The 50,699-nt window shown below is 73.4% G+C and carries 62 protein-coding genes (1 of these 62 running past the window's edge); 40 read left to right on the forward strand and 22 right to left on the reverse strand.

Annotation, left to right across the window (positions count from 1 at the left end; genetic code table 11):
* Positions 1 to 76, reverse strand: the 5' portion of a protein-coding gene (locus tag AMY39116_RS0322270; protein WP_020419839.1) for an ABC transporter ATP-binding protein. The gene continues 755 nt to the left of window position 1, outside the view; the window shows 76 of its 831 coding nt (coding positions 1-76); it begins with the start codon at positions 74 to 76; the stop codon falls past the left edge of the window.
* A gap of 14 nt (positions 77 to 90) precedes the next feature.
* Positions 91 to 1,086 carry an ABC transporter substrate-binding protein gene (locus AMY39116_RS0322275; RefSeq protein ID WP_020419840.1) on the reverse strand — a complete coding sequence of 332 codons (996 nt, stop codon included), beginning with the start codon at positions 1,084 to 1,086 and terminating at the stop codon, positions 91 to 93.
* Between the two features lie 353 nt (positions 1,087 to 1,439).
* On the opposite strand from AMY39116_RS0322275, the gene AMY39116_RS0322280 reads away from it, so the two are divergent.
* From AMY39116_RS0322280 to AMY39116_RS0322305, 6 genes are all read left to right on the forward strand, one after another.
* Entirely contained in the window at positions 1,440 to 1,892 is a 453-nt protein-coding gene (locus AMY39116_RS0322280; RefSeq protein ID WP_027936135.1) for a Rieske 2Fe-2S domain-containing protein, read from the forward strand.
* Positions 1,889 to 2,989 carry an amidohydrolase family protein gene (locus AMY39116_RS0322285; RefSeq protein ID WP_020419842.1) on the forward strand — a complete coding sequence of 367 codons (1,101 nt, stop codon included), beginning with the start codon at positions 1,889 to 1,891 and terminating at the stop codon, positions 2,987 to 2,989. The genes AMY39116_RS0322280 and AMY39116_RS0322285 overlap by 4 nt, the downstream gene beginning before the upstream one ends.
* A complete protein-coding gene (locus AMY39116_RS0322290) occupies positions 2,986 to 4,044 on the forward strand; it encodes an amidohydrolase family protein (RefSeq protein WP_020419843.1) in 1,059 nt (352 codons plus the stop codon). The genes AMY39116_RS0322285 and AMY39116_RS0322290 overlap by 4 nt, the downstream gene beginning before the upstream one ends.
* A gap of 2 nt (positions 4,045 to 4,046) precedes the next feature.
* Complete coding sequence (locus tag AMY39116_RS0322295; RefSeq protein WP_020419844.1) at positions 4,047 to 4,916, forward strand: alpha/beta fold hydrolase; 870 nt, start codon at positions 4,047 to 4,049, stop codon at positions 4,914 to 4,916.
* A gap of 67 nt (positions 4,917 to 4,983) precedes the next feature.
* Positions 4,984 to 5,913, forward strand: a complete 930-nt coding sequence (locus AMY39116_RS0322300; protein WP_235716193.1) for a LysR family transcriptional regulator — start codon at positions 4,984 to 4,986, stop codon at positions 5,911 to 5,913.
* Positions 5,910 to 6,506, forward strand: a complete 597-nt coding sequence (locus AMY39116_RS0322305) for a TMEM175 family protein (RefSeq protein WP_020419846.1) — start codon at positions 5,910 to 5,912, stop codon at positions 6,504 to 6,506. The genes AMY39116_RS0322300 and AMY39116_RS0322305 overlap by 4 nt, the downstream gene beginning before the upstream one ends.
* Before the next feature lie 34 nt (positions 6,507 to 6,540).
* Here AMY39116_RS0322305 and AMY39116_RS43415 read toward each other — a convergent pair whose 3' ends face one another.
* The 3 genes from AMY39116_RS43415 to AMY39116_RS0322320 are packed head-to-tail and all read right to left on the reverse strand — an operon-like array spanning position 6,541 to position 8,005.
* The gene (locus AMY39116_RS43415; RefSeq protein WP_020419847.1) at positions 6,541 to 7,221 is read right to left on the reverse strand and encodes a DUF899 domain-containing protein; all 681 of its coding nucleotides are present in this window, start codon (positions 7,219 to 7,221) and stop codon (positions 6,541 to 6,543) included.
* A gap of 27 nt (positions 7,222 to 7,248) precedes the next feature.
* Complete coding sequence (locus AMY39116_RS0322315; RefSeq protein WP_020419848.1) at positions 7,249 to 7,584, reverse strand: metalloregulator ArsR/SmtB family transcription factor; 336 nt, start codon at positions 7,582 to 7,584, stop codon at positions 7,249 to 7,251.
* A complete protein-coding gene (locus tag AMY39116_RS0322320; RefSeq protein WP_020419849.1) occupies positions 7,574 to 8,005 on the reverse strand; it encodes an SRPBCC domain-containing protein in 432 nt (143 codons plus the stop codon). The genes AMY39116_RS0322315 and AMY39116_RS0322320 overlap by 11 nt, the downstream gene beginning before the upstream one ends.
* A 131-nt stretch (positions 8,006 to 8,136) precedes the next feature.
* Between AMY39116_RS0322320 and AMY39116_RS0322325 the strand changes: the two genes are divergently transcribed.
* Positions 8,137 to 8,844 carry a LysR substrate-binding domain-containing protein gene (locus AMY39116_RS0322325; RefSeq protein WP_020419850.1) on the forward strand — a complete coding sequence of 236 codons (708 nt, stop codon included), beginning with the start codon at positions 8,137 to 8,139 and terminating at the stop codon, positions 8,842 to 8,844.
* 9 nt (positions 8,845 to 8,853) lie between these two features.
* A complete protein-coding gene (locus tag AMY39116_RS0322330; RefSeq protein ID WP_020419851.1) occupies positions 8,854 to 9,186 on the forward strand; it encodes a TfoX/Sxy family protein in 333 nt (110 codons plus the stop codon).
* A gap of 1 nt (position 9,187) precedes the next feature.
* Here the strand turns inward: AMY39116_RS0322330 and AMY39116_RS0322335 are convergent, their stop codons facing one another.
* Positions 9,188 to 9,934: an alpha/beta fold hydrolase gene (locus AMY39116_RS0322335; protein WP_020419852.1), complete on the reverse strand. Its 747-nt coding sequence runs from the start codon at positions 9,932 to 9,934 to the stop codon at positions 9,188 to 9,190.
* 63 nt (positions 9,935 to 9,997) lie between these two features.
* Here AMY39116_RS0322335 and AMY39116_RS0322340 point away from each other — a divergent pair, with 63 nt between their 5' ends.
* The gene (locus AMY39116_RS0322340; protein WP_020419853.1) at positions 9,998 to 10,306 is read left to right on the forward strand and encodes a DUF1905 domain-containing protein; all 309 of its coding nucleotides are present in this window, start codon (positions 9,998 to 10,000) and stop codon (positions 10,304 to 10,306) included.
* Here the strand turns inward: AMY39116_RS0322340 and AMY39116_RS0322345 are convergent.
* Together AMY39116_RS0322345 and AMY39116_RS0322350 are read right to left on the reverse strand one after the other, a co-directional pair.
* Complete coding sequence (locus AMY39116_RS0322345; RefSeq protein WP_020419854.1) at positions 10,290 to 11,294, reverse strand: 2Fe-2S iron-sulfur cluster-binding protein; 1,005 nt, start codon at positions 11,292 to 11,294, stop codon at positions 10,290 to 10,292. The two genes, AMY39116_RS0322340 and AMY39116_RS0322345, sit on opposite strands and share 17 nt — an antisense overlap.
* Position 11,295: 1 nt before the next feature.
* A complete protein-coding gene (locus tag AMY39116_RS0322350) occupies positions 11,296 to 12,519 on the reverse strand; it encodes a cytochrome P450 (protein ID WP_020419855.1) in 1,224 nt (407 codons plus the stop codon).
* Between the two features lie 139 nt (positions 12,520 to 12,658).
* On the opposite strand from AMY39116_RS0322350, the gene AMY39116_RS0322355 reads away from it, so the two are divergent.
* Entirely contained in the window at positions 12,659 to 13,588 is a 930-nt protein-coding gene (locus AMY39116_RS0322355; protein WP_027936137.1) for an AraC family transcriptional regulator, read from the forward strand.
* Between the two features lie 77 nt (positions 13,589 to 13,665).
* Here the strand turns inward: AMY39116_RS0322355 and AMY39116_RS0322360 are convergent, their stop codons facing one another.
* Entirely contained in the window at positions 13,666 to 14,271 is a 606-nt protein-coding gene (locus AMY39116_RS0322360) for a class I SAM-dependent methyltransferase (RefSeq protein ID WP_027936138.1), read from the reverse strand.
* Positions 14,272 to 14,459: 188 nt separating this feature from the next.
* Positions 14,460 to 15,371, reverse strand: a complete 912-nt coding sequence (locus tag AMY39116_RS0322365) for a LysR family transcriptional regulator (RefSeq protein ID WP_020419858.1) — start codon at positions 15,369 to 15,371, stop codon at positions 14,460 to 14,462.
* 72 nt (positions 15,372 to 15,443) lie between these two features.
* Here AMY39116_RS0322365 and AMY39116_RS0322370 point away from each other — a divergent pair, with 72 nt between their 5' ends.
* Complete coding sequence (locus tag AMY39116_RS0322370) at positions 15,444 to 16,295, forward strand: SDR family oxidoreductase (protein ID WP_027936139.1); 852 nt, start codon at positions 15,444 to 15,446, stop codon at positions 16,293 to 16,295.
* A gap of 195 nt (positions 16,296 to 16,490) precedes the next feature.
* Here AMY39116_RS0322370 and AMY39116_RS0322375 read toward each other — a convergent pair whose 3' ends face one another.
* The gene (locus AMY39116_RS0322375; RefSeq protein WP_020419860.1) at positions 16,491 to 18,530 is read right to left on the reverse strand and encodes an N-acetylmuramoyl-L-alanine amidase; all 2,040 of its coding nucleotides are present in this window, start codon (positions 18,528 to 18,530) and stop codon (positions 16,491 to 16,493) included.
* Between the two features lie 258 nt (positions 18,531 to 18,788).
* On the opposite strand from AMY39116_RS0322375, the gene AMY39116_RS0322380 reads away from it, so the two are divergent.
* From AMY39116_RS0322380 to AMY39116_RS0322400, 5 genes are all read left to right on the forward strand, one after another.
* A complete protein-coding gene (locus AMY39116_RS0322380; protein ID WP_020419861.1) occupies positions 18,789 to 19,817 on the forward strand; it encodes a nucleoside hydrolase in 1,029 nt (342 codons plus the stop codon).
* Positions 19,818 to 20,015: 198 nt separating this feature from the next.
* Complete coding sequence (locus AMY39116_RS0322385; protein ID WP_020419862.1) at positions 20,016 to 20,318, forward strand: DUF1540 domain-containing protein; 303 nt, start codon at positions 20,016 to 20,018, stop codon at positions 20,316 to 20,318.
* Positions 20,319 to 20,463: 145 nt separating this feature from the next.
* Positions 20,464 to 20,838, forward strand: coding sequence for a YciI family protein (locus AMY39116_RS0322390; RefSeq protein ID WP_020419863.1), 375 nt, complete (start codon positions 20,464 to 20,466; stop codon positions 20,836 to 20,838).
* Positions 20,828 to 22,054: an RNA polymerase sigma factor gene (locus tag AMY39116_RS0322395; RefSeq protein ID WP_020419864.1), complete on the forward strand. Its 1,227-nt coding sequence runs from the start codon at positions 20,828 to 20,830 to the stop codon at positions 22,052 to 22,054. Before AMY39116_RS0322390 ends, AMY39116_RS0322395 begins: the two co-directional genes overlap by 11 nt.
* A 116-nt stretch (positions 22,055 to 22,170) precedes the next feature.
* On the forward strand, positions 22,171 to 22,575 hold the full coding sequence (locus AMY39116_RS0322400; RefSeq protein WP_020419865.1) for a nuclear transport factor 2 family protein: 405 nt from the start codon (positions 22,171 to 22,173) through the stop codon (positions 22,573 to 22,575).
* Positions 22,576 to 22,581: 6 nt separating this feature from the next.
* Here the strand turns inward: AMY39116_RS0322400 and AMY39116_RS0322405 are convergent, their stop codons facing one another.
* Positions 22,582 to 23,241, reverse strand: coding sequence for a DUF1990 family protein (locus AMY39116_RS0322405; protein ID WP_027936142.1), 660 nt, complete (start codon positions 23,239 to 23,241; stop codon positions 22,582 to 22,584).
* 84 nt (positions 23,242 to 23,325) lie between these two features.
* Here AMY39116_RS0322405 and AMY39116_RS0322410 point away from each other — a divergent pair, with 84 nt between their 5' ends.
* The 11 genes from AMY39116_RS0322410 (at position 23,326) to AMY39116_RS0322460 (ending at position 30,443) form a co-directional block, all read left to right on the forward strand.
* Entirely contained in the window at positions 23,326 to 23,538 is a 213-nt protein-coding gene (locus AMY39116_RS0322410) for a hypothetical protein (RefSeq protein WP_020419867.1), read from the forward strand.
* Positions 23,535 to 24,266, forward strand: coding sequence for a DUF1990 family protein (locus AMY39116_RS0322415; RefSeq protein ID WP_020419868.1), 732 nt, complete (start codon positions 23,535 to 23,537; stop codon positions 24,264 to 24,266). The genes AMY39116_RS0322410 and AMY39116_RS0322415 overlap by 4 nt, the downstream gene beginning before the upstream one ends.
* A gap of 61 nt (positions 24,267 to 24,327) precedes the next feature.
* Positions 24,328 to 24,786: a DUF4383 domain-containing protein gene (locus AMY39116_RS0322420; protein WP_020419869.1), complete on the forward strand. Its 459-nt coding sequence runs from the start codon at positions 24,328 to 24,330 to the stop codon at positions 24,784 to 24,786.
* A gap of 40 nt (positions 24,787 to 24,826) precedes the next feature.
* Positions 24,827 to 25,804, forward strand: coding sequence for a pirin family protein (locus tag AMY39116_RS0322425; protein ID WP_020419870.1), 978 nt, complete (start codon positions 24,827 to 24,829; stop codon positions 25,802 to 25,804).
* Between the two features lie 93 nt (positions 25,805 to 25,897).
* On the forward strand, positions 25,898 to 26,335 hold the full coding sequence (locus AMY39116_RS0322430) for an ATP-binding protein (RefSeq protein ID WP_039791692.1): 438 nt from the start codon (positions 25,898 to 25,900) through the stop codon (positions 26,333 to 26,335).
* Positions 26,336 to 26,373: 38 nt separating this feature from the next.
* Complete coding sequence (locus AMY39116_RS0322435) at positions 26,374 to 26,706, forward strand: helix-turn-helix transcriptional regulator (protein ID WP_020419872.1); 333 nt, start codon at positions 26,374 to 26,376, stop codon at positions 26,704 to 26,706.
* A 67-nt stretch (positions 26,707 to 26,773) separates the two neighbouring features.
* Positions 26,774 to 27,622 (forward strand): TIGR03620 family F420-dependent LLM class oxidoreductase, encoded by an 849-nt coding sequence (locus tag AMY39116_RS0322440; RefSeq protein WP_020419873.1) that lies wholly within the window; start codon positions 26,774 to 26,776, stop codon positions 27,620 to 27,622.
* Between the two features lie 83 nt (positions 27,623 to 27,705).
* Positions 27,706 to 28,665: a hypothetical protein gene (locus tag AMY39116_RS0322445; RefSeq protein WP_020419874.1), complete on the forward strand. Its 960-nt coding sequence runs from the start codon at positions 27,706 to 27,708 to the stop codon at positions 28,663 to 28,665.
* Positions 28,662 to 29,156, forward strand: coding sequence for an ABA4-like family protein (locus tag AMY39116_RS0322450; RefSeq protein ID WP_020419875.1), 495 nt, complete (start codon positions 28,662 to 28,664; stop codon positions 29,154 to 29,156). Before AMY39116_RS0322445 ends, AMY39116_RS0322450 begins: the two co-directional genes overlap by 4 nt.
* Positions 29,096 to 29,845, forward strand: a complete 750-nt coding sequence (locus tag AMY39116_RS0322455; RefSeq protein WP_020419876.1) for a hypothetical protein — start codon at positions 29,096 to 29,098, stop codon at positions 29,843 to 29,845. Before AMY39116_RS0322450 ends, AMY39116_RS0322455 begins: the two co-directional genes overlap by 61 nt.
* Positions 29,846 to 29,855: 10 nt before the next feature.
* Entirely contained in the window at positions 29,856 to 30,443 is a 588-nt protein-coding gene (locus tag AMY39116_RS0322460) for a GrpB family protein (RefSeq protein WP_020419877.1), read from the forward strand.
* 100 nt (positions 30,444 to 30,543) lie between these two features.
* Here the strand turns inward: AMY39116_RS0322460 and AMY39116_RS0322465 are convergent, their stop codons facing one another.
* Entirely contained in the window at positions 30,544 to 30,879 is a 336-nt protein-coding gene (locus tag AMY39116_RS0322465) for a VOC family protein (protein ID WP_020419878.1), read from the reverse strand.
* A gap of 57 nt (positions 30,880 to 30,936) precedes the next feature.
* Here AMY39116_RS0322465 and AMY39116_RS0322470 point away from each other — a divergent pair, with 57 nt between their 5' ends.
* Positions 30,937 to 31,776 (forward strand): N-acetyltransferase, encoded by an 840-nt coding sequence (locus AMY39116_RS0322470; RefSeq protein ID WP_020419879.1) that lies wholly within the window; start codon positions 30,937 to 30,939, stop codon positions 31,774 to 31,776.
* A 10-nt stretch (positions 31,777 to 31,786) separates the two neighbouring features.
* On the opposite strand, the gene AMY39116_RS0322475 is transcribed toward AMY39116_RS0322470, so the two are convergent.
* Complete coding sequence (locus tag AMY39116_RS0322475) at positions 31,787 to 32,419, reverse strand: TetR/AcrR family transcriptional regulator (RefSeq protein WP_027936143.1); 633 nt, start codon at positions 32,417 to 32,419, stop codon at positions 31,787 to 31,789.
* A 165-nt stretch (positions 32,420 to 32,584) separates the two neighbouring features.
* Here AMY39116_RS0322475 and AMY39116_RS43420 point away from each other — a divergent pair, with 165 nt between their 5' ends.
* Together AMY39116_RS43420 and AMY39116_RS0322485 are read left to right on the forward strand one after the other, a co-directional pair.
* Positions 32,585 to 33,064, forward strand: coding sequence for a nuclear transport factor 2 family protein (locus AMY39116_RS43420; RefSeq protein WP_020419881.1), 480 nt, complete (start codon positions 32,585 to 32,587; stop codon positions 33,062 to 33,064).
* A gap of 15 nt (positions 33,065 to 33,079) precedes the next feature.
* Entirely contained in the window at positions 33,080 to 33,961 is an 882-nt protein-coding gene (locus AMY39116_RS0322485; protein WP_027936144.1) for an alpha/beta fold hydrolase, read from the forward strand.
* Positions 33,962 to 33,971: 10 nt separating this feature from the next.
* Here AMY39116_RS0322485 and AMY39116_RS0322490 read toward each other — a convergent pair whose 3' ends face one another.
* Both AMY39116_RS0322490 and AMY39116_RS47885 read right to left on the reverse strand, forming a co-directional pair.
* Entirely contained in the window at positions 33,972 to 35,528 is a 1,557-nt protein-coding gene (locus AMY39116_RS0322490; RefSeq protein ID WP_020419883.1) for a phosphodiester glycosidase family protein, read from the reverse strand.
* A 75-nt stretch (positions 35,529 to 35,603) separates the two neighbouring features.
* On the reverse strand, positions 35,604 to 35,735 hold the full coding sequence (locus AMY39116_RS47885) for a hypothetical protein (RefSeq protein ID WP_020419884.1): 132 nt from the start codon (positions 35,733 to 35,735) through the stop codon (positions 35,604 to 35,606).
* 244 nt (positions 35,736 to 35,979) lie between these two features.
* On the opposite strand from AMY39116_RS47885, the gene AMY39116_RS0322500 reads away from it, so the two are divergent.
* Positions 35,980 to 36,831 (forward strand): SGNH/GDSL hydrolase family protein, encoded by an 852-nt coding sequence (locus tag AMY39116_RS0322500; protein WP_020419885.1) that lies wholly within the window; start codon positions 35,980 to 35,982, stop codon positions 36,829 to 36,831.
* A 46-nt stretch (positions 36,832 to 36,877) separates the two neighbouring features.
* Here AMY39116_RS0322500 and AMY39116_RS0322505 read toward each other — a convergent pair whose 3' ends face one another.
* A complete protein-coding gene (locus AMY39116_RS0322505; RefSeq protein ID WP_027936145.1) occupies positions 36,878 to 38,587 on the reverse strand; it encodes a BCCT family transporter in 1,710 nt (569 codons plus the stop codon).
* A 392-nt stretch (positions 38,588 to 38,979) separates the two neighbouring features.
* On the opposite strand from AMY39116_RS0322505, the gene AMY39116_RS43425 reads away from it, so the two are divergent.
* Complete coding sequence (locus AMY39116_RS43425; protein ID WP_202961454.1) at positions 38,980 to 39,279, forward strand: response regulator; 300 nt, start codon at positions 38,980 to 38,982, stop codon at positions 39,277 to 39,279.
* A gap of 15 nt (positions 39,280 to 39,294) precedes the next feature.
* Here AMY39116_RS43425 and AMY39116_RS0322515 read toward each other — a convergent pair whose 3' ends face one another.
* On the reverse strand, positions 39,295 to 39,663 hold the full coding sequence (locus AMY39116_RS0322515; RefSeq protein WP_020419888.1) for a helix-turn-helix domain-containing protein: 369 nt from the start codon (positions 39,661 to 39,663) through the stop codon (positions 39,295 to 39,297).
* Positions 39,664 to 39,750: 87 nt separating this feature from the next.
* Between AMY39116_RS0322515 and AMY39116_RS0322520 the strand changes: the two genes are divergently transcribed.
* Entirely contained in the window at positions 39,751 to 40,590 is an 840-nt protein-coding gene (locus AMY39116_RS0322520) for an alpha/beta fold hydrolase (RefSeq protein ID WP_027936146.1), read from the forward strand.
* Here the strand turns inward: AMY39116_RS0322520 and AMY39116_RS0322525 are convergent.
* The gene (locus AMY39116_RS0322525; protein ID WP_020419890.1) at positions 40,561 to 41,796 is read right to left on the reverse strand and encodes an aromatic acid/H+ symport family MFS transporter; all 1,236 of its coding nucleotides are present in this window, start codon (positions 41,794 to 41,796) and stop codon (positions 40,561 to 40,563) included. The genes AMY39116_RS0322520 and AMY39116_RS0322525 overlap by 30 nt on opposite strands.
* A 27-nt stretch (positions 41,797 to 41,823) precedes the next feature.
* On the reverse strand, positions 41,824 to 43,392 hold the full coding sequence (gene mdlC, locus AMY39116_RS0322530; RefSeq protein ID WP_020419891.1) for a benzoylformate decarboxylase: 1,569 nt from the start codon (positions 43,390 to 43,392) through the stop codon (positions 41,824 to 41,826).
* Between the two features lie 99 nt (positions 43,393 to 43,491).
* Here mdlC and AMY39116_RS0322535 point away from each other — a divergent pair, with 99 nt between their 5' ends.
* Positions 43,492 to 44,418: a LysR family transcriptional regulator gene (locus tag AMY39116_RS0322535; protein WP_235716194.1), complete on the forward strand. Its 927-nt coding sequence runs from the start codon at positions 43,492 to 43,494 to the stop codon at positions 44,416 to 44,418.
* A 45-nt stretch (positions 44,419 to 44,463) separates the two neighbouring features.
* Positions 44,464 to 44,910: a nitroreductase family deazaflavin-dependent oxidoreductase gene (locus AMY39116_RS0322540; RefSeq protein ID WP_020419893.1), complete on the forward strand. Its 447-nt coding sequence runs from the start codon at positions 44,464 to 44,466 to the stop codon at positions 44,908 to 44,910.
* 16 nt (positions 44,911 to 44,926) lie between these two features.
* Here AMY39116_RS0322540 and AMY39116_RS0322545 read toward each other — a convergent pair whose 3' ends face one another.
* Both AMY39116_RS0322545 and AMY39116_RS0322550 read right to left on the reverse strand, forming a co-directional pair.
* Positions 44,927 to 46,489 (reverse strand): sulfatase, encoded by a 1,563-nt coding sequence (locus AMY39116_RS0322545; protein WP_020419894.1) that lies wholly within the window; start codon positions 46,487 to 46,489, stop codon positions 44,927 to 44,929.
* Positions 46,474 to 47,172 carry a CDP-alcohol phosphatidyltransferase family protein gene (locus AMY39116_RS0322550; protein ID WP_020419895.1) on the reverse strand — a complete coding sequence of 233 codons (699 nt, stop codon included), beginning with the start codon at positions 47,170 to 47,172 and terminating at the stop codon, positions 46,474 to 46,476. Before AMY39116_RS0322550 ends, AMY39116_RS0322545 begins: the two co-directional genes overlap by 16 nt.
* Positions 47,173 to 47,204: 32 nt before the next feature.
* On the opposite strand from AMY39116_RS0322550, the gene AMY39116_RS0322555 reads away from it, so the two are divergent.
* From AMY39116_RS0322555 to AMY39116_RS46995, 5 genes are all read left to right on the forward strand, one after another.
* On the forward strand, positions 47,205 to 48,179 hold the full coding sequence (locus AMY39116_RS0322555) for a zinc-binding alcohol dehydrogenase (RefSeq protein ID WP_020419896.1): 975 nt from the start codon (positions 47,205 to 47,207) through the stop codon (positions 48,177 to 48,179).
* Between the two features lie 8 nt (positions 48,180 to 48,187).
* Positions 48,188 to 48,598, forward strand: coding sequence for a 6-carboxytetrahydropterin synthase (locus tag AMY39116_RS0322560; protein WP_020419897.1), 411 nt, complete (start codon positions 48,188 to 48,190; stop codon positions 48,596 to 48,598).
* Positions 48,576 to 49,619: a glycosyltransferase family 4 protein gene (locus AMY39116_RS0322565; RefSeq protein ID WP_020419898.1), complete on the forward strand. Its 1,044-nt coding sequence runs from the start codon at positions 48,576 to 48,578 to the stop codon at positions 49,617 to 49,619. The genes AMY39116_RS0322560 and AMY39116_RS0322565 overlap by 23 nt, the downstream gene beginning before the upstream one ends.
* A 7-nt stretch (positions 49,620 to 49,626) precedes the next feature.
* Positions 49,627 to 50,445 carry an SAM-dependent methyltransferase gene (locus AMY39116_RS0322570; protein ID WP_235716195.1) on the forward strand — a complete coding sequence of 273 codons (819 nt, stop codon included), beginning with the start codon at positions 49,627 to 49,629 and terminating at the stop codon, positions 50,443 to 50,445.
* Between the two features lie 68 nt (positions 50,446 to 50,513).
* A complete protein-coding gene (locus AMY39116_RS46995; protein WP_193354379.1) occupies positions 50,514 to 50,687 on the forward strand; it encodes a hypothetical protein in 174 nt (57 codons plus the stop codon).
* The last annotated feature ends 12 nt before the right edge of the window (positions 50,688 to 50,699 follow it).

Below are 50,699 nucleotides of genomic sequence, written 5' to 3' on the forward strand. Positions count from 1 at the left end.
CACCGGCGAGTTCCAGCTTCGGCGGTGCGGCCTGCCGCGGGGCCGCGGTGAGGGTCTCGGCGTGGTGCGCGGACATGCGTCTCCTCGCGATCAGGTGGTGGTGGCCGGCAGGAAGCTGTTGTCGAACCACTTCGCGGCGTCGCCGCCGGGCTTGGCCTGGCCCGCCCTGGTCAGCTCGTCGTAGCCGGCGGTCCACGCGGCCGGGTCGGTGACCAGCAGGGGCCGTGACGGGTCCTTGCCCGTCCACAGGTCGCGCATCATGCCGAGGCTCTTGCGCGCGATCGCGTCGTCGTCGAGCGTGGCGAAGGAGTACTTGCCGCGCAGCGTCCCGATCGTCCTCGCGAAGTCCTGGTCGTTGACGTACTCCGCGACGGCGTCGCGGATCCCGGCCATGAACGCCCGCAACGTGTCCGGGTGCTTGGCGATCACGTCGGCGGTCGTCACGTAGATCTGCGAGTCGGACTTCACCACGGTGCCCGGGTCGAACACGCCCGCGTCCGCGTGCTGGGACTGCACGATGTTCGCGGTGTCGATGCTGACCACGTACCCGGCGATCCGGCCCTGCTGCACCAGGTTGAACGTGCCCGGGGTGAGCCCGGTGACCTGGCGCGGCGTGCTCTTCGGGTCCAGACCGGAGTTGGCCAGCACCAGCGACACGATCTTGCTGCTCGTGCCGCCCTCGGAGCTGACCCCGATCGTCTTGCCGACGAAGTCCTGCGGTTTTTCCAGCGGGGCCTGCTTGCTGTAGACGACGCGCACCGCGGAACCACGGCACAGCGTGCCGATGTTCACCAGCGGCTGGTTCGATTCGGCGACCGCGGTCATCAGGTCGATCTGCCCGAGCCGCGCGACCACGCCGACACCGGCGATCAGGGTCTGCGTGGCCTGGGGCGACCCCTTGACCTCCTGCAGCGTGACGTCCAGCCCGTGCCGCGCGAAGTGGCCACCGGCGACGGCGAGCAGCTCCGGGGACATGGACAGGGTTTCCAGCGGCAGGATGCTCAGGAAGGTCGCCGTTCCGCTGCCGCCCCCGCCTGCCGCCGGGCCGGCGCCGCACGCGGACAACACGGCCGGTCCGGCGGCCACGGCCGCCGCGGTCAGCGCGGAACGCCTCAGGAATGCCCGACGGGGCAACGATGGACTCGGCGATGGAGTGGACACGATGGTTCTCCTCGTTCCTCCTGCCGGCCACCGCCCTGTGACCGGCTGGGGAAGAGGTTGACCCGATTCGATCGCCCCCGTCAAGGTCCCCGGTTTCCCGCCGTCGTCGCCGGCCCTGCCGGTCAGGCTCACCACCGGATCGGCGTTTCCCTTGCTGGGCAAGCGAAATCAAGGAACCAGATGGCGGGTCCACATGCGCCACTATCGGGACGGCCGATGGTCTCCATCGAAACTTTCACTTTCCGCCCGGCCCGCGGCGATCTCTACCGTGGCACAGCATGAGGATCGTGGTGTCCCGGCTCGACGACTTCCCGCCGGGAGAGCGCCGGATCGTCCAGGCCGGCCGGCGGTCGATCGGGGTTTTCCGGGTCGGCGACCGTTTCTACGCACTGAACAACCACTGCCCGCACCAGGGCGGCCCGCTCTGCCTCGGGGCCACCCAGCCGTGGCTGACCTCCACCGCGCCCGGTGAGGTCCGGCAGGAGGACGGCGACGCGCTCGTCGCCTGCCCCTGGCACGGCTGGGAGTACGACCTCGAGACCGGGCAGTCGTTCCTCGGGCCGGACGAACCGCCGGCCCGCACCTACGACGTCTCCGTGGAGCGCGGCAAGAACGGACGCATCCCCGGCCCGTACGTCGCCGAGACGTACCCGGTGCACGTGGAAGACGCCTACGTGGTCGTGGACACCAGCGGCGGAGCACGCCCTGGCGACAAGGGAGGTGACCGGTGACCAGCACCGCCGTCGCCGGGCAGCCCGGCAGCGCGCCGGGCCGCACCGGCTACACCATCGTCGACACCGACATCCACCCGGCGGCCCCGGCGGCCGCCATCCGGGAGCGGCTGCCGGAGAAGCACCGCGCGCGGTGGGACCTGTTCGGCAGCCGCGTGCCCGGCCCGCCGGAGATCTACCCGCGGGTCCGCAACGCCGGCTTCCGGCTGGACTCCTGGCCCGCGGACGGGCCGCCGGGCAGCGACCTGGGCATGATCCGGGACCAGCTGCTCGACGAGTTCGGCGTGACTCACGGCATCCTGATCCCGCTGCAGAGCCACAGCTGGGGCGCCGAGGAACCGGAGTACGCCGCCGCGCTGTGCCGGGCGCTCAACGAGTGGCAGATCGACACGCTGCTCGACGCCGAACCCCGGCTGCGCGGGTCGATCACCATCCCGATCGAGGCGCCGGACCTCGCGGCCGAGGAGATCCGGCGGCACGCCGGCGACCCGCGGTTCGTGCAGGTGCTGCTGTCCACCGGCGGCGAGCTCGGCTTCGGCCGCCGCCGGTACTGGCCGATCTACGAGGCCGCGGCCGAGGCCGGGCTGCCGGTCGCCGCGCACACCGGCGGGCTGGAGATGCACCGCGGCGCCGGGTGGCCGTCGTTCTACCTCGAAGAGCACGTGTGGAACGGCAACCTGATGGCCGCGTTCGTCACCGGGATGCTCTGCGAGGGCGTCCTGGACCGGCTGCCGGAGCTGAAGGTGATCTGCGTGGAGGGCGGCATCGCCTGGGCCGCGCCGCTGATGTGGGCGCTGGACGACGCGTGGGAGCGGCTCCGGGGCGACGTGCCGCACCTGGTCAAGCCGCCGTCGGAGTACATCCGCGAGCGGTTCTGGTTCACCACCCAGCCCATCGAGGAGCCTGACGACCCGCGCGACCTCGACAAGGCGCTGGCCCACCTCGGGATGGACGAGCGGATCATGTTCGCCTCCGACTACCCGCACTGGGACTTCGACTCCCCGCGGCACGCGCCGCGCCTGTTCCCCGCCGCGCTGCGCGAAGGCGTCATGGGCGCCAACGCGTGCCGGCTCTACGGTCTGCCGGAGGCCCCATGACCACCGCGGTCGGCACCACCCGCATCGACGCCGAGATCCACTGTGGACCGTCGTCGCTGAACGACCTGGTGCCCTACCTGGAACCGTACTGGCGCGGCTACGTGCTGGAGGGCGGGCTGATGCTGTCCCCGCACCAGGGCGGCGCCTATCCCCCTGCGGCGCCCACCAGCGCCACCCCGGCCGCGCGGGCCGCCGGCCTGACTCCGGCGCACGACGCGGAGTCGGTGCGGTCGATCCTGCTCGACGGGCTGCGGGCCGCGATCCTGGTGTGCACGACGTCGTTCCACTGCAACCGCAACCCCTACTACGAGGCGGCGCTCACCCGCTCGGTCAACGACTGGCTGATCACGGAGTGGCTGAGCAGCGACGACCGGCTGCGCGCCAGCATGGTGGTGCCGACCCTGGACGCCGAGGCCGCCGTCGCCGAGATCGAGCGGATCGGCGACCACCCCGGCATCGTGCAGGTGCTGCTGCCGGTGCGCACGGACGCGCCGTGGGGCAACAAGCGGCACCGGCCGATCCTGCGGGCCGCGGCCGAACGCGGCCTGGTGGTCGGCCTGCACGCGTGGGGCCGGATCGGGAACGCGCCCACCAGCACCGGGTTCACCCACACCTACCTCGAGGACTACGTGGGCAACTCGCAGCTGCTCGTGCAGGCCCAGCTGACCAGCCTGGTCGCCGAGGGTGTGTTCGCGGAGCTGCCGGACCTGCGGGTCGCCCTGCTGGAGTGCGGGTTCTCCTGGCTGCCCGCGCTGCTGTGGCGGTTCGACAAGGACTGGAAGGGTGTGTGGCGCGAGGTGCCGTGGCTGGGCGCGAAACCGTCGGAGGTGGTGGGGCGGCACATCCGGCTGACCACCGCGCCCGCGCAGCTGCCGCGGGACCCCGGGCAGGTGCGGGAGGTGCTGGACATGGTCGGCGCCGGCTCGATGCTGATGCACGCCAGCGACCACCCGCACGACCACGGCGGCAGCGGGCAGCGGCTTCTCGACGCGCTGACCCCGGCCGAGGCGGAGGCGGTGCTCGCGGGCAACGCGGCGGCCTGGTACGGGATCTGACCGTGTTCGCCGGGTTCACCTGCCAGGACGTGGCGACACCGGCGGGCGGACGGGTCCGGGTCCGCACCGGCGGCAGCGGCCCGCCGGTGCTGCTGCTGCACGGCTACCCGCAGACCTCGGCCATGTGGCACCTGGTCGCGCCCGAGCTGGCCCGCGACCACACGGTCATCGCCGCGGACCTGCCCGGTTACGGGGACAGCGTGGCGCCCGGCGGCGACGTGGCGGCGTTCGGCAAGCGGGCGATGGCGCGCGAGCTGGTCTCGGTGATGGGCCGGCTCGGGTTCCGCCGCTTCGCCGTCGCCGGGCACGACCGGGGCGGGCGCTGCGCCTACCGGCTCGCGCTCGACCACCCGGACGCGGTGACCGCGCTGGCCGTGCTGGACATCCTGCCCACGGCCGACGTGCTGGCCCGCGTGGACGCGGAGTTCGCCAGGTCGGCGTGGCACTGGTTCTTCCTCGCCCAGCCAGGTGACCTGCCGGAACGGCTGATCGCCGCCGACCCGGACGCGTTCTTCCTGCGCGGCGCGGACGGGATCTTCGCCGAGGCGGCACTGCGCGCCTACCGGGCGGCTTACCGGCGGCCGTCGGTCGTGCACGCGATGTGCCAGGACTACCGCGCGGGCGTCACCGTGGACCGGGCCGACGACGAAGCCGACCGGGGCCGGCGGGAGATCACCTGCCCCACGCTGGTGCTGTGGGGCGCGGCCGGACCGCTCGGGAGGACCGATGACGTGCTCGCCGTGTGGCGGCCGTGGGCCCCGCGGGTCACCGGGACGGCGCTGGACTGCGGCCACTACCTCGCCGAGGAGCGTCCCGCCGAGACCGCCGGGGCGCTGCGGAAGTTCCTTTCCGCCACACGACAAGATCCTTGACACCCGATCGCGCCCGGCTCCTAATGGATCCATGGGTTCGGCCGTCCGCAAGGTGACACGACGCTCCTTGTCACTGGCGAGCCTGGACCTGAATCTCCTGGTGTTCCTGCGGGAGCTGCTGCGCGAGCGCAACGTGACCCGGGCGGCCGAGCGGGTGGGCGTGAGCCAGCCGACGGCCAGCGCGGCGCTGTCCCGGCTGCGCCGCCACTTCGACGACCAGCTGCTGATCCGGTCCCGCGGCTCCTATGTGCTGTCCCCGCTGGCGGCGCAGCTGGCCGGGCAGGTGGAGCCGTTGTGCGCCAGCCTGGAACGGTTGTTCGCCACCACGCCCGGCTTCGACCCGGAGTCCTCGGAGCGCGAGTTCACCCTGCTGATGCCCGACTACGTGCTCGCCGCCTACGGGGAGCAGCTGTCGGCGGCGATGTACGCCGCGGGGCCGAACATCCGGATGCACGTGCGGGTGGTGCGGGAGCGGCTGCCTGCCGACATCCCGGAGACGCTGCGGGTGATCGACGCGATGATCTGCGCCGCGAAGCCCGAGCTGCACGCGCCCGGGATCAACTCGCTGGAGCTGTTCCGGGACCGCTGGGTGTGCGTGGTGTCCGCCGACAACCCGGTCGGCGACCGGCTGGAGCTGTCCGACCTGGAGCGGCTGCCGTGGGTGGTGCCGCACCACCCGGACGGCGGTTATCCGGCCACGTCGCCGCTGGGGCCGCTGATGGCGAGGCTGTCCGCGCGTCCCCGGGTGGCGGTGCGGGTGGACAGCTACCAGGCGACGCCGTACTTCATCGCCGGGACCGACCGGATCGCGGTCATGCAGCGGCGGCTGACGCGCTACCTGGCCGGCCGGTCGGACCTGCGGATCCTGGAGTGCCCCGGCGACCCGCCGCCCATCGTGGAGATCATGTGGTGGGACGAGCGCAAGGAACACGACGAGGCGCACCGCTGGCTGCGGCAGGTGGCCCGCCAGGCGGCGCACCACTCGGACCGCCCGTGAGCGCGCTGCGGCCGGCCGAGCGGCTGGTCTTCTTCTCCGACGCGGTCGTGGCGATCGCGATGACGCTGCTGGTGCTCCCCCTGGCCGACTCGGTGTCCGAGCTGGTGGTCGACGGGCAGCCGGCGGCCGAGGCGATCAGCGGCAACCGCTGGCAGATCGTGAGCTTCCTGCTGAGCTTCGTGGTGATCGCCCGTCAGTGGCTGAGCCACCACCACCTGTTCGAGCAGGTCCGCGCTGTCAACGCGGCCGTGATGTGGCTGAACATCGCGTGGCTGCTGACCGTCGCGGTGCTGCCGTTCCCGAGCGAGCTCACCGGCGCCTACGGCGAGGACGAGTTCGTGGTGCTGTTCTACATCGGCACGGTCCTGGTCAACACACTGTGCCTCACGGCGATGACGCTGGTGGTCCGGCGCACCCCGGGGCTGGCCCGCGACGCCTCGGCGATCGACGGCCGCTGGGTGTTCAACTCGGTGGGCGCCGCCGTCGCCCTGGCGGTGGCGTTCGTGCTGTCCGCGCTCGTGCCCGCCGCCGGTTACTACTCGCTGCTGCTGTTGTTCGTCCCACCTCAGCTGGCCCGCTTCCGCTACCGCTGAGCCTCGTGCTTCCACGCCGCGGCGATGGTCCGCCTCAGGCGGACGGCTGACGCGCCGGGTAGTCGTCGTGCCAGTGCCACCACTCGTAGGGCGGCGTCTGCGGGTAGCCCTCCGGCGAGTCCTCCCACGTCTCCTGCCTCCCCAGCGCCGTGATGTCGAGGTAGCTCCAGGTGCCCCCCATCGCCTCGTCGCCGCGGTTGTTGACGAAGTAGGTGCGGAACACGCGGTCGCCCTCGCGGATGAAGGCGTTGGTGCCGTGGTACTCGGCCACCCCGAAGTCGGTGTCGAAGTCGTCCAGGATGGTGTACCAGGGCATCGTCCAGCCCATCCGCGCCTTGACCCGCGCGATGTCGGGCTGCGGCGCGCGCGAGGCGAACACCAGCGTGGTGTCGCGGGCGTTCAGGTGGGCGGGGTGCGCGACCTGGTCGGCCACCATCGAGCAGCCGACGCAGGCGTGGTCAGGCCAGCCGTGCACGCCGGGCTCGAGGAACGCCCGGTAGACGATCAGCTGACGGCGGCCGTCGAACAGGCCGAGCAGATCCACCGGCCCGTCCGGGCCGTCGAACCGGTAGTCCCGGTCCACTTCGGTCCACGGCATGCGACGCCGCGCGGCGGCCATCGCGTCCTTCGCGCGGGTCAGCTCCTTCTCCTTGACCAGGAGCTCCTCCCACGCGGCCTGCCACTCCTGTCGCGAGACGATCGGGGGTGTCCTCATCGGTTCTCCACCTTCCACTTCGGATGATCACGCTGTGCCGTCCAGCTGGTCGCGCAGTTTCGCCAGCGGGTTGTCCCAGTTGCGGGCCAGCGCGGCCAGGAACTGTTGCGCCACCTGCATCGGGGCCGTCCGGAGGCGGTAGCGGACCCGCCGCCGCTCCCCCGGCTCGGCCGTGACGAGCCCGGCCTCGGCGAGCAGGGCGAGGTGCTTGGCGACGCCCTGCCGGGTGATCGGCAGGCGGCCGGCGAGGTCGGTCGCCGTGGCCGGGCCCCGCGCGGCCAGCTCGGCCAGGATCGCCCGCCGCGTCGGATCGGCCAGCGCGGCGAAGACCTGCTCGGCGACGGCCTCGGCATCACGCTGCATCGAGGTAGCCGGCCAGTTCGTCCAGTTCCCGCGCCCAGCCCCCGGTGTTGCCGTCGAACGCCTCGCGGTGCGTGTCGTCCGGCAGCTGGGCGAACCCGGTCTCCACGACGGTGAGCCGCGTGCCCTCGCCGTCCGGTTCGAGGGTGAACTCCACGTAGGTCCGGCGCGGGTCGTCGTCGGGCAGGCCGTAGATCCGCCAGGTGAAGCCGAAGACGCGTGGCTCCTCGACCCGCTCGACGCGCAGGTCCTGACGGAAACCGTTGTCCCACTTCAGCTCCCCCGCGCCGCCGGGCCGCAGGTCGATCGACGCCTCCTGGCCGAACCAGGTGCCGAGCCCCTCGGCGGTGGTGAGCGCGGCCCACACCTTCGCGGGCGGGTGACCGAGCTCGACGACGCGCTCGATGCGGTCCGGGAACGCCATGACGCCTCCTGTGTCGCAACTTCTTGGTTGCCACACTATGGCAACCGGGTAGTTGCGTCAACCGCTCCGCTGGATCCCCCGGTTCAGCTGTCCCGGGTAACGGCGCCGGTCACGCCCGGTAGCCTGGCCGGGTGGCAGAGTCCTTCACGCTCGGGTACGTGCCCGGGGTGACACCCGGCAAGTGGGTGCGGATCTGGGCGGAGCGCAGCCCCGCCGTCCCGCTGGAGCTGGTGCAGGTCACCGCCGCGAAGGCGGCCGGACGGGTCCGCGACCGCGAGCTCGACGCGGTGCTGCTGCGCCTGCCGACCGACCGCGACGGCCTGCACGCCATCCCCCTCTACACCGAGACGACGGTCGTGGTCGTGCCGAAGGACCACCTGATCGCCGCGGCGGACGAGATCACCGCCGACGACCTCGCCGACGAGCTGGTGCTGCACCCGCTCGACGACACCCTGGACTGGGCACACCCGCCCGGCAAGCCGGCGCTCGAACGCCCCGCCACCACCGGCGACGCGATCGAACTCGTCGCGGCCGGTGTCGGGGTGCTGGTGGTGCCGCAGTCGCTCGCCCGGTTGCACCACCGGCGGGATCTGACATACCGGCCGGTCACCGGCGTCCCCCAGTCGCGGGTCGCGCTGTCCTGGCTGGAGGACGAGACGACCGAGGAGATGGAGCTGTTCATCGGCATCGTCCGCGGCCGCACGGTCAACAGCACCCGCGGACGGCCGCCGGCGCCGAAGCAGTCGAAGGCGAAGCGCCCCGCGGAGGAGCGCAAGCCGGCGCCGCGCCGGAACCAGCCCCGCCGCCCCACCAAGCGCGGCAAGCCCAAGCGGCGGTGATACTGGCACATGGCCTACGACCACGAACTCGCCGACCGCGTCCGGGAACAGTTGTCCGGTGTGGACGGTGTGCGGGAGAAGCGGATGTTCGGCGGGCTGGCGTTCCTCGTCCACGGCAACATGGCCGTCGCGGCCAGTTCGGAAGGCGGCCTGCTGGTGCGCGTCGAGCCGGACGAAGGTGAGCGCCTCCTCGGCGAGGGCGTCCAGCCGATGGTGATGCGCGGCCGCGAGATGCGCGGATGGCTCCGGGTGGACGCCGCGGTCGTCCGGACCGCGGCGCGGCTCCGCGAGTGGGTGACGCGGGGCGTGTCCTACGCCGGTGCGCTTCCCGCCAAGGACTGAATCACCGCGGCGCACTCCCCACCAACGACTCGACCAGCCCCGCCACCTCCGCCGGCGCCGAGTGGTTCAGCGCGTGCGCGTGCCCCGGAACCTCCGCGTACCGGCCGGCGGGCAGCCGCGCCGCCATCTCCTGTGCCCACGCCCGGGACGCGATCGGGTCCCGGCTGCCGCGCACGACCACCGCGGGGGTGGTCAGGTGCGGCAGCTTCACCTCGACGGGGTCGTCCCGCAGGTGCCGGGCGGTGGCTAGCAGCCGCCGGGGCCCGCACACCAGGTAGTCCCACGCGAGCACCACCAGCAGCGACGGCCGTTCCCGCGGAGCGTCGGCCACGAGCCGGCCGAGCTGGCGCACCAGCGACGGCGCCGTCCGGTCGGTGCTCGGGCCGATCAGCACCACCGGGCCGAGCAGCTCCGGCGCGTGCACGGCCAGGTCCACGACGATCTGGCAGCCCGCCGAGTTCGCTACCAGCACCGAGCCGCCCCGCCCGGTCTCCCGCAGCCACTCCGCCAGCGCCGTCGACAACCCGCGCACGTCCAGCGCCCGGCGCGGCCCCGGCGTGCGGCCGAAACCTGGCAGGTCCGGCGCGCTCACCCGCAGCCGCTCCCCCAGCGTGCGCGCCAGCGGGCGGAAGTACCGGTGCGAGCAGCCCAGCCCGTGCACGCACACCACCTCCGGCGCGCCCGCCGGCCCGGTCACCTCGGCGTGCATCCGGGTGCCTGCCGCCCCGGTGAACTGGTGCGTGATCACCGGGAACGGGTACCGCGGCCCGCACGCTCCGAAACTGTCGGTGCCGCGTGAGACGCTCCGCGGGTGGACATCGTCTTCGACGCGGAGCTCTGGGTGTGGGACGCGCGGCGCGCCGACACCTGGACGTTCGTGAGCCTGCCCGCCGACGCCTCGGACGAGATCAGCGACCTCACCGAGGGCAGCCGCCCGGGCTTCGGGTCCGTGCGGGTGCGCGCCCGGGTCGGCGCGACCACGTGGACGACCTCGGTCTTCCCGGACAAGGCGCGCGGCTGCTACGTGCTGCCGGTCAAACGCGCCGTCCGGGAAGCCGAGGACCTGCACCCGGGCGACACCACGGCCGTCACCCTCGAAGTACTCACGAGGCCGGCGTGAACTTCTCCCGGTGGATCCGCCGCGGCGACATGCGCCGCCGTTTGAACGCCTTCACCCCGGCCTCGACCATCGCCGGCGGGCCGCACAGCCAGCCGGACCAGCCGCGTCCACTGGGGACGTCCTCGACGAACGCGTCGGTCGGGAAACCGCCCCGGTACGCCGGATCCGGCTCGTCCGACAGCACCGGCACGAACCGGAAACCCGGGTGCTCCTCCGCGATCTCGGCGAACCGGCCGAGGTCGTACAGGTCCGCCGCGCCGCGCACCCCGTGGTACAGCAGCACTTCGCGCGACGGGTGCCGGGCCAGCGCGGTGCGGGCGATGCCGACCAGCGGCGCCAGCCCGGTTCCGCCGCCGATGAGCACCATCGGGCCGCCGTCGTCCTCGTCCGGCGGCGGCAGGTGGAAGTCGCCGAGCGGCCCGGTCGCCTCGACCCGGTCGCCGGCGGCGAGCCCGTCGAAGAGCCAGCCGTCGGTGGCGACCCCACCGGGCACGCGCCGGACGTGCAGCTCCAGCACCTTGTCCTCGTCGGCCGTGTTGGCCAGCGAGTACTGCCGCCGCGCGCCGGAGCCGGGCACGACCAGCTCGACGTACTGCCCGGCCTCGAACGCCAGCGGCTCGGCCAGGCCCAGCAGCACCCGGCGGGTGTCGCGCGCGATGTCGGCGACCTCCAGCACGGTGGCCGTCAGGTCCCGCAGCGGGTGCGTGACGCGCCCGGCGTCGGCGGTGCTGCGCACCTCCGTGTCGGCGAGCGGACGGGCCTGGCAGGCGAGCGCCAGTCCGGACGCGCGTTCCTCGGCGCTGAGGGTGTCCTCCGGGGCGCCGCCGTGGTCGACCTCGCCGGAGAGCACCTGGAGCTTGCAGGTGCCGCAGGTGCCCTGGTTGCACGAGTTGGGCATCCACACCCCGCCGCGCAGGAACGCCTCGAGCAGGGTCTGGCCGGGCTCGCAGTCGACCCGCCTGCCCCCGACGCTGACCGCGAACGTCACCTCACACCTCCCAGGTGACGTGCAGCGAGGTGGGGCCGCGGAAGCCCCAGCCCCAGAACTCGACGCCCTCGCGGGTGTCGCGCTCCAGGTTCGGGATGGCCTCGAACAGCTCCTCCAGCGCGATCCGCATGACGTGGTTGGCGAAGTAGATGCCCGCGCACGCGTGGTTGCCCGCGCCGAAGGCGAGGTGCGGCAGCGGCGGGCGGTGCAGGTCGTACTGCGAGGGCGCCTCGTACTTGCCGGTGTCGTGGTTGGCCGAGCCGTAGGAGAGCATCACCGGCGTGCCGGCGGGCAGGTCGACCCCGGCGATGGTCACCGGCTTGGTGGAGATGCGGGCGGTGGCCGACCAGATCGGCGAGGTCCACCGCAGGCCCTCGGCGATCGCCCGCGGGATCAGCGTGGGGTCGTCGACCACCTCTTCCAGCTGCTCGGGCCTGCTGAACAGGCCGACCAGGGTGGAGGCCATGCCGTGGCCGGGTTCCTGCATCGCGCCGAGCAGGTACACGTAGATCGTCGGGTAGATGTACTCGCGGTCGCGGGTCTGGCCGGGCGGCATGCCGTCGTGCAGCCAGTGCGAAATGGCGCTGTCGTCGGGGTGCTCGATCCACTTGTCGATCAGCGGGTCGACGACGGCGCGGATCTCGGCCTTCGCCTGGTCGCCCTCGGCGAAGCCCTCGGGGTTGGCGAACTCGCCGTTCTCGTCGACGGCGGCGTTGGTGAACGAGCGGTTCAGCTTGGCGAACCACTCGCGCAGCTTGTCCGAGTCGACCTCCTGCAGGCCGAGCAGGTCGCCGAGCGAGCGGACGCTGACCGGCTCGCAGTACTGCGCCACCAGTTCGGCGTGCCCGTCGTTTTCGAACCGCTCCAGGTAGCGGCGCGCGATGGGCCGCACCAGGTCGTCGATCCAGCGGTCCACCTCGGCGGGCTGCAGGGCGGGCTCGACCATGGAGCGCAGGTCGGCGTGGATGTCGCCGTTGACGCCGATGATCGCCGGGTGCCCGAAGGTGCGGCCGCCGGCCGGGGTGATGACGGCCTCGAAGTCCGGGCTGGTCGCGACTTCGCGGCAGACCTCGGCGGTCGAGGCGACGTAGGACCCCAGCACCGGCACGAAGGCCAGCGGCGCCTCCGCGCGCAGCCGCTCGTACACCTCGTACGGGTTGCGCTCGAGCTGCGTCATGGTGACCTCGTCGAGCCAGGCGAGATCGGGCCGTTCGGTCGTCGTCATCGCGGTGTCCTCCCACGTCGTTGTCCGGGATGACACGGGAGGCTAGGCAGCGCTGACCTGCGGCGCGACACGCTTCGCGCGGTCCCGGCACGGATCGCGCGGCCAGTTGGCGGCGGGTGTCTCTGGTAACCTCCTGCGCATGCCCGCACGGCGTAGTGCGCCGCCCCGGGACTGGCACCAGGCGTCCCGGAAGGTGGCGGAGGCGTATTTCCCGCACGAGCTGCAGCCGCTCGGCGGCGGCCGCGATCCGCGCCTGACGCTGCGCACGCTCGACCTCGGGCCGGTGCTGGTGGGGCACGTCGGGTGGGGCGCCGACGTGCGGGTCGCGTGCGACTACCCCGGCGCCTACGAGATCAACCTGCCGCTGACCGGGCACCTGGAGAGCCGCGGCAGGCACGGGCCGGTGGTGTCGGTGTCCGGGCAGGCGACGGTGTTCCGGGCCGACACGCCCTCGCTGATCAGCCACTGGGACGCCACCTGCACGGTGCTGGGCGTGAAGTTCGACAGCGCGTGGCTGGACCGCGAGGCCGAGCGGGTGCTCGGCGGCGACCGCGTCACGCTGCGCGGCGAGCTGCCGGACCAGCTCGACCTGGCCGCCGGGCAGGGGCGCGCGTGGCGTCAGCTGGTCGGCAGCCTGGCGGCGAACCTGCACGAGCCCGGCCTCCTGGGCGACGTCGTGCGCGACCAGCTGGCCGGCGCGCTGGCGGCGAGTTTCCTGCTGGCCGGCTGCCCGGAGGCCGGTGCCGGCCCGGCCCCGCGCCCGCGCGCGATCAACCGGGTGCTGGACCAGCTGCACGACGACCCGGGCCGCCCCTGGACGGCGGGCGACATGGCCGAGGTCGCGGGCACCAGCGTCCGCCGCCTGCAGGAGGGCTTCCGGCAGTGGGTGGGCTGCAGCCCGACCGAGTACCTGCTCGGAATCCGCCTGCAACGCGCCGACGCGGACCTGGCCTCGTCGGGATGCACGGTCAGCGAGGTCGCGGCACGCTGGGGCTTCTCCAGCGCCAGCCGGTTCGCGGCCGCCTACCGCCGCCGGTACGGCGTGCCGCCCGCGCGAGCGCACCGCTGAAACCCGCGACTGAATGCGCTTTCCGCGGCCGTGGTGCGCGCGAGGAGCGAGGCCGGGAGGTCACCCGCTGACCGTTGTCAGTGGACGGTGGCGAGGACGAGGTAGCGGTCCTCGCCGTCGTCGATGTCGTCCAGGCGCCAGCCCGCCGCGGTGAGGGCGGCACGGATGTTCGGCTCGGCGCGGAGGTCGTCCGGGGTCAGCTCCCGGCCCTGCCGCCGTGCCAGCGCGGCCCGCCCGACGGGGTGGAACAACGCGAGGCGCCCGCCCGGCCGGCAGACGCGGGCGAGTTCGCGCAGGCCGGCGACCGGGTCGGGCAGGTGCGAGACCAGCCCGGCGGCGAAGACGGCGTCCAGAGCGCCGGTCCTGAACGGCAGGTGCAGGGCGTCGCCGAGGAGCAGCGCCGCCACGCGGTGACGACCGCGGGCGGCCGCCTCGGCGAGCATCTCGGGCGTCACATCGACCCCGAGAACGGTGCCCCCGGGGCCGACGGCGTCCCGCAACTCCGGCAGGGCGCGCCCGGTGCCGCACGCGATGTCGGCGACCACCCCACCGGCCGGCGGAGCCAGATCCGCGACGGCCCGCCGGTAGCGGGGCCCGTCGTCGGGGAACTTCAACTCCCAGGTAGCCGCGCGGGGCCCGAAAAAAGCCCGCGTCGCGGCGAGACCGGTCGGTGGCACGCTCATGGGGGAAGCTTAGGCGCTGGCATCGGCCACCGGACGGATCTCGCCCCTGCCCGTCGGGGCCACCGGCCCAAGCGGAGGAACGACCGCTCCGCCTGCTCGGCCAGCGCAACCGCCACCCGCGGCGACTCAACCACCGGCCGCCCCCGGCAGAGCCCGACAGCCGCTGCCGGACGGGACAGCCGCACCGCTCAAGACCCCGTCTCCACCGCCGCCACGCGCAGCGCCTCCACCACTCGCCGGGCGGCCTCCGGCTGCGGCCCCGGCAGGCGGGCCACCTGCAGGCGGCGCTGTTCGGCCGGGCCGCCGTGCACGGGCAGCACCCGCACGCCCGCCGGCGCCACCGGGGCGAGTGAGGCCGGCGCCGTCGTGATGCCGCATCCCGCCGAGACCAGTTGCAGCTTCGCCAGCCAATCCCGCGCCGTGTGAGCGATTTCCGGGCGCTCATCCAGTCCCGGCCACACCCCCATCACCCGGTCGTCGCCCGTGCCGGCGATCCACCGCTGCCCGTGCAGGTCCGTGATGTCCACGAACTCCCCGCGCGTCAGCGGGTGCGCCGCGGGCACGGCGACGCACAGGCCGCGCTCGACGAGCGTCCGCACCACCAGCGCGGGGGTTTCGCTGTCCGGCGGGCGGAACGGCGGCGCGGCCGCGATCACCGCCAGGTCCAGCGTCCCGGCGCGCAACGCCCGCACCAGCGCCGGTGTGCTGCCCTCCCGGGACACCACACTGATCGCCGGGTGCGTCTCCCGCAACGCGGCCAGCGCCCGCGGCACCAGCCCGGCCCCGGCGCTGGCGAACCACCCCAGCCGCACCACGGCGTGCTCGTCCGGCAACCCGGCCAGCTCGCGTGCGGTGGCGTCGATCTGGTCGATGACGCTCGCCGCGCGGCGCACCACCACCCGCCCGGCCGGGGTGAGCCGCACGCCGTCGTGCCGCCGTTCCAGCAGCGGCGCCCCGGCGGCGCGTTCGAGTGCCGCGATCTGCCGGGAGACCGCGGACTGGGTGTAGCCGAGCGCGGCCGCCGCGGCGGTGAGCGTCCCCCGCTCGGCCACCTCGCGGAAGACCCGCAGCGCGGTGAGCGACGCATCGGTGAAGGCCATGACGAACAGGAATACCCCTGGTGAGTTTCTTTCGCTACCCGGATGGCCCCCGGCGGCCATAACGTCGAGGTCATGAGCAGAGTCGCGGTAGTCACCGGAGCCACCCAGGGGCTCGGCCTCGCCCTGGCCGAAGGCCTCGCCCATCGTCTGTCCACAGCGGACACCGTGTACCTGACCGGACGGGACGCCGACCGGGTCCGGCAGGCCGTGGACGCCGTGCCGGCCGGCGGGGCGCGCGTCCGCGGCGAGATCTTCGACGTGGGTGAACCGGACGCCGCCGCTCGTTTCGCGGACCTGGTGCGGGAGCGCCACGGCGGGGTCGACATCGTGTTCGGCAACGCCGTGATGCGCGTGGGCCCCGACGACGACCCGCGCGCGATCATCCGCCCCTACACGGAGGTGAACAACTTCGGCACCACCCGGTTGCTGCGGGCGTTCGCGCCGCTGGTGCGCGACCACGGCAGCCTGGTGGTGGTCGCCAGTTCGCTGGGCACGCTGCACCACCTCGCCCCGGTGCTGCACCGCCGCTTCGACGGCCTGACCACGCTCGACGAGGTGGACGAGCAGGTCGCCGCGTGGCGGGACGCGGTCGAGGACGGCAGCGCCCGCGCCGGCGCGTGGCCGGGCTTCGTGAACATCCCGTCGAAGATCGCGCAGGTCGCGGCCGTGCGTGCCCTCGCCGCACAACGCCGGGACACCGATCTCGCCCGCGGGATCCTGCTGGCCGCGGTGTGCCCGGGGATGATCAACACCCCGACATCCGCGCTGTGGTGGGACGTCCGCGACGCCCCTTCACCCGCCCAGGCCGCGACGGCACTGCTGGACCTCGTGCTGGAGCCGGTGAAGCCCGAGCACTACGGCGAACTCGTGCGGTTCGGGCAGGTGGTGCCGTTCAAGCCGGAAACTGCCGGGGCGCGTCCTTAGAGTTGCGAGGGGCCGCCGTTCCGTCCTGACGGCCCGGTCCGCACCAGCACCCGCGTCACCGGTGGCCACCGCGCGAAACCATCTCCCGGAAGCCGGCCGACGGCCTGCACATGCCCGGCCCCCGCCGCGCGCGGCGACCTACGCCGGACCGGCCCGCCGCACCACCGACGCGGAACCGGCCCCGGCGGTCGCCGTTCAGTAGCGGTACGCCGTCGCCTTGCCGGTGGCGAACGAGAACACGATGTAGCCGCCTTGGAAGTCGCTGCGCCGGCCGCCCGCGACGCCGTACTCGTCGCTCGTCGGGTAGCCCAGCCAGGACGCCTCCCAGCCCAGGGACGCCCAGTGCGAGCGGATCACACCGTAGATCGCGTGCGCGCCGGTGGCCGGCGACCAGTAGACGGAACCACCGCCGCTGCCGTTGAAGTGGTTGTACCGCCCCACGCCGTCGGGCGTGACCAGCTCGTTCGTCGTCGGGTAGCCGAGCGGGCCCGCTTCCCAGCCGAGCGCGCTCCACCGCGCCCGGATGGCGCCGTAGATCGCGCGGGCGCCGGTGCCCGGCGTCCAGTAGATCGAGCCGCCGCCGCTGCCGTTGAAGTGGTTGTACCGGCCGACCCCGTCGGGCGTGGCGCGCTCGTCGGTCGTCGGGTAGGCCAGCGGGCTGGTTTCCCACCCCAGCGCCGACCAGGTGTCGCGGATCGCGCCCTGGATCGCCTGCGCGCCGGTGCCCGAAGTCCAGTAGATGGACGCGTTCCCGGTGAAGTGGTTGTAGCGGCCCACGCCGTCCGGCGTCACCTTCTGGTCCGTGCGCGGATATCCGAGCCCGGTCTCCCAGCCGCGCGCGGCCCACTTGTCGCGGATCGGCCCGAGGATGCCGCGGGCGCCGGTGTCCGGGGTGAAGTAGATCGAGGCGTTCTCGCTGAAGTGGTTGTACCGGCCCACGCCGTCAGGCGTGCCGCGCTCGTCGGTCGTCGGGTAGCCGAACAGCGACGACCCGCCCAGCGCGGTGAACGTGCCGTGGATGGCGCCGCGCACCCAGTAGGCGCCCAGGTCCGAGCGCCACGCGATCGTCGACCCGCCGGCGCCGAACGTCGTCGCCCGGCCGCCGCCCGGCCAGTCCGCCTCCACCGCGTACACCGGGCCCGCCGCGGCCGTGCCGACCGCGACCCACTTCTGGTGCACCGGGCTGGACCGCCAGTCCCCGGCCAGTTCCGTGGCGCGGGTGCGCAGCGCGGGCAGCTGGGCGTACCCCGCGTCGCCGGGGCACTCCGTCGCGCCGACGTCCCGGTGGCCGAACACGGTCGGCAGCGTCACCTCGGTGCCCGCCGGGTACTTGGACGTGCCGCCGCCCCGGCTGACCAGCGTGGTGGACCCGGACGGGTCGGTGTAGCCGTTGCCCAGCTTCCACGCGGTCATGCGCGCCACCGCGTCCAGCGTCGCCTCGGTCGGCGCGACCGTGCCGTAAGTGCCGAGCATCGAGATGCCGAACGTGGAGGTGTTGAACCCGCCCGCGTGCGCGCCGATCGTGGGCAGGTTCAGCCCGCCCGCGCGGCCCTCGAACACGGTGCCGCACTTGTCCACCAGGGCGTTGTAGCCGATGTCGCCCCAGCCGTTGGTGACCGCGTGGTAGTAGTAGATGCCGCGCACGAGCTCGGCCGACTGGTCGCAGGTGTAGTCGTTGCTGTTGTCGGTGTGGTGCAGCGTCACCGCCTTGACGGTGGGCGCGTACTCCGGCGTCCAGGTCATCAGCGATTCGTCGGCGCCCCACTGCGCCCTGGTCACGACGGCGGGCATCGACGGCACGCCCGTCGTCTGCGCGACCATCGCGTCGGCCGGGGACGTTCCGGGGTCGACCAGCACGGCGGACAGGTCGGCGGTCACCGGGGCGCCGCCGCGCTCGGCGCGCACCTGCAGCCGGTCGGCCGGGCCGGTCCAGATCGGCTCGGTGGTGGACGGCGCGGGCGCGCCGTCCCGGCCGGAGTCCTGGCGGTCGACCGCGCGCCAGTCGCTCCACCCGCCCGCCGCGGACCGCCACCGCACCGACACCGTGTCCGGCGCCGCGCCCCGCCAGGTGAGCCCGGCCAGCGAAAACTCCTCCCGCGCAGGCACTTCCCGCGCGCCCGGCGCCACCTCGGGCACGGTCGCGAGCGCGACCGTGGTCGCCTTCGGCTCGACCGGCCCGGGCGCGGGCTGCGCCGCGGCGGGCATGGACAGCACGGCGACGGCAGCCGTCAGCACGCACAACAGAGATCCCCAGTGACGAGGGCGCACGCGAACTCCTTGGTGAAGGCACCCAACACAAACGGGAGGAGCCTACGTGACGAAACGGATCACCGGGACACCAAGATCGGAGAATCTTTCACACCGGATTCCGGTGCGGGTGGTTGGGAAATTCCCGCCGCCGTCAGTCCACAGTAGACACCCAAACTGGCCCCCGGCGCCCCGCTCGCGGCTCCCCTATCCTGACCGGGGTGCAGCCTGCCTGGGGAGGCTTTCATGCGCACGGTCCTGCTGACCTTCGTCCTCGTGATCGCCGGGCTCGCGGCCCCGGCCGCGCCGTCCGCGGCCCCGCGTCCGGTGCCGGTGATCTACGACAGCGACCTCGACGTCGACGACGCCTCGACACTGGCCTACCTGTGCGTGCAGCACCAGGAGCGCCGCATCGACCTCCGCGCCGTCACGATCACCAACAACGGGTTCGGCACGCCGGGCCGGGCGCGGCAGCACGCGCACAGCGTTCTGCGGCAGTGCGGGCTGCCGGACGTGCCGGTGGCCGACGGCTCCGGCACCGGCGTGCACCCCGCGCCCGCGGCGACGGTGCGGGACATGGAAACCGTCCTCACCGACGCGCTCGGCGACGCCGGGCAGACCCCGCCGCCCGCGAAACTCACCGCGGCGCACCTGATCCGCAAGACCGTGGCGACCACGACCACCAAGGTGACCGTGCTGGCGACCGGCCCGCTGTCCAACCTCGCGACGGCCCTGCCCGCGGGCAGCCCGCTGATCCGGCAGGTGCGGGACGTGCACGTGATGGGCGGCGCGGTGCACGTCGGCGGGAACCTGTTCGGCGAGGCGCTGCCGGGCTTCGACAACAGCCAGGAGCTCAACATCTGGCTCGACCCGCCGGCCGCGCGGGAGGTGTTCCGCGCGCTGCCGGTGACCCTGACCCCGTTGGACGCCACCAACTCCGTGCCGATCACGCAGGCCTACGTGGACCGGATCGGCGCCGAGGGCACCACGGACAGCGCGCGCGTCGTGCACGCGATCATGACGCACCCGATCATGCGCGACGGCATCGCGCTCGGGTGGTTCTTCTGGTGGGACGCGCTCGCCGCGGTGTTCGCCTTCGGCGACGACGGCGTGGTCACCGAGGTGACGCGCGTCCGCCTGGTGGTGATCCAGGACGGGCCTTCGTCCGGGCGCACGGCGCCGGACCCGCGTGGCGACCCGGTGACGGTCGCGCTGGGCGCGGACGGCGGCCGGTTCGAGCAGGTGTTCCTGGACGGGCTCAACGGCCGCGGGTGAGTGGTATGAACAATCACCCGAAGGGGCGGGAATCATTTCCGGGCTCCCGGCCCCGCAATTCCGGCACCCACGTCCACCTGCGGAAAGCGGGCCATCGAGGATAGGCTCACCTAATTCCGCCGAATTGCCGCGCACTGCGGGCGGTGGCATTGTTCGAGGCACCGAACGATATCCCACCACCTGTCGTGAGGAGCGGTAATGACCACCAGCACCGAGATGCCCGCCGTGGCCGAGTGCACCGTCACCGGGTGCTCGTACAACCACGACGGATGCCACGCCTACGCGATCACCGTCAGCGGCGAGAACGGCTCGGCGGACTGCGGCACCTTCGTGCCGCTGAACACCAAGGGCGGCCTGGACCGGGTCGTCGCGCAGGTCGGCGCGTGCTCGCGCGCGGACTGCACCTACAACTCCTCGCTCGAGTGCACGGCTTCCGGCGTCCGGGTGGGGCCCGGTTCCGGCGGTCACGCCGCGAACTGCCTCACCTACACCCCGCGCTGACCGCCCAGGGCGACGAGGGCACGGCCGCACCACGCGGCCGTGCCCTCGTGCATTTCCGGCGCGCCGGGGCGAAAATCTCCCGGCGGGCTGTCGAGTCGCGGGCATCCCGTTCGTCATCCGGGAATGAGGACGACCGGGAGGACCGATGCGCTACCTGCTGATGATCTACAACTGCGAACGGCCGGAACCGTCGGATCCGGGGTTCGCGGAGGCTCTGGCCAGGGTGAACGCCTTCGCCGACGAGTTGCGGCGGCGACAGGTGCTGGTCGCGGGCGATCCGGTGCAGGACGTGCACACCGCCACGACGGTGGCCGTGCGGGACGGGCGGACGCTGATCACCGACGGGCCGTTCGTGGAGACCCACGAGCACCTGGGCGGGTACTACGTGCTGGACTGCCGCGACCTGGACGAGGCGCTGGAACTGGCCGCGCTGTGCCCGCTGGCCGAGACCGGCACCATCGAGGTCCGGCCGCTCGCGCACGTGCCCGGCGTCGACCACAGCCCCGCCGGTGCCGTCTGACGTCGTCGGGCGCGTCTACCGGGAGCACCGCGCGCGGATGCTCGCGGCGCTCGTCCGGGTGCTCGGCGACTTCGAGCTGGCCGAGGACGCGCTGCAGGACGCGTGCGCGCTCGCGTTGCGTGCCTGGCGGGACGAGGTGCCCGACGATCCGGTCGCGTGGCTGCTCACCGCCGCCCGCAACCGCGCCGTCGACCGCCTGCGGCGTGACCGGGCGGGCCGGGAGAAGGAGGAGCGGGCGACCGATGGGCGGCCCGCCGTGAGCGAGCTGGGCGAAGACCGCCTGCTCGCGGTCGGCGACGAGCGGCTGAGCCTGATCTTCACGTGCTGCCACCCGGCGCTCGCGCCGGAGGCCAGGGTGGCGCTCACGTTGCAGGCCGTGGCCGGGCTGACGGCGGCGGAGATCGCGCGGATGTTCCTGGTGCCGGAGGCGACGATGGCGCAGCGGCTGGTGCGGGCGAAGCGGAAGATCCGGGATGCCGGGATCCGCTTCGCGATGCCCGCCGACCACCTGCTGCCCGAGCGTCTGTCCGGGGTGCTGTCGGTGGTGTACCTGATCTTCACGCAGGGCTACACGGCGGGACCGGCCGGCACGTTGCGGGCCGAGGCGATCCGGCTCGCCAAACTGGTCGCGGCCCTGATGCCGGACGAGCCGGAAGCGCTGGGGCTGGTGGCGCTGCTCCTGCTGCACGACTCGCGGGCCGCCGCGCGCCACTCCCCCGCCGGCGAGGTGGTGCTGCTGGCCGACCAGGATCGCGGACGCTGGGACCGGGCCGCGATCGCCGAGGGGGTCGGCGTGCTCGACCGCGCGCTGCGGCTCGGGGCGTCCGGCCCGTACCAGCTACAGGCGGCGATCGCGGCGCTGCACGCGCAGGCGCCGTCCGCCGAGGACACCGACTGGCCGCGGATCGCCGTGCTGTACGCGGAGCTGCTGCGGATCGCGCCGTCGCCCGTGGTGGCGCTCAACCACGCGGTGGCCGTCGCGATGACCGACGGGCCTGCCGCCGGGCTGGCGCTGCTCGACCGGATCGACGGGCTCGACCGCTACCACCTGCACCACGCCGCGCGGGCCGACCTGCTGCGGCGGCTCGGCCGCCCCGCGGAGGCCGCCGCGGCGTACCGGCGTGCGCGCGAGCTGGCGGCGAACCCGGCCGACCGGGCGTTCCTGGCCGCGCGGCTGGCCGAGGCCCTTGAGCTGGCCGACGGGTCCGGCTGCTGAAGGCCGCGCCGTATAGGTCGTTATACATCATCAGTGGCGGCAGGCGGGCCGGGTCCACAGAGGACTGACGACACCGGGATTGTCCCGCCGGGGAGGCACCGCTACCCTCGGCGACCATGCATCCGTTCCGGGAAGCCGTGGAAGCACGCGACGAGACCCGCATGGCCGCCCTGCTCGCCGACGACGTCGTGTTCACCAGTCCGGTGGCCTTCAAGCCGTACCACGGCAAGACCGTGACCGCCGCGATCCTGCGCGCCGTGATGCGGGTGTTCGAGAACTTCCGCTACGTGCGGGAGATCGCCGACGCCGGCGGGCGCGACCACGCGCTCGTCTTCGAGGCGACGGTCGACGGCAAGGAGCTCACCGGCTGCGACTTCCTGCACCTCGACGAGCACGGCCGGATCGACGACTTCATGGTGATGGTGCGGCCGTTGTCGGCGGCCACCGCGCTGGCCGCGCGGATGGGCGAGCAGTTCGAGCGGATCAACGCGGAGGTCGCCGCCGAGCTCGGCGCGCACTGAGCCGCCTCAGCCGAGCCGCCGGGTGGTGATGTGCACGCCGTCGACGAGGCGGCCCCCGGTGGTCGCGGCCGCGGCGAGGCAGAACCGCACCCACATGTTGAGCTGCACCTCCTTCGCGAAGCGCAGGCGGGCGTAGAGCAGGTGCACCAGAGCGCTCGCGGCCCTGGCCCACAGCTCGATCTCGAACACCAGCAGGTCCCCGTCGGCGTGGGCGCGGAACTGCACCTGCCCCGCCTCCAGGTGCCCGCGCAGCGTCACCAGCCGCACGGTGGTCGGGTCCCGGTAGGCGATCCGCACCGGGCCGTTCCACGGGCCGGGCATCTCCACCACCAGCTCGTCCCCACTCCGTCCGTTGTGGACGTCGACCACCTCGCCGGGCACGAAGTGCTTGAAGTCGCCGACGACGAGGCCGACGAGCCGCGCCGGGTCCATCTCCGCTCCGGCCACCCGCACGCGGAAGCGGCGGTGGAACAGCGGTCCCCGGCCGTCCAGCTGCACCCGGTCGTCGAGCACGCCCGGCGGCAGCGGCGGTGGCCGGTCCTCCTCGCCGCCCGGGCCTTCGTGGCGGTGCAGTGGCGTGGTCGACCAGACGTAGCGCCACGTGACCAGAGCAGTGCCCGCGAACAGGCGCCCGGCCACGGCGAAAACCCGGCGTGGTGAGGGCATCGGTGGACTCCCGTGGGTGAAACCGCGATTTCCGGGTACAGGACAGCAGTTACCCGCACATCCACGCCCGACACGGAGACGTCCATGGTCGTTCGGCTGCTGCACCGGGCACACGTGCGCGGCGCCCACCTGCACCTCGCCTCGCTGGCGACCATCGGCCTGTGCCTCGGCCTCTGGATCCGCGCCAAGACGGTCGACCAGGACGAGCGGGGCAACGCCGAACGGCGCGCGTTGTTCGTCGGCCTGTGGCCGCCCACCCTGTGGGTCATCGGGGACTCGCTGGCGGAGCACGAGTGACCCGCGCCGGCCGGTGGGTCTTCGGCAGGCTCGACGCCGGACAGGCGTGGCGGGACCTGGCGGGCAAGGGGATCAACTACGACGTGTCCGAGGTGCGCGGGCCCGCCTGGAACATCGACACGCACCGCCACGCCCTGCCCGCGGAACGGCCGGGGCCCCCGGAGCCGGACGGTTCGTGGGAGCAGGCGTGCCGGCTGGTGCGCGACTACGAGTTCTCCCCGCCGGAGATCGTGCGCGCGCTTTACGACCCGGACGCGCCGCTGGCCGGCCGCGACATGCTGCTCGAAGCCCGGTGGCACGCGATCCACTTCTACTGCGGGGTCCGCGTCACCGAGGTCGTCGACGAGACCCGGGACGACGGCCGCCGGGTCTGGGGCTGGGCGTACGAGACCCTGGACGGCCACCTCGAGCGGGGCAAGGTGACCTACCAGGTCGTCAAGCACCCCGGCAGCGGCCAGGTCGAGTTCGTCGCCGAGAGCTACTCGCAGGGCGCGCCGTCGCTGGGCCGGATCACCTTCCTCGGCTGGCGGCTGTTCGGCCGCCGCACCCAGTTGCGCTTCTACCGCCGCTGCGGCGAACGGCTGCGGGCGTTCACCGAAGCCGCGCTGCGCGGGGAGACGGTTCCGGCGAGCCCGCCTCCGCGCGTCGGGCCGCTGGTGACCGCGCCCTCCGACACGACCGTCTCCCGCCTGGACAGCCTGGCGATCCACCGCGTCGGACCGGGCTGAGCCCGGTTGAACCCCGCCCAACCGGGAAGCCCGCGGGAAAGCCACTCCGGGAGGCACCACCATGTCGCACACGCCCACCGCCGCGGGCACCGCCCGCACCGTCACGCAGACCCTCGCCGCGGTCGTCGCCGTCGTGTTCCTGCTCGTCGGGATCGCCGGGTTCATCCCGGGCCTGACCACCCACTACGACCAGCTCACCTTCGCCGGCCACCACTCCGGCGCGATGCTGCTCGGCGTGTTCGCCGTGTCGGTGCTGCACAACCTGGTGCACCTCGCGTTCGGCATCGCGGGCCTGGCGCTGGCCCGCAGCGCGCGCGGCGCCCGCGCCTTCCTCATCGGCGGCGGCGTCGTGTACCTGGTCCTGTGGCTGTACGGCCTGCTCGTCGACCACGGCTCGGGCGCCAACTTCGTGCCGGTCAACGACGCCGACAACTGGCTGCACCTCGGACTGGGAATCGGGATGATCGTGCTCGGGCTGTTCCCGTTGTCGGCGGGCCGCCCCCGCGCCGACACCCGCTGAGCCCCGGCCCGCCGCCGCGGGCGGGTGGCAGGATGAACCCATGAGCAACGTGGAGGCGGACCCCGCCGAGCTGGTGTGCGGCGACCCGCCCGCGCCCGCGCGCACCGTGACCCTGCTGACGCCCCGGGACGTCCCGCTGGGCGGACCGCGCGCGATGCGGGTGCGCCGCACCCTGCCGCAGCGGCAGCGATCCCTCATCGGCGCGTGGTGCTTCGCCGACCACTACGGCCCGGAGGACGTCGCGGCCACCGGCGGCATGGACGTCGCCCCGCACCCGCACACGGGCCTGCAGACCGCGAGCTGGCTGTTCACCGGCGAGGTCGAGCACCGGGACAGCCTCGGCACGCACGCCTTCGTCCGCCCCGGCGAGCTGAACCTGATGACCGGCGGGCACGGCATCGCGCACTCCGAGGTGTCCACACCGGACACCACCACGTTGCACGGCGTGCAGCTGTGGATCGCGCTGCCGGACGAGCACCGGCACACCGCGCGCGACTTCCGGCACTACGCGCCTCCGCTGGTCGAGGCGCCGGGCGCGACCATCCGCGTCTTCCTGGGCAGCCTGGCCGGCAGCACCTCGCCGGTGCCGGCCTTCACGCCCCTGCTCGGCGCCGAGCTCACCCTGGCGCCCGGGGCGCGACTGGAGCTGGACGTCGACCCCGCGTTCGAGCACGGCGTGCTGCAGGACATCGGCGGCGTGACCGTCGCGGGCACGACGCTGGCCGGCGGCGAACTCGCCTACCTGGCGCCCGGTTCGCCCACCCTGGAGCTGGTCAACGACGGCACCGGCCCGGCGCGGGTCCTCCTGCTCGGCGGCACGCCCTTCGCCGAGGAAATCGTGATGTGGTGGAACTTCGTGGGCCGCACCCACGACGAGATCGCCGCCTACCGCGAGGCCTGGCAGGCCGGGTCCGACCAGTTCGGGCGCGTCGAGGGCTACCAGGGCGCGGTGTCCTGGCTGCCCGCGCCCGAGTTGCCGCACGCGCGCATCAAGCCGCGCCGGAACCCGACGGCGTAGCGCCGCTGCGGGTTTTCGGCGTGCCGCCGCAGGGTAGACAGCACCAGCCGCCTTGAGCAGACAGGGCGCACAGGGGACTGGCGGCACGTGGAGATGACCGATCCGGACCGCGCCGCGCTGGTGCTCGACTTCGCGCCCGGCGACGTGCCCCCGCTGGTCGCGGTGCGGCGCTGGGCGGCGTCGGCACTGGCGGACCTGGGCGAAGACCACCTGACGGCGGTGCTGCTGGCCGCCACCGAGCTCGTCACCAACGCCTACGACCACGGCGGCGGCCCCCGGCGGCTGCGGCTGCGCCGGGACGAGGACCCCTGCCGGATCCACCTCGAAGTCGACGACGACTCCACGCTGATGCCGGTGCTGACCGGCAGCACCCCGGCGGAGCCGCGAGGGCGTGGCCTGCGCATCGTGGACACGGTCGCCCACGACTGGGGCAGCCGGCTCTCCCCGGACGGCGGAAAGACCGTGTGGGCGACCATCGACTGCGCCGCCTACGGCTGGGACCCCTGCCCGACCGCGCCGCCCGAGGTGTGAGCAGCCCCGCTCGCGCCGGCCCGGATAACCTGGGTGCCATGACGGAAGCCGCGGTCACCCCGGACCCCGACGTCGTCCGCGCGCTGCGGGCGTTGTCGAACCCGGTGCGCCTGCAGCTGCTGTCCTGGCTGCGCGAGCCCGAGCGGCACTTCCCCGTGGACCGGGCGATCGCCGATCCGGCCGAGGTCGGCGTGTGCGTGAGCCACATCCAGGCCAAGGCCGGGCTGGCGCAGTCGACGGTGTCGGCGTACCTGGCCGAGCTGCAGCGCGCGGGCCTCGTGCGCGCCACCCGGGTCGGCAAGTGGACCCACTACAAGCGCGACGAGCAGCGCATCGCCGAGCTGGTCGCCGTCCTCGGCGAGACCCTGTAGCGCTCCCCTGCTCCCCCGTGCCGGAGCCCACACGCGATCATATCGAAAATCTGCGATAATTCGATCCATGGATGATCTGGGCACATTCGGCATCTACACGTTCGACTTCGAGCACCAGCCTGCCGCGCTGATGCGCGAGTCGGTGCGGGAACTGGAAGAGCAGGGCTGGCGCGCGTTCTGGTTCCCCGAGGTGGGCGGGCGCGAAGCGTTCACGCAAGCCGCCGTCCTGCTCGCGGCCACCGAGCGGCTGCGGGTCGTCAACGGCATCGCGCAGATCTGGTCCCACCCGGCCCACTCGGCGCACGGCGCGGCCGCCCTGCTGGCCGACGCCTACCCCGGCCGGCACGTCCTCGGGCTCGGGTTCGGCGGCGAACCGCACCCCGGGGTCAAGCCGCTCACGGCCATGCGCGAGTACCTCGACGAACTCGACGCGCGGGAGTCCGCGGCGCCGATCCGCCGCATCCTGGCCGCCTACGGCCCGAAGATGCTCGAACTCGCCCGCGACCGCGCCGCGGGCGCGCAGACCTACCACGTCAACGTCGAGCACACCGCTCGCGCACGCGAGACCCTCGGCCCGGACGCGTTCCTGGCCGTCGAGCACGCCGTGCTGTTCGAGACCGATCCCACGACGGCCCGCGCGGTCGCCCGGGAGCACCTGCACACCTACCTGACCACGCCGTACAACATCGCGAAGTTCCGGCGCCTCGGCTACACCGAGGACGACCTCGCCCACGGCGGCAGCGACCGGATCGTCGACGACCTCGTGTTCTGGGGCGACCTGGAGACCATCACGGGCAAGCTGCGCCGTCACGTCGAGGCGGGCGCCGACCACGTCGTCGTGCAGGTCATCGGCATCGAGCCGGGGGCGACCGCACGGCCGTTCTGGCGCGAACTCGGCGAGGCGCTCCTCCGTTAGCGGGTTTCCTGTGGACTTCCTCAGGATGGATAGCGTAGCTTCCCGTATTGGATAGTGATGCTATCCGACTGGGAGGAGACACGATGACAACCCTGCTCGGCCGGGTCTCGGCCTGGCACCGCCCGATGACGTGGACCGCCGGGATCATGGCGGGCATGACCGTGGTGTCGCTGGGCGGCCTCGCGCTCGACGACCGGGTCCTGCTCGGCGCGCCGATCTGGCTCAAGCCGCTCAAGTTCGCCGTCTCGATCGCGCTGTACTGCGTGACGTGGGCGTGGATGCTCACGCTCCTGCGGCGCGGGCAGCGCCTGGCCGCGCGCGTGTCGACCGCGATCGTCGTGATCGTGCTGGTCGAGTACGCGATCATCGTGCTGCAGGTGGTCCGCGGGCGGGCGAGCCACTTCAACGCCGCCACCCCGTTCGACGCCACCTTGTTCACGGTCATGGGCATCTCGATCGCGGCGCTGTGGACGGGCACGCTCGTGCTGACGATCCTGTTGCTGCGCACCGAGATCACCGATCCCGCGGCGCGGTGGGCGATCCGGCTCGGCGCGGTCGTGTCGCTGGCCGGGCTCGGGCTCGGCGGGCTGATGATCGGCCCCACCGGTGAGCAGGTGCGATCCATGCGGGACGGCACGTTCGAGGGCCTGATCGGCGCGCACAGCGTGGGGGTCGCCGACGGCGGGCCGGGGATGCCCCTCACCGGCTGGAGCACGACGGGCGGCGACCTGCGGATCCCGCACTTCGTCGGCATGCACGCGCTGCAGGTCCTGCCACTGTTCGCGCTCCTGCTCACCGTGCTCGCCCGCCGGGTCGCGCGCCTGCGGTCCGAGGTCGTGCGGGCGCGGCTGGTGGCGGTGGCCGGGTTGGGCTACGCGGGCCTGGTCGCGCTCGTGACGTGGCAGGCCCTGCGCGGGCAGCCGCTGATCCACCCCGACGCTCGGACACTGGCCGCGCTCGCCGGGCTGGTGGGCGCCGTGGCGGCGGGCGCGGTCTGGTCGCTGGCCGCCGGTTCCCGTCGTCCGGAAGTGAGCGTGGCATGAGCACGACGGCCCTGTTCCAGATCACGTTCTACCTGGCCGCGCCGTTCTGGGCGCTGATGATCCTCGCGCCGGGGTGGTCGGTGACGCGGCGGATCATCGCGTCACCCTGGATCGTCCTCCCGCCCCTGGTGGTCTACACCGTGTTCGCGGTCGGCGACTTCGGCACGCTGTGGCCGGTGGTGAGCCGGCCGGACCTGGAGACGTTGCGGGCGTTCCTGGGCACGCCGGAAGGCGCGGCGGCGATCTGGGCGCACCTGATCGCCTTCGACCTGTTCATCGGCCGGTGGATGTACTCCGACGCGCGGGAGCGCGGGGTGCACCACGCGCTCGTGGCGCCGATCCTGGTGCTGACGATCCTGCTGTCGCCGTTCGGGTTGCTGACCTACCTGGTGGTGCGCCGGGTCGCCGCACGGCGTGCCACGATCGGCTCGTGGCACGTGTCGTCGCCGTCGACTGGTCCGGGCGAGCCGGCCCCGCGCAGCGCCGGGTGATCTGGGTCGCCGAGGTGATCCGCGGGGAGCTGGTGCGGCTGGAGAACGGGCGCAGCCGCGAGGAGGTCGTCGACTGGCTGATCGGGACCGCGACGCCCGATCTCGTGGTGGGGCTGGACTTCGCGTTCTCGCTGCCCGCCTGGTACCTGCGGGAACGCGGGCTGACCGCGCGCGGGTTGTGGGCGGCGCTCGCGGAGGAGTCGCTGACGCCGCTGATGCGGGAGCGCGGCCTGGCGCGGTGGCTCGCCGCGCCGGAGCCGCCGTTCTGGACCACCCGTAAGGCGCTGACGGGGCAGGAGTTCCGGCGCACCGAGGAAGCCGCGCGGGGCGCGGGGTTCCCGGCGAAGTCGGTGTTCCAGCTCGTCGGCGCGGGGCAGGTGGGCCGCGGGTCGCTGCACGGGATGCGGGCACTGCACCGGCTGGCGGGCGCCGGGTTCCGGATCTGGCCGTTCGACCCGCCGCGACCGCCGTTCGTGGCCGAGGTGTACCCGCGGATCTTCACCGGCGGCATCACCAAGAGCGACCCGGCGGCCCGCGCCCGCGCCGTCGCCGGGTTTCCCCCGGCGTTCCGGGAGGTCGCGGCGTCCACAGAGGACGCTTTCGACGCGGCGATGACGGCGCTCGGCATGGCGGCCGGCGGTCCGGGCGGTGGCGGGGACGAACTGGAAGGCGGCATCTGGGGCTGCTAGCTTCGCGGGAGTGGCCACGTTCGCGGAGATCACCCGGCACCACGACCCCGACCCGGACGAGAACCCGTGGGTGCACGGCCCGCCCGCGCCGTCGCCCGTGCGGATCGTGCCGTACGACCCGGACTGGCCGCGCCGCTACCGGGACCTGGCGGCCGGGATCCGGCGCGCACTGGGCGCAGCCGTGCTGGACCTGGAGCACGTGGGATCGACCTCCGTGGCGGGACTCGCCGCGAAGGACGTCATCGACATCGACCTGACCGTCGCCGACCCGCGGGCCGAGGAGACGTACGTGCCGCCGCTGGAGCGGCTGGGGTACGTGCTGACGATCCGGCAGCCGTCCTTCCACGAGCACCGCTGCCTGACGCTGGCCGGGCCGCGGGTGAACCTGCACGTGTACGGGCCGGACTGCCCGGAGACCATCCGGAACCGCCTCTTCCGCGACTGGCTGCGCACGCACCCGGACGACCGCGAGCGCTACCAGGAGGCGAAGCGGGCCGCGATCCCCGGCGGCGGCACCGTGATGGACTACAACGCCCGCAAGCAGCAGACGATCCGCGAGATCTACGACCGGATGTTCCGCGCCGCCGGGATGCTCTAGGCGCACGTTCCCAGGAGCGGACAAGTGGTCAGGCGCCCAGCGACCTCACGATCGAGCAGCTCCACCGCGCGGTCGCTCCCCGAGCCGGAGCAACCGCATTTCACCCGACCGGCGCGCCACCGAAGCCGATTTCGTTGCCGTCCGCGTCGCGGTAGGTGATCTTGCGGACGCCGTTGTCGTAGGTCTCCCGCTGGGCCGGTTCCAGGCCCCGCCCGGCGATTCCGGCGACCACCTCGTCGAGGTCGTCCACGAAGATCGTGTGCTGGGCGTGGCCCGCGTGCTCCGGCCGGTGCTCGATGTAGACGTACCGGTGCTCGGCCAGCTCCCACACCGCCTCGACGTCGTTCGGCTCGAAGGCGACGGCCCCGAACAGCCGCTCGTACCACTCGCGGGCGGCCGGGTAGTCGCTGACCGAGATGCCGGCGAAGAGATCCATGCGGCCCAGCGTAAAACCGGGTGCGCGGCGGCGGCGCGGTGGTGTGTGATCGACGATATGGCGAGCATCCTGGACGACGCCGTGCGCGCGCTGCGGGCCTGGCAGCACGACGACGCGCCGGTGCAGCTGCACCCGGGCGACGTCGGCTGGTTCTGGCGGTCCGGCACGGACGCGACGGCCGCGGCGGTCCGGACGTGGAGCCGGGACGGGCGGATCGTCGCCGTGGGGCTGCTCGACGAACCCGGCCTGCTGCGCCTCACGGTCGCGCCGGACGCCCGCCGGGACGAGGAACTCGCGCGACGGCTGGCCGACGACCTCGCCCGGCCCGAGCGTGGTGTCCTGCCCGCGGGCGAGGTGTTCCTCGAAACCCCGCCGGGCGCGCTGGTCCGGGACCTGCTGCGCGGCGACGGCTGGCACGACGGCGACGCCTGGACACCGCTGGTCCGCGACCTCGCCGAGCCCGTGCCGGACCCGGGCCTGCGGATCGAGGTGACCGGGCCGGAGCAGGCGCATGTGCGTGCCGCGGTGCAACGGGCCGCTTTCAACGGGTCGACGTTCACCGCCGAGCACTGGCGCGACATGGCGTCGGCCCCGCCCTACGCCGACGCGCGGTGCCTCGTCGGCCACGACCAGGACACGCCGGTGGCGGCGGTGACCGTGTGGTCCGCCGGCCGCGGCAGGCCCGGTCTGCTGGAGCCGCTGGGCGTGCACCGGGACCACCGCGGCCGCGGTCACGGCAGGGCGATCACCCTCGCCGCGGCGGCCGCGTTGCGCGAGCTCGGCTCGTCGTGCGCGTTCGTCTGCACCCCGAGCACCAACACCGCCGCCGTCGCCACCTACCGCTCCGCCGGCTTCCGGCAGCTCCCCGAGCGCCTCGACCTGCGCCGCGCCGCCTGACCCCGGCGCACTAGACCCGGCGCAGACCCCAGGCGACGAGGTCCGCCGCCAGCGACAGCAGTTCGGCCAGTCCCGCTTCGTCCTCACGCAGTTCGTCCGGGCGCCAGGCCAGGCTGATGACGCCGTTCCAGCTCGCCCAGAGCACCTTCGCGGCCTTGCGCGCGTCCATCGGACGGATCGTCCCCGCCGCGATGCCGCGTTCGATCGCGTCGATCATGCGCGCGTTCTGCTCGTCCACCCGGTGCGCGAGCCGGGCGGCGGTCTCGGCCGCGGCGGAGTAGTTCCCCAGCGGCGCGGGGAAGGCGAGCATCCGGAAGAACTCCGGCTGCTCGAGGTAGAAGCGCAGGTACTGCTCGGCGGCGGCTTCGAGCTGCTCGACCGGCGAGCGGTCCGGCGTGTAGGCGCGGTCCATGTACTCGCGGTCCACGTCCAGCGCCCGGTCCACGACCGCGGCGTGCAGGCCGGCCTTGGACCCGAAGTTGTTGTAGATCGAGCCGACCGCGACCCCGGCGCGCTCGGCGATCTCTTCGACGGTCACCTCGTCGACCGGACGGCGGGCGAAGATCTGTTCGGCCGCCGCGAGCAGGGCGTCGATCGTCCGCTGCTTCCGCGGATCACGCGCCTTGACGTCACCGGTGGGCATGCCGGACACCCTACGCGTTCCTGCATCCGTTGTAAGAACTCCCCGCTGCTGCTACCGTGAACCCACTCTTGCAACGATTGCAAGAAATGGGGAGGCGAGGATGCTGAGCCGAGCGCAGGCCGGAGGAACGACCCGGGACATCTCCTGGAAGCTCCGGAGTGAAGGGTGAGCAGGAGAGCAGACGCGCACAGGGAATCGGCGAAGATCCGCGACACCGCGACCATCGCCGAGCGCTACGGCGCGGCCTGGAACGCCGGCGATCTCGACGCGATCATGGCACTGCAGGGCGAGGACATGGTCTTCCACCTGCACGCCGAGGGTTTCGCACCGGCGACCGGAGCGGACGCGGTCCGGGCCCAGTTCGGCTACTTCCTCGAAGCCTGGCCGGACATGCGCTTCACCACCACCGCACTGAGCGTCGGCGACGCGATGTACGTCGACCAGTACCGCTTCGGCGCGACGCTGGTGAAGCCGTTCCCGCTGCGGGGCGAGCTCCTCCAGCCGACCGGCCGGCCGCTCGAAGTCGCGGGTGTCGACGTGATCACCGTCCGGGACGGGCTGGTGCGCACCAAGGACACCTACCTCGACACGCTCGCCCTGCACCGGGCGCTCCGGCCAGGAACGGACGCGCGCCCCGGCGCATGACCCAGGAGGAAACTCATGTCCCTGCCTGCTGAGCCGCGCTCGGTGCGGGTCGACGGCGCCCGGCTCGCGTACGTGGACCTCGGTGATCGCGCTGCCGAGCCCGTCGTCCTGGTGCACGGCTATCCCGCGAACCACCGCGCCTGGCGCCGCCAGATCCCGGCGCTCGCCGAGCACCACCGCGTCCTCGCCCTCGACTGGCTCGGCTGGGGCGCCTCGGAACGGCGGACCGATCTGCGGTTCGACTACGACACCGAGGTCGCCCGTCTCGGGCGCGCCTTGGACGCCCTCGGGATCGGCGACTGCAACCTGTTCGGCCACGACTACGGCGGCTTCCTCGCCCTCGGCTTCACGCAGCGCCACCCCGGGCGCGTGCGGCGACTGGCGATCCTCAACAGCCGCGCCCACCGCACCTTCGTGCCCGCCTGGTACGCAGTGTTCTCCCTGGCGGGCCTGCTCGGCCGCAGCAGGCTCGCGAACGCGTCCGCGAAAGTCCTGCCACTGGCCGGGATCAACTCCGCGGCCCTGCGGAAACCGTTGCGGGACGGCATTTTCGACCGCGCCACCCTCCGCGACTACCTGGGCTGGATGCGCGACCCCGAAGGCGCCCGCTGGGTACTGCACTTCTTCAGCCAGTACCGCGTCCCCGCCCGCGCCGACCTCGCCGCGGGACTGGGCGGCATCCAATGCCCCACGGCGATCGTGTGGGGCACCGGCGACGACTACCTGCGCACCACGATCGCCGAGGAGCTCGCCGCCGGGATCCCCCGTGCCGAACTGACCCTGATCCCGGGCGGCGGGCACTTCGTCATGGAGAAGGCGCCCGCCGAGGTCCTCGCCGCCCTGCGAAACCTCCTGGCCCGGGAGCGCACATCCGCCCGGATCTCCGAAAGCGAGTGACCCCAGGGACTCAGGACAACACCGCGACCACGTCGCCGACCGCGCGCTCCCCCGCGGCGTCCGAGGGCTTGTTCACCACCGCTCCGGCGACGACCATCGCGCTGGAGCCGCCGCCGTCGAGGTTCAGCGCGTCCACCGCGCCGAGCGACCGCATCAGCCGCGCGCCCTCCACCAGCGTCACGCCCTCGCTCACCCCGGGCTGCCGCCCGTCGACGGTCACCAGCAGCAGCCGGCCGCGCGCGTCGATACCGGCCATCGTGCGCGGCTGGCGCTGCTGCGACCACGCGTAGCCGAACGACAGGTCCCGCGGGTCCAGCACACCTTCGGTCGCGGCGTCGACCGCGAGCCGGCCGTCGCGGAGGAGCAGCGGCGCGGCGCTGACCACCGATCGCGGCATCACCGTCGGAAAGCCCGAGGCCTCCCGCACCCGCGAGTCCACCAGCAGCCGCCGCCCGGCCAGGGCGTGCGCGGTCAGCCAGTCCGCCGACGGCCCGATGCCCTGCACCGCGGACTGCCCGGGCAGCAGCACGCCGCCCCGCGCCCCCACCGAAACCACCACGCCCGACGCGTCGAGCACGACCTGCGTGCCCGCCCCGGCAGGCAGGGCCGCGCCGAACGCGTCGGTGAACAGCACCAGCTCGTCCGCGCTGGTGCAGGTGAAGTCCTGGCGCGGCGCGGTCGTCGGCACCGCGCCGGGCCGCCCGCAGTTGCGCAGCACACCCGGCTTGCGGTTCACGCCCTCCACGGCATGCGTCGCCCCGCCGGACCGGACGGTGACCGTCGAAGTCAGGTTCGCGATCCGCGGCCGCCCCGGGCCCAGCACGAGCGCCGCCCGCGAGCCGGCCGACAGCGACTCCAGCCGCCCGTCGTACGCCGCGAGCCCGGCCGGCACGCCCTGGTACCCGTCGGCGTCGGAGGTCACGAAGAACCCGCCGTTGACGGCCACCAGCGCGCCCAGTCTCGAGGCCAGGGTGGAGGTCTTCTCCCGCGTCGCGACCGTTTCGCCGTGGGAGGCCTCGACCGAACCGCGGAACGCGCGCGGGTCGATGACCGCGACGTGCACCCGCTCGGCGTCCGGGGCCTGGTCCACGTCGTAGCCGGTCCAGGCCGCCGTCGCGGTCGGGAAACCCGCCGCCCGCAGCGCGGTCACCGCGGCCTGCGCCTCGGCCTGCGTGGCGTACTTCCCGGTCCGCACCCGCACGCCCGCGACCCCGCGGGGCGTGTCGGTGTAGGACGGCCAGCGCACGGCCTCCTGGCGCGCCGGAAAGCCCGCTGCCGCAAGGCGATCCGCCGTCGTCGACGCCCACTCGGCGCTGCCCAGGTCGGCGACCGTGGCGGCGCCGGTCAGCACGTTCGTGGCGGGCGCGGCGACGGTGACCGTCCAGTACGGCGCGGTCGGCCGCTGCAGCACGCCCGAGCGCACCTCCACACCCGGCGCGACCGCGGTCGTGGTCCAGGTCAGGCCGTCCCCGCCCCAGCCGGGTTCGGGCGCGGCCTGCGCGGGGGCGGGCAGGGTCGCGGCGGCGAGCGCCAGGCAGGCGGCGGCCTTGATCTTCAACGCGAGCACGCCGGGCAGTCCAGCCGCGGCACCCGACGGGCAGCCGACGGCAGGCCGTAGCGCGGGTGAACGTCAGCGGAAGGCTCAGCGCTCGCCGTCGCGGACGGCCGCGGGCGGATCCACGCCGCGGGCCGCCAGCCGGTCCAGCTGGGCCTGGATCGCGTCCAGGCGGCGTTCGACGCGCCGTTCCAGCGTTTCGGCTTCGGCCTCGATCACGGCTTCCTCGGCGCGGCTGCGGCGGCCACCGCCGTGCGCCGGACGCCGCGAGCCGGACGACCGGGCGCGCGCCGGGAGTTGTCATGCCCGTGACGGCCCGGCGCGCGAAGTCTTGGCGCGACCGCACGAGGAAGCCGGAACACCCTGTCCGGCTCCTTGACAACCGTTTCCCGGATGCCGGACGATCACTTACCTACTCGCCAGTAGATTCCGGCACCCGCCAACGACGCCCGGGAGACCTGCCATGCCCCGCCGACTCGCCGCGACCCTCGCCGCGGCCACCGCGACCGCCACCCTCGCCGCCGCACCCGCCGCCCACGCCGATTCCCTCGACTACGTGGCACTCGGCGACTCCTACAGCGCCGCCTCCGGCGTGCAACCGTCCGATCCGGACGCTTCGCCGCTGTGCCTGCGCTCCAGCCGCAACTACCCGCACGTCCTCGCCGACGAGATCGGCGCGAGCCTCACCGACGTCACCTGTGGGGCAGCGGAGACGAGGCATTTCACCACCGCTCAGTACCCGGGCGTGCCGCCGCAACTGGACGCCGTCGACGCGGGCGCCGACCTGATCACGATGACCATCGGCGGCAACGACAGCGGTGTGTTCATCGGCGCGCTGCTCGCCTGCGGCTCGACCGGCATCCTCGCCGGCGGCAAGGGCAGCCCGTGCAAGGACACCTTCGGGACCAGCTTCGAGGACACCGTCCGGAACAAGACCTACCCGGCGCTCGTGAACGCGCTGCGAGCGGTGCGCGACAAGGCGCCTGACGCCGAGGTCGCGATCCTCGGGTACCCGTGGATCCTGCCCGCGACCGGCGGCTGCTTCGACAAGATGCCCGTCGCGGAGGGCGATGTGGCGTACCTGCGCAGCCTGCAGGCCACGCTCAACGACGCGGTCGGTCGCGCCGCCGAGGAGACCGGCGTGACCTACGTGGACTTCTCCGTCGCCTCCGAGGGGCACGACGCGTGCCAGCCCGCCGGCGTGCGGTGGATCGAGCCGTTCCTGCAGGGCACCAACCCGGTGGTGGTGCACCCGAACGCCCTCGGCGAGGCCGAGATGGCCGCGGAGACGCTCGAGGTGCTCGGCCTCGACTGACGCGCGCCACGGCCACCCGGGCGCGAACCCGGGCGGCCGTGGAGCGTCAGGTGCGGCGGGCGCGCAGGCGGCGGCGCCTGCGCTCGTCGCCGGTGCGCTCCTCGTGGATCTCGGCCAGCGAACGCAGCATCTCGCGTTCCCGGATCACCATCGGATCGCTGCGCAGATCCCGGTACAGCGACACGCACAACCCGATCATCACGACGACGAACGGCACCGCCACCAGGATGGTGAGGTTCTGCAGGCCGGTCAGCCCGTCCTCGCCGCCGACGAGCAGCATCACCGCCGCGACCGCACCGGTCAGCACACCCCAGAAGATCACCGCGTTGCGGTGCGGGTTGACCGATCCCTTCTGCGACAACGTCCCCATCACCACGGACGCGGCGTCCGCGCCGGAGACGAAGAAGATCGACACCAGGATCATCACCAGGATCGCCATCGGCACGAACCACGGCAGGTGCTCCAGCAGCGTGAAGGTGGCGGACTCGGAACTGCCCGCGCCCGCGATGTCCACACCGGACCGTTGCTTCTGGATCGCCGCGCCGCCGAAGATCGCGAACCACACGAGGCTGACCACGCTGGGCACCGCGATGACGCCGAGGACGAACTGGCGGATGGTGCGGCCGCGGGAGATCCGGGCGATGAACATGCCGACGAACGGGGTCCAGGAGATCCACCAGGCCCAGTAGAAGACCGTCCAGCCGGACAGCCAGGTCTGCATCTCCGCGCCGCCGGTCACGCCGGAGCGGCCGGACATCTCGGCCAGCTCGCGGAAGTAGTCGCCGATCGCGCTGGGCACCAGGTTCAGGATCAGCACCGTCGGGCCGACCACGAGCACGAACACCGCGAGCAGCGCGGCCAGCACCATGTTGATGTTGGACAGCCACTGGATGCCCTTGGCGATGCCGGACACCGCCGAGGCGATGAACGCGACGGTGAGGATCGCGATGATGCCGACCAGCAGGCCGGTGCCCGGGTTGTCGATCCAGCCGACCGACGCCATGCCGCCGCCGACCTGCAGCGCGCCGAGGCCGAGCGAGGCGGCCGAGCCGAACAGGGTCGCGAAGATCGCCATCACGTCGATCGCCTTGCCCAGCGGGCCTTCGGTGCGGCGCTTGCCGAACAGCGGCGCGAACACCGAGCTGATCAGCTGGCTGCGGCCGCGGCGGAACGTGCTGTAGGCGATGGCGAGCCCGACGACCGCGTAGATCGCCCACGGGTGGACGGTCCAGTGGAACAGGGTCGTGGCCATCGCGGTGTGCACGGCCTCGTCAGAGCCGGCGGCCGCGGTGCCCGGCGGCGGGCTGGCCAGGTGCGACACCGGTTCGTACACGCCGAAGAACATCAGGCCGATGCCCATGCCGGCGCTGAACATCATCGCGATCCACGACGCGGTGCGGAACTCGGGCTTCTCGTCGTCCCGGCCCAGCCGGATGCGGCCGTAGCGGCTGATCGCCAGCGCGACGACGAAGACCACGAAACCGCTCGCGGCGAGGACGAACGCCCAGCCGCCGTACGGGATGACCGCGTCGTTGAGCACGGTGTCCGCGATGTTCGCCAGGCTGCTCGGCGAGGCGACCCCCCAGACGATGATCGCCAGCGCCAGTGCCGCGGCGACCCCGAACACCGTGCGGTCGGTGCGCGGCGGGCCCGCCGCGTCGCCGACCGGAGGCACGTGCTCGTCCGGGAGGTGCCCGGCCGTACCGGTCTCCTCGGGAACTCTTGCGCGGGCCTCGGTTTCAGAGTCAGCAGACATACGCACGCGCCGTCGTGAGGGGCGCGGCCTCCTTTCGCAAGCGGTAACCCGAACGGGTCAAACCTAAATCATTGGTCGACCTACCGTTACCGATGGGGCGGAAATGGGCAACCTCAAGGCCCGGTTTCCGGGTGCTCATTGGCGGCACTACCAGCGGAATGGCAGGTTCGACACAGTTCGGACACAGTGCGGGCGAGAACAACGTTCAAGGGCGACTGGCTGTGATCGAGGTCGCACCGTGACCGCCGCTGCGCCGGCCGGGTGAGTGGAACGTCGATCAGCGTGGTCGGCTGTTGCACCCTGGGCTCTCCGCCCGAACCGTGCACAACGCCCTGCAGTTCCGTGACGCCGCCGTCACTCCGCACCCGGCATCGCACGCCGGGTTGCACGTGATGGCCGTCGACGACGAACCCCACGGGCTCGACGTGCGTTACCTGGGGCGTCCCGACGATGACGAGCCGCGGGACGGCGTGTTCCTCGATGTGCGGATGCCCGGGCTCGACGGCATCCACCTGGCGCGCCTGGTCTCCCGGTTCGCCGTCCGGCCGGGCGTCGTGCTGGTCACGGCCTACGAAAGCCACGCGGTCGACGCGTTCGGCTTCGAAGCCACGCACTACCTCTTGAAGCCGGTGGCGCATGTGAAGGTGGCCCAGGCCGTCGACCGCCTGCTCAAATGGCGGCCGCCCCGATGACGCTGCTCCCGGCGTTCAAGATCCCTCCGCCGCCACCCCGTCGATCTCCGCCATGTGCGTCTCCGCCCAGTCGCGCACCACCGCGAGCGCTGACTCCAGCGACAGGCCCAGGTCGGTGAGCCGGTAGTGCACGCTAGGCGGCACCGTCGGCTCCACGCGCCGCTCCGCGAGGCCGTCTCGCACCAGGCTCTGCAGCGTCGCGGACAGCATCTTCTGCGACACCCCGGGCATGCGCCGCCGGAGTTCGGCGAAGCGCACCTCCTCCGGGGCGGCCTCCGCGAGGACCTTCACGGCCATCGACGTCCACTTCGTGCCGATCCGGTCCAGCAGCCTGCGCGTCGGGCAGGCCGGGTCGAACAGGTCTCCCCTGGGCGCCTTGGTCACCTCGAACTCACCACCTGTGCGGAAAGTGCCGTCTTCCCGGCTCGCCGCCGGTTACCTACGTTGACGTGGTCACCAATGGTAACCAGCATGAGGAGCACCATGGCCGTCGCCCTGAGCAGGGTCCGCACCAACGGCATCGAGACGACCGTCGCCACCGCGGGCAGCGGTCCCGCCGTCCTGCTGCTGCACGGCTTCCCCCACACCTGGCAGCTGTGGCAGGAGGTGCTGCCCGCACTGGCGCGCACCCACCGCGTCATCGCCCCGGACCAGCGCTGGGCCGGCAGCGACGCCACCGACGGCTACGACGCCGGCACCCTCGCCGCCGACGCCCTGGGCATCCTGGACGCCCTCGGTGAACCGTCCGCGACCGTGGTGGGCATCGACGCGGGCACCCCGCCCGCCGCCCTCCTGGCCCTGCGGCACCCGGGCCGCGTCCGCCGCCTGGTCGTGATGGAGTCGCTGCTCGGCACGCTGCCCGGCGGCGAGGACTTCCTCAAAGCCGGGCCGCCGTGGTGGTTCGGGTTCCACGCGGTGCCCGGCCTCGCCGAGGAGGTCCTCGCCGGCAACGAGGCCGCCTACCTGGACTTCTTCCTCGCCGCGGGCACGCGCGGGCGGGGCGTCCCGGCCGCTGTCCGGGACGCCTTCGTCACCGCCTACACCGGCACCGCCGCCCTGCGCAGGGCCTTCTCCTTCTACCGGGAGCTGCCGCGCACCGCCGGGCAGATCGAGGCGGCCGTGCGGGAACACCGCCTGACCGTGCCCACCCTGGCGGTCGGCGCGCACCCCGTCGGCGACGCGCTCGCCCGCCAGCTGCGGCCGGTCACCGACGACCTGACCAGCCGGCTCATCCCGGACTGCGGGCACATCATCCCGCTCGACCGGCCCGCCGAGCTGCTGTCAGTGCTGGAGCCCTTCCTGCGCCGGTGACGCCTGCGCCACCGCGGCCGCGTCGCGCTTGCCCGATCCCAGCAGCAGGATCGCGCACAGGCCGAGCGCCGCGACGACCGCGAAGAAGTAGAAGCCCCACGGGTAGGCCACGCCGGCCGTCACGAGCGCGCCGGTCACGAACGGGCCGAGGATCGAGCCCAGCCGCCCGATCGCCGACGTCATCCCGAGCGCCGTGCCCCGCGCCTGCGCCGGGAAGGCGTGCGCGACGTAGCCGTAGATCAGCACCTGCGCGGAGAACACGAACACGCCGGTCAGCAGCACCAGCCCGTTGAGCACGAAGCTGTTGCCGATCTTCAGGCTCAGCAGCGCCAGCAGCACCGCACCGGCGCCGAACCAGATCCGCGCGATCGGGCGGATGCCGAAGCGGTCGGCGATCGTCCCGGCGAGCACCAGCCCGATGACCGCGCCGACGTTGAGCACCAGCAGCAGCGTGATCGACGTGGACAACGGGTAGCCCGCGGTGCGCATCAGCTGCGGCAGCCACGTGTTCAGGCCGTACACCAGCAGCAGGCCCATGAACGAGCCGGTCCACACGGCGATGCTGATGCGGCGGAACTTCGGCCCGATCAGGTCGCGGAAGCTGAACTTCTCCGCGTCCTGCTTCGCCTCCAGGTAGGCGGCCGACTCGGGCAGCTTCCACCACATGATCGGCACCACGAGCAGGCCGGCGATGCCGCCGCCGTAGAACAGGACGTGCCAGTTCTCCACCGCGGCCAGCGCGAGCACCGAGGTGAGCACCGCGCCGACGTGGTAGCCGGTCATGGTGAACGTGGAGGCGCTGGCCCGGCGCCGCGCGGGCAGGTTCTCCGACATCACGGTTAGGGCGACCGGCATGCACGCGCCGAGGCCCAGCCCGGCGACGAAGCGGAACACGCCGAAGGTGGCCACGTTCGGCGCCAGCGGCAGCACCAGCGTGAACACCGAGAACAGCAGCACCGAGCCGATGAGCATGATGCGCCGTCCGAAGCGGTCGGTCAGCGGGCCGAGCGCGGCGGCGCCCACCGCGACGCCGATCAGCGACACGGTGGCCACGGCGGTCGCGCCGGCCGCGGTGAACCCGAGGTGCCCGGTCTTGAGCAGCGTCGGGATCGTGGCGCCGAGCGCGACCAGGTCGTAGCCCTCGAGCAGGACGGTCAGCCAGCACAGCACCGCCGTCCAGACCGAGCGGGCGGGAGACGTCGTCATTGCCGTTCTCCTTGTGGGGTGTGGGGACTAGGGCGTGGTGAGTTCGGTGTCCACCTGGATCAGGCGGGGTCCGGCGGGGGTGGTCTTCAGCTGGGCGCGCAGGTCGTCCACATCGGACACCGTGGTGGCCGGGACGCCGTAGCCGGTGGCGATCGCGGCGAAGTCCAGGCCGGGGATCTCGGTGCCCGGCACGTCCGTGGTGCCCAGCAGGCCGGCGAACCAGCGCAGCGCGCCGTAGGTGCCGTTGCGCAGGATCACGAACGTCACCGGCACCCGGTAGCGGGCCGCGGTCCACAGCGCGGTGATGCCGTAGTTGGCGGAGCCGTCGCCGATGACGCCGACCACCGGGCGGCCGGGCAGGCCCATCGCGACCCCGACCGCGGCGGGCATCCCGAACCCGAGGCCGCCCGCGGCCGGCCAGAAGTAGGAGCCGGGCCGGCGCAGGTCCATCTGCCGCCACCACGCCGAGTTGGTCGACGTGGACTCGACCACGTAGGCGGTGTCGGCGGGCTGGGTCTCGCGCAGCGCGGCGAACACCTGCTCCGGGTGCAGGGCCCGCTCGCCGGTGGCCGCCGCCGGGTTCGGGGCGAACGCCGTCTCCCCGGCCTCCCGGGCGGGCAGCCGGGCGAGCAGGCCGTCCAGGACCGCGCCCGCGCTCGCGACCAGCGACTCCCCCATCGGCGCGCGGGCGGCCTCGCCCGGGTCGTCGGTGACCTGGACCAGCGTGGCGCCCTCGGGCAGGAACGGCCCGGGCACGTGCTGGTGGTAGCGGAACACCGGCGCGCCCAGCACGAGGACCAGGTCGTGGCCGTCGAGTTCGGCCGACACCGAGCCGATCCCGGCGGGCAGGACGCCGCGGAACAACGGGTGCCGGTTGGGGAACGGCAACCGGTGCGGTGACGGCGACACCCACACCGGCAGGGCGCGGTGCTCGGCGAAGGCCACCGCGCGGTCGAAGAGCCCGAGTGCGTCGATGTCGCCGCCGAGCACCAGCACCGGGTTGCGCGCGGCGCCGAGCCGCCGGGCGAGGTCGTCGAGCTGGCCCGCGTCCGGCGACAGGCCGCGGCGGACCGTGCGGTCGAGGACCGGGTTGTCGTCGATCTCGGCGGCCCAGTCGTCGTAGGGCACCGACAGGTAGGTGGGGCGGCGCTGCAGTTCGGCCTCGAACACGGCCTGCGCCAGCGAACGCGGCACGTCGCCGGGGCAGCTGGGCTCACCGGACCAGCCGACCAGCGGGCGCATCAGCTGGGTGGCGTCGACGTTGGCGAGCATCGCCTCCAGCCCGATCGCCGAGCGGACCTGCTGGCCCGCGGTCAGCACCAGCGGCGAGCGGGAGTAGACGGCGTTGGTGAGGGCGCCCATCGCGTTGCCCGAGCCGGCGGCGGCGTGCAGGTTGACCAGCACCGGGCGGCCGGTGGCCTGGGCGTACCCGTCGGCCATCCCGACCACCACGCCCTCGTGCAGGCCGAGGACGTAGGTGAAGCCGTCCGGCAGTCCGGCCAGGAACGGCAGCTCGTTGGAGCCCGGGTTGCCGAAGATCGTGGTGAGGCCACGGCGTTCCAGGAACTCGTGGGCGACCTTCCGGACTGTCGGCATGCGCGGTGTCCTCCTCGGCACTGGGGGTTGCCCCGAGGGTGGCAGATCATCCGGCCGTGCTCCAATCAATGTTGCCGACCGCCCTCATAGACAGGATCGATGATGCGGGACTTCGACCTCAACCTCGTGCGGACGTTCGTGCTGCTCTACGAGACGCGCAGCGTGACGGCGACCGCGGAGTCCCTGCACGTCACCCAGCCGACGGTGAGCTACAGCCTGCAGAAGCTGCGCCGCCGCTTCTCCGACGAGCTGTTCCGCCGCACCGGCGGCGGCCTGGCCCCGACCACCACCGCGCAGGCCCTGTACCCGTCGCTGCACCACGCGCTGGCCGAGATCGAGTCCACGCTGAGCGGCGCGCACACCTTCGACCCGGCGACGGCGCGCGCCCGGTTCACGCTGTGCCTGTCGGACCTCGGCGAGGTGTCGCTGCTGCCCCGGCTGATGGCGGCGCTGCCGTCGCGGGCGCCCGGCGTCACGCTGACCGTGCGGCCGCTGGACGTGGACAGCGCGGTGGACCAGCTCGGCCGCGGCGAGATCGACGCGTTCGTGGCGTCGCCGCTGATCAGCTCGCAACGGGTGGCGCGCATCCCGCTGTTCGCCGAGGGCTACGTCGGCATGGTCGCCGCCGACCACCCGCGGCTGCGCGGCGCGTCGGTGACGCTCGCCGATCTGACGCGGGAGCAGCACATCGCGGTGTTCGGTCCCACCGGGCACCACGGCCCGCGCCGGGCGCTGGAGGCGCGGGGCCTGCTGGACCGGGTGGTGCTGGAGGTGACCCGGTTCTCAACGCTGCCGTACCTGGTGCAGGACAGCGAACTGTTCGCGATGGTCCCGCGGCTGGTGGCGGACGTCTTCGCGGCCGACCACCGCGTGCGGCTGCTGGAGCTGCCGTTCGACATCGAGCCCGCGCAGGTCTCGGTGTACGCGCGGCACGGGCACGCCCGCACCCCGGCGCAGCACTGGCTGACCGAATTCATGCACGAGGTGCTGTCCGAACCGGCGATCCGGGAATCACTCCGGCCCTGATCGCGTTGCCAGCGGAAACCGATCTTGACCGGAAGGACCCCGCGGATGCCGCTGACAGGCGAGTACGAGCCCGGCACGATGACCATGTCCCGCAACCAGGTCGAGCAGATCGAGAGCTCGGGCGGCACGCAGGGCGTCGCGATGCACGGGATGCGGGTGATCGTGCTGACGACGATCGGCCGGAAGTCCGGGAAGCTGCGCAAGGCGCCGCTGATGCGCGTCGAGCACGACGGGGTCTACGCGGCCGTCGCGTCGCTGGGCGGGGCGCCGAAGAACCCGGTCTGGTACCTCAACGCCCTGGCCGATCCGCGGGTCGAGGTCCGCGACGGCGAGCAGGTGTTCGACATGATCGCGCGCGAGGCGGAGGGCGAGGAACGCGAGGTGTGGTGGCAGCGCGCGGTCGAGGTGTTCCCGCAGTACGCGAAGTACCAGGAGTCGACGGAACGGCGGATCCCGGTGCTGCTGCTGGAACCCGCGCCCGCGCCGCACTGACCGCGACCCCGCGGGCTCACGGCCCGAAGGCGGTCAGGAACCGGTCCCGGAACGCGCTCATCGGCCAGACCGGCGCGTCCGGGGCCGGGCGGAGCCCGTCCTGCCAGCCCCAGCCGGTGATGCGGTCCAGCACGGCCGGGTCGCGCGCCACCAGCGTCACCGGCACGTCACGGCTCGCGCCCTCGCCGGTGACCGAGGTGTTCGGCTGGTGGTCGCCGAGGAACACCAGCACCAGGTCGTCGTCGCCGAAGGTCTCCACGTACGAGATCAGCGCGGACAGCGAGTACTCGACTGCGTCGCCGTAGGCGGCCCGCACGCGCGCCGGATCGGACCACACCTCGTCCACCGACGGGCCGGTGTGCGTGAACGTCGAGCCGTCGCCGACGGCGCCCCAGTCCACCATCCGCGGCAGCGGCGCCCACGGCCAGTGGCTGGACACCAGGTCGAGTTCCGCCATCAGCGGCGGGTGCCCTGGCGTCATCTCGTTGCGGTGGAACGCCGACAGCGTGAACTGGTCGGGCATCGCCGCGTAGGAGAAGTTCGGGCCGCGGTAGCCGATGTTGCGGCCGTCGTAGAGCCGGCCGAACCGGTAGACCGCGCCCTCCGGCCAGTCCGCGCCGTTCTCCGGCTGCACGTTGACCGTGCGCCAGCCCGCCCGCGCGAACGCGCCGGACAGGGTCAGCCGGTCGCTGCCGACGAAGGTGCGGTAGCGCTGCTGGTTGTCCACCCACAGCCCGGACTCCATTGTGGAGTGCGCGAGCCAGCTGCCCCCGCCGCTGGTCGAGGAGGTGAGGAACGCGCTGCGTGCGCTGAACCCGGCGGCCCGCAACCGGTCGGCGCCGGAGTCGAGCAACGCGGTCACCCCGGGGTCGTCCAACGCGACCCGGCCGTAGCTCTCCACGAAGGTGAGCAGGAAGTCCTTGCCCCGCAACGAGGTCAGCAACTCATCGGGCGGGGTGTCGCGGAAGGCGTCGGCGGCCATCTCGGCGGCGAACTCCCGCTGGTCGGCCAGATCCGAAGCGACCGCGCGCACCTCGCGGTAGGCCAGCGCGGCGGTCGCGCGGGACGCCAGCGGCAACCCGGTCAGCGCGGCCGCGATCCAGACGACCGCCAGCACGGCGACCACCCGCGCCGAGACCGCACGGTGGTCCGCGGCGACCCGGGCCAGCCGCATCGCCGCCCAGGTCGTCAGCAGCACCAGCGCGACGGCGGCCAGCACCGCGCCGGCCACGGCGGCCACCCGCGCGAACCCGCCGAGCAGGCTCAGCGCCGGCCCGGCGAAGCTCCAGTCGAACACCAGGCTGAACGGGCGGTCGAACGCGCGGTGGAACCCGATGTCGGCGATCTTGAGCAGCACCAGCACCCCGAGGACCGCGCCGGCCACCGCCGCCACGATCCGCCGTCCGCGCGGCGGCAGGACCAGCACCAGCGCGACGCCGGCCAACGCCTCCACCGGGATCCGCAGCAACGTCGCCGGCCCGAACAGCGCCAGGTTGTTCGGCACGACCAGCGCGGCGACGACGAGCACGCACGCGAGCACGTCCGCCGCCATCCGGCGCGCGGTCACCGGTTCCGCCACAGCGTCCCCACGTCCCGGCCGAACGACCACACCAGCGCCGTCAGCGCACCTCCGGCCACGACGACCGCCGCGGGCCGGGGCAGCACATCGGCGGCCACCACGACCAGCGCGATGCCCTGCGTCGCCGCGACCGCCTTGCGCGCCAGGTTCGGCGTCAGCGGCCCGCGCAGCCACGGCGCGAGCCACCCGGCCGCCACGAACGCGTAGCGCATCGCGCCGATCAGCAGCACCCACGGCCCCAGCGCCAGCGCGACCGGCACGCAGAGCACGAGGATCAGGAACGCGTCCACCTCCATGTCGAACCGCGCGCCCAGCGGCGACACGGTCCCGGTGCGGCGGGCGACCCGGCCGTCGACCGCGTCCAGCGCGAGCGCGACCGCCGCCAGCACGACCAGCACCGGCCCGGACAACCCGGCGGCGACCAGCGCGACGACACCGCCGACGAGCGTCGCGCGGGTCAGCGTGACCCGGTCCGCGGGCCCCAGCGCGGCCCGGCCGGACCGGCGCAGCGCGGCGCCGAGCAGGCCCAGCAACGCCGCGCCGTAGGCGGCGCCGGCGAGCCAGCCCAGCAGCCCCACGCCCAGGGTCATCGCGAGCACGTTCAGCAGCACGATCAGGCCGCACGCCGCCAGGGCCTGTTCCTGGCCGGCGGCAACCGTGCCACGCTGGGTCTGGACGATCATGGTGATCGTGTCCCTTCGCCGGAGGTGTGCCCATGACACGTGCCGCACGGGCGTTCTGGTTCAACCCGCCGGGGCCGGGTGAGGTCCGGACGGTCCCGTTGCCCGAGCGCGGGCCGGACGAAGTCGAGGTCCGGACGCTGTTCTCGGGCGTGAGCCGGGGCACCGAGACGCTCGTCTTCCGCGGCGCGGTCCCGGCGAGCCAGCACGAGCTGATGCGCGCGCCGTTCCAGGAGGGCGGGTTCCCGGGGCCGGTGAAGTACGGCTACCTCAACGTCGGCGTGGTCGAGGACGGGCCGCCGGAGCTGACCGGGCGCACGGTGTTCACGCTCTACCCGCACCAGACCCGGTTCGTCGTCCCGGCCGGCGCGGTCACGCCGGTGCCGGACGCGGTGCCCGCGGGGCGGGCGATCCTGGCCGGCACCGTGGAGACGGCGGTGAACGCGCTGTGGGACGCCGCGCCGCTGCTCGGCGACCGGGTCGCCGTGGTCGGCGGCGGCATGGTCGGCTGCGCGGTCGCGGCGCTGCTGGCGCGCTTCCCGGCGGTGCGGGCGCAGCTGGTCGACGTGGACCCGGAGCGGGCCGCGGTGGCGGCGGCGCTGGGCGTGGAGTTCGCCCTGCCCGGCGACGCCGCCGAGGGCTGCGACCTCGTGGTGCACACGAGCGGGACCGATGCCGGCCTGGCCAGGGCGCTGGAGCTGGTGGCGCCGGAGGGCGAGGTCGTCGAGCTGAGCTGGTACGGCGACCGGCGGGTCAGCGTGCCGCTCGGCGAGTTCTTCCACTCGCGGCGGCTGACGATCCGCGGCAGCCAGGTCGGCATGGTGTCCCCGGCCCGGCGGTCGCGGCGCGGCTCCGGCGACCGGCTCGCGCTGGCGCTGGAGCTGCTCGCCGATCCCGTGTTCGACACCCTGATCACCGGGGAGTGCGCGTTCGAGGACCTGCCGTCGGTCATGCCGGGGCTGGCCTCGGGCGCGATCCCCGCGCTGTGCCACCGCGTCGTCTACCCGTAGGAGGGCCCTTGTTCAGCGTCACCGTCCGCGACCACGTGATGGTCGCCCACAGCTTCCGCGGCGAGGTGTTCGGCCCCGCCCAGCGCCTGCACGGCGCGACGTTCGTGGTGGACGCGACGTTCCGCCGCGCCGAACTGGACGCGGACAACATCGTCGTCGACATCGGGCTGGCGACCCAGCAGCTGGGCGCCGTGCTGGCCGACCTCAACTACCGCAACCTGGACGAGGTGCCGGAGTTCGCCGGGGTCAACACGTCCACGGAATTCCTGGCGAAGGTGATCGCCGACCGGCTCGCCGACCGCGTGCACTCGGGTGCGCTCGGCGAGGGCGCGCACGGGCTGGCGGGGATCTCGGTGACACTGCGCGAATCGCACGTGGCGTGGGCGAGCTACGACCGTGATCTTCATCCTGCCGGCTGACGTCGACGATCCGGAACTGCCCAGCGGCGGCAACGTCTACGACCGGCGGATCAGCCGCGAGCTGACCGCGCTGGGCAGGCCGGTGCGGGAGGTCGCGATCCCCGGGTCGTGGCCGCACCCGTCTGAGGCGGCGCGCGCCGCGCTGGACCGCGCGCTGGCGGCCGCCGAGCCGGGGTCGCTGGTGGTAATCGACGGGCTGGTGGCGTGCGGCGTACCGGACGTGGTGGTGCCGCACGCCGCGCGGCTGCGGCTGGTGGTGCTGGTGCACATGCCCCTGGCCGACGAGACCGGAGCGCACGCGGAGCTGGACGCCTTGGAGCGGTCGACGTTGCGGGCGGCGTCGGCGGTGGTCACGCCCAGCGCGCGGACGGCCGCGCGGCTGGTGCGCCACCACGGGTTGCCCCGGGACCGGGTGCACGTGGTCACGCCCGGCACGGATCCCGCGCCGCTGTCGTCGGGTGAGGAACTGCTGTGTGTGGCGTCGCTGACCCCGCACAAGGGGCAGGACGTGCTGGTCGAGGCCCTGGCCGCGGTGGCGGACCTGGACTGGGTGTGCCGGCTGGTCGGGCCGGTGCACCGCTCCCCTGCCTTCGCCGCGCGGGTGCGGGACCTGGTGGCACGGCTCGGGCTGGCGGCGCGGGTGATGATCACCGGGCCGCTGACCGGGTCGGCGCTGGAGCAGGCGTACGCGCGGGCCGGGCTGCTGGTGCTGCCGTCGCGGTCGGAGACCTACGGGATGGTGGTGACGGAGGCGCTGGCGCGCGGGATCCCGGTGCTGACGTCGGTGGAGACCGAGGCGCTCGGCCGGGCGGCGGACGGGTCGCCGCCCGGGATCGTGGTGCCGCCCGGCGACGTGGACGCGCTGGCCGGGGCCCTGCGCACCTGGCTGACCTCGACGGAAACGCGGTCGGCGCTGCGCCGGGCGGCCCGTTCCCGGCGTGACGGGTTGTTGCCGTGGGCGACCACCGCGCGGGTGATGGACCGGATCCTGGTTGAACCGGAACCGGGGGCGCGTCCGTGACAAGGGTGTGGCACACGACCGATGGGACGGCGCCGGGCCCGGCGCACCCGGCAGCGCGGACACGACCCGCTGCGCCCCGGACTGGCTGGCGCTGCGCGAACCCGCCGACGCGGCCGCGCGGGCGGCGGAACTGCTCACCCCGCTGCGGCGGTGGCTGGGCGACCGTCCCGCCCCGCTGGTCGTCCGCGACCTCGGTGCGGGCACCGGGTCGATGGGCCGGTGGCTCGCGCCGCGGCTGGGCGTCCCGCAGCACTGGGTCCTGCACGACCGCGACCCCGGCCTGCTCGCGCGCGCCTCGGTCCGCGGGGCGACCTTCGAGACCCGCTGCGGCGAGCTCGACGGCTTGGACCTGACCGGCACGTCGCTGCTCACCGCCTCGGCGCTGCTGGACCTGCTGACACCGTCCGATGTGGACACGATCGCCGACGCGTGCGCCGCGGCGGGGTGCGCGGCGCTGCTGACGTTGTCGGTCGCCGGGCGGGTCGAGCTGACGCCCGCGGACCCGCTCGACGCGGACCTCACCGCGGCCTTCAACGCCCACCAGCGGCGCGGCGCGCTGCTCGGCCCGGACGCGATCGCGGTGGCGACGTGGGCGTTCGAGCGGCGCGGCGCGGTGGTGCACCGCGCCCCCAGCCCGTGGCGGCTCGGGCCGGAGCAGCGTGAGCTGACCGAACAGTGGTTCCGCGGGTGGGTCGCCGCCGCCCGGCTGCAGGAACCGTGGCTGGACACCGAGGCCTACACCCGGCGGCGGCTGGCCGCCTGCGCGGCGGGTGAGCTGGAGGTGGTCGTGCACCACACCGACCTGCTGGCGATCGGAGCCCGATGACGACCTGCGCCACCGGGAGGGCGGCTGTGGCGGTGGCTGCGCCTGCCCGCGCCGACGACCGGAGCCCGATGACCAGCCCCACCACCACCCGCGCAACGGCAGCCCGCCTCTGGCCGTGGCTCCGCCTGCTCACCGCGGCCGGCATCCTCACCACCCTCGTCTGGAAGGCCGACACCGCCGCATTGCCCAGACTCACCGACACCCGATCGGCCGTGCGCACGCCAGCGATCGGAGCCCAATGAGCACCCCGACCA

It is taken from the genome of Amycolatopsis sp. ATCC 39116, assembly GCF_000231075.2.
GTDB classification, from domain to species: domain Bacteria; phylum Actinomycetota; class Actinomycetes; order Mycobacteriales; family Pseudonocardiaceae; genus Amycolatopsis_E; species Amycolatopsis_E tucumanensis.

Excerpts from the sequence above, each read along its gene's own strand:
- AMY39116_RS0322550 (WP_020419895.1), bottom strand. The coding sequence starts at position 47,172 with ATGATCGTCCAGACCCAGCGTGGCACGGTTGCCGCCGGCCAGGAACAG.
- AMY39116_RS0322540 (WP_020419893.1), top strand. The coding sequence starts at position 44,464 with ATGCCGCTGACAGGCGAGTACGAGCCCGGCACGATGACCATGTCCCGC.
- AMY39116_RS0322420 (WP_020419869.1), top strand. The coding sequence starts at position 24,328 with ATGTCGCACACGCCCACCGCCGCGGGCACCGCCCGCACCGTCACGCAG.
- mdlC (WP_020419891.1), bottom strand. The coding sequence starts at position 43,392 with ATGCCGACAGTCCGGAAGGTCGCCCACGAGTTCCTGGAACGCCGTGGC.
- AMY39116_RS0322525 (WP_020419890.1), bottom strand. The coding sequence starts at position 41,796 with ATGACGACGTCTCCCGCCCGCTCGGTCTGGACGGCGGTGCTGTGCTGG.
- AMY39116_RS0322485 (WP_027936144.1), top strand. The coding sequence starts at position 33,080 with ATGTCCCTGCCTGCTGAGCCGCGCTCGGTGCGGGTCGACGGCGCCCGG.
- AMY39116_RS0322370 (WP_027936139.1), top strand. The coding sequence starts at position 15,444 with ATGAGCAGAGTCGCGGTAGTCACCGGAGCCACCCAGGGGCTCGGCCTC.
- AMY39116_RS0322385 (WP_020419862.1), top strand. The coding sequence starts at position 20,016 with ATGACCACCAGCACCGAGATGCCCGCCGTGGCCGAGTGCACCGTCACC.
- AMY39116_RS0322520 (WP_027936146.1), top strand. The coding sequence starts at position 39,751 with ATGAGGAGCACCATGGCCGTCGCCCTGAGCAGGGTCCGCACCAACGGC.
- AMY39116_RS46995 (WP_193354379.1), top strand. The coding sequence starts at position 50,514 with ATGACCAGCCCCACCACCACCCGCGCAACGGCAGCCCGCCTCTGGCCG.
- AMY39116_RS0322405 (WP_027936142.1), bottom strand. The coding sequence starts at position 23,241 with ATGCCCTCACCACGCCGGGTTTTCGCCGTGGCCGGGCGCCTGTTCGCG.
- AMY39116_RS0322430 (WP_039791692.1), top strand. The coding sequence starts at position 25,898 with ATGACCGATCCGGACCGCGCCGCGCTGGTGCTCGACTTCGCGCCCGGC.
- AMY39116_RS0322465 (WP_020419878.1), bottom strand. The coding sequence starts at position 30,879 with ATGGATCTCTTCGCCGGCATCTCGGTCAGCGACTACCCGGCCGCCCGC.
- AMY39116_RS0322435 (WP_020419872.1), top strand. The coding sequence starts at position 26,374 with ATGACGGAAGCCGCGGTCACCCCGGACCCCGACGTCGTCCGCGCGCTG.
- AMY39116_RS0322410 (WP_020419867.1), top strand. The coding sequence starts at position 23,326 with ATGGTCGTTCGGCTGCTGCACCGGGCACACGTGCGCGGCGCCCACCTG.
- AMY39116_RS0322470 (WP_020419879.1), top strand. The coding sequence starts at position 30,937 with ATGGCGAGCATCCTGGACGACGCCGTGCGCGCGCTGCGGGCCTGGCAG.
- AMY39116_RS43415 (WP_020419847.1), bottom strand. The coding sequence starts at position 7,221 with ATGAGGACACCCCCGATCGTCTCGCGACAGGAGTGGCAGGCCGCGTGG.
- AMY39116_RS0322400 (WP_020419865.1), top strand. The coding sequence starts at position 22,171 with ATGCATCCGTTCCGGGAAGCCGTGGAAGCACGCGACGAGACCCGCATG.
- AMY39116_RS0322450 (WP_020419875.1), top strand. The coding sequence starts at position 28,662 with ATGAGCACGACGGCCCTGTTCCAGATCACGTTCTACCTGGCCGCGCCG.
- AMY39116_RS0322315 (WP_020419848.1), bottom strand. The coding sequence starts at position 7,584 with ATGCAGCGTGATGCCGAGGCCGTCGCCGAGCAGGTCTTCGCCGCGCTG.
- AMY39116_RS0322365 (WP_020419858.1), bottom strand. The coding sequence starts at position 15,371 with ATGGCCTTCACCGATGCGTCGCTCACCGCGCTGCGGGTCTTCCGCGAG.
- AMY39116_RS43425 (WP_202961454.1), top strand. The coding sequence starts at position 38,980 with ATGGCCGTCGACGACGAACCCCACGGGCTCGACGTGCGTTACCTGGGG.
- AMY39116_RS0322330 (WP_020419851.1), top strand. The coding sequence starts at position 8,854 with ATGGCCTACGACCACGAACTCGCCGACCGCGTCCGGGAACAGTTGTCC.
- AMY39116_RS0322555 (WP_020419896.1), top strand. The coding sequence starts at position 47,205 with ATGACACGTGCCGCACGGGCGTTCTGGTTCAACCCGCCGGGGCCGGGT.
- AMY39116_RS0322380 (WP_020419861.1), top strand. The coding sequence starts at position 18,789 with ATGCGCACGGTCCTGCTGACCTTCGTCCTCGTGATCGCCGGGCTCGCG.
- AMY39116_RS0322355 (WP_027936137.1), top strand. The coding sequence starts at position 12,659 with ATGCCCGCACGGCGTAGTGCGCCGCCCCGGGACTGGCACCAGGCGTCC.
- AMY39116_RS0322505 (WP_027936145.1), bottom strand. The coding sequence starts at position 38,587 with ATGTCTGCTGACTCTGAAACCGAGGCCCGCGCAAGAGTTCCCGAGGAG.
- AMY39116_RS0322500 (WP_020419885.1), top strand. The coding sequence starts at position 35,980 with ATGCCCCGCCGACTCGCCGCGACCCTCGCCGCGGCCACCGCGACCGCC.
- AMY39116_RS0322445 (WP_020419874.1), top strand. The coding sequence starts at position 27,706 with ATGACAACCCTGCTCGGCCGGGTCTCGGCCTGGCACCGCCCGATGACG.
- AMY39116_RS0322290 (WP_020419843.1), top strand. The coding sequence starts at position 2,986 with ATGACCACCGCGGTCGGCACCACCCGCATCGACGCCGAGATCCACTGT.
- AMY39116_RS0322280 (WP_027936135.1), top strand. The coding sequence starts at position 1,440 with ATGAGGATCGTGGTGTCCCGGCTCGACGACTTCCCGCCGGGAGAGCGC.
- AMY39116_RS0322475 (WP_027936143.1), bottom strand. The coding sequence starts at position 32,419 with ATGCCCACCGGTGACGTCAAGGCGCGTGATCCGCGGAAGCAGCGGACG.
- AMY39116_RS0322320 (WP_020419849.1), bottom strand. The coding sequence starts at position 8,005 with ATGGCGTTCCCGGACCGCATCGAGCGCGTCGTCGAGCTCGGTCACCCG.
- AMY39116_RS0322440 (WP_020419873.1), top strand. The coding sequence starts at position 26,774 with ATGGATGATCTGGGCACATTCGGCATCTACACGTTCGACTTCGAGCAC.
- AMY39116_RS0322425 (WP_020419870.1), top strand. The coding sequence starts at position 24,827 with ATGAGCAACGTGGAGGCGGACCCCGCCGAGCTGGTGTGCGGCGACCCG.
- AMY39116_RS0322390 (WP_020419863.1), top strand. The coding sequence starts at position 20,464 with ATGCGCTACCTGCTGATGATCTACAACTGCGAACGGCCGGAACCGTCG.
- AMY39116_RS0322535 (WP_235716194.1), top strand. The coding sequence starts at position 43,492 with ATGATGCGGGACTTCGACCTCAACCTCGTGCGGACGTTCGTGCTGCTC.
- AMY39116_RS0322350 (WP_020419855.1), bottom strand. The coding sequence starts at position 12,519 with ATGACGACGACCGAACGGCCCGATCTCGCCTGGCTCGACGAGGTCACC.
- AMY39116_RS0322360 (WP_027936138.1), bottom strand. The coding sequence starts at position 14,271 with ATGAGCGTGCCACCGACCGGTCTCGCCGCGACGCGGGCTTTTTTCGGG.